Source organism: Zoogloea sp., from assembly GCF_041914405.1.
GTDB lineage: Bacteria > Pseudomonadota > Gammaproteobacteria > Burkholderiales > Rhodocyclaceae > Zoogloea.
Genome location: NZ_JAYSDK010000033.1, coordinates 1 through 57671, shown reverse-complemented (window position 1 = coordinate 57671; position 57671 = coordinate 1). Strand labels below are relative to the sequence as shown.

Sequence of the window (57671 nt, the reverse complement as noted above, 5' to 3'; positions counted from 1 at the left end):
GCGCGGCCTGCTGCCACAGGGCTATCGGCAAGGCAGCCAGCCATTCGATCGGCACCATCGTTGCCGCCAGCACCCAGTGGGCGATGTCGGCCAGCATCTGCAGTGGCACAACCGCGTAGGCAACGGCGAGGGGCGTCACGACGAAGCTGATCAACGGGATCGCAACAGCATTTGCCACAGGCGACACCAGCGAAAACTGCTGGAACAGCACGAGCAAGGCCGGCACGAGCCCGAGGGTCACGGCCCATTGGGCCCGCAAGGCGTCGTGCAGCCAACCCGTGGCATGCAGACGCCCACTGCCAACCAGAAGGAGCACTGCAACAGCCCCAAAGGAAAGCCAGAATCCAGCGGCGAGAATCGCCCATGGGTCCATCAGCAGCACGACCATCAAAGCGCTGGCCAACACCCGACTCGGCGCTGTTTCCCTGCGCAGGATGAGGGCCAGTGCCACGCAGCCGAGCATGAACAGGGTGCGCTGGGCCGGCACGCCCCAGCCCGCCAGCAGGCAATATCCGAAGGCCGCCAAGAATCCCGCCACCACGCCGGCCTGCTGGGCGGGCCAGCGCAAAGCCAACCACGGGCTGCGTCGCCATAGCCAACCGAGCCCCGCTGCAGCCAGGGCCGCCATCATTGTGACGTGCATGCCGCTAATGGCCACGAGGTGCGCAATGCCGGAGCGGGCAAAAATCTGCCACTGCTCCTGACTGATTGCGCGCTGGTCTCCTATCGCCAACGCCACCAGCACGCCCTTGTACACACCATCTGGCAGCGCCCGCTGGAAGCGTGCCCGGATCGTCTCGCGAGCCCGCTCGACCAGATTCATGATGTCCGGCACAAAGGCATCCAGACGCCGGTTTGCAGTGCTCGGGCGAACATAGCCGGTAGCCCGCACGCCTTGCTCAAGCAACCAGCCTTCGTAATCGAAACCGTGCGGATTCACATTGCCATGGGGACGCTTGAGACGCACCGTAAGCTGCCATCGCTCCCCCGCGTGCACCGCCGGCAAGGCATGCCACTCCTCCTCCCGGAAGCCCTTGTACCAGGCCAAGGACAGCATCCGCGGCACGCCTTGTGGACTCTCCTCGACCCGGAAGACGAAGCGCAAGCCCCGCTCGAAATCCTGCGGCAGGCCAGCCACGACACCTGTCACCACGACATCCTGCCCCTCAAGGGCCGTCATCAGCACGTCGGCAAGTCGCTCATGCGCCCGCCAGGTGGCGAACCCCCAGCCCAGAGATGCCGCCGACAGCAGGACCAGCCCTTTCACCACCAGCCAGTGCCAACGCCCCGACACTACGTGAAGCGCAGCCAGGCTGAGGAGTCCCGTGGCCAGCAATGCAGCAACCTGGGTCATCGGCAGCAGCATCGCTGCCATCTGACACCCGAGAACCCCCGCCGAAAATCCCAAAGACATAATCCGCATGGCCGGCAATTTAGCGGGAAGCGCGGCAAACACCAAGAACCCAGCAGTCGGTTAGAATTCTCGTCAGAGGAGATGGGCCTGGCCCAGGACAAACAACAAGAACATGCGACGACTGCTGAAGCGCCACTTGCCGGACCACACGTCGCTGGCAGCCAATCGCTGGCTCACGCCGTTCGGCTCAACGCTGTTCCACCCGCGCCTGTGGCATCTCAACCGCCATTCGGCCGCCGGAGCGATTGCAGTGGGGCTGTTCTGTGGCTTGATCCCCGGGCCGTTCCAAATGCTCGGCGCGGCGATCTGCTGCCTTCTGTTCAGGGTCAATCTCCCGCTGGCCCTTTTCACCACGCTGTACACCAACCCCTTCACGATCGTACCGATCTACATCCTCGCCTTCTCGATTGGCGAATGGACACTCGGCACCGACTCGGCCCCCTTCACCCAGCCGCCAGAATGGGGCTCTGCCGGCTTCGCGGCCTGGCTCGGCGAGCTCATGCACTGGATCATCGGCCTCGGCCAGCCACTGGCAATCGGACTCATCGTGCTGGCCTTCGCCCTGGCGTTTTCCGGCTACCTGCTGACCCGCCTGGCATGGCGGATCTACCTGACCCGACACTGGCACCGCCGACACTCGCGCAAACCATGAAGATCGCCACCGTTCTGGCGCTACTGAGGCGACTACGCCAGCACCTCCACCTGCGCCGTCGACACCACCCAAAGAAGGCACCGACACGGGCCAGTCAGTTGCCGCGCATTCTGCTTCGCATCTACTACGCGGCCGGCGCACTGCTAGGGTTGATCGTTGTCGGCACCGTCGGCTTCTACTGGATGGGTGGTGACAAGGCGAATCTCTCCGACGCGATCTACATGACCCTGATCACGGTCACGACAGTCGGCTACGGGGAGGTCGTGCCGATCCACGATTTCGGAGAACGGCTCTTCGCCGGCCTGATCGCACTGGCCGGCTTCGGCGCGGTCACCTTTCTGTTCACAAGCCTGACGGTCTTCTTCCTCGAGAGCGATCTCGACTACACCCTGCGGAGGCGACGCATGGAAAAGCAGGTCCACAAACTGCATCAACACTTCATCATTTGCGGCTTTGGTCGTGTAGGCCGCAACGTTGCCAACGAACTGACGACAACCCACCGTCACTTCGTCGCCATCGACTCCGACGAAGTAGCGCTAGAAGCTCAACGCGAACGCCTACCCGGGCTGGTTTATCTGGGGGGAGATGCATCCGACGACGACCTGCTGCTGGCCGCCGGGATCAAGGAGGCGCGCGGTCTCTTTGCGGTGACCGGCGACGACAGCCGCAACCTGATGATCGTGTTCACCGCCAAGCAGCTCAATCCGGGCATCCGCATCGTTGCGCGCTGCCATGAGGTGCGCAACACCGAAAAGCTGCGCAAGGCCGGCGCAGACAGCGTGATTTCGCCGGACTTCACCGGCGGGATGCGGATCGCGTCCAGCATGATCCGACCCCACGTGGTGTCCTTCCTGGACGAAATGCTGCGGTCCGAGCACAAGCTGCGTCTTGAGGAGGTCGAAGTGCCTGGGCAGTTCCAACCCCGCGCCCTTGAAACGCTCCGTCTGCGCAGTCCGAATTACGTTCTGCTCGCGGTACGCAACGACACCGACTTCGTCTTCAATCCGCCCAAGGACTTCATGCTCGAACCAGGGCAATACGTGATCGCGATGGCATCACCCCTGGGACGCCAGGAGCTGGAAGTCGCGCTGCTGCCTGAATGACACAGGCGGCGAGGGGCGCAAGTGCCCCTCGCAATGCGGCTCTTCCTCAGATGTGAAAGTGGGAAACCTCGGCGCGCAGTTGCTGGGCGAGGTTCTCAAGCCGGTGCGCGGTATTCGCGGTCTCCCGGACAGCGGCCGAATTCTGCTCCGCCATCTGGGCGATCTGCTCGACGTTACGCGCAATGTCCGTACTCGCTGCCCCCTGCTCCCGCAGCGCAGACGAGATATCCGTGACCGCCGCGACGACCTGGCTTGCCCCCGCCCGGATCTGATCCATCGAGGCACCAGCCTGGCCCGCGAGTTCCACGCCCTCCTGCACCCGGGCAACCCCGCCCTGCATCGTTTCAACGGCGCGGCTGGTGCCATGCTGGATGGCAGCGACCATGCCGGTGATCTCGTCGGTGGCCTTGGCGGTGCGCTCTGCCAGCTTGCGCACCTCGTCGGCCACTACGGCAAAGCCACGCCCGGTCTCGCCGGCACGTGCCGCCTCGATGGCAGCATTCAGCGCCAGCAGGTTGGTCTGGTCGGCAATTTCCTTGATCGAATTGACGATGGCGGAAATCTTTGCGGACTGGTCGCCAAGATCCTGGATTACATCCGCCGACTCCCGCACCGACACGGAGATTCGCTCCATCTCCGAAACGGTTTTCGCCACCACTGTACCGCCTTCGATCGACAGGCGACCCGACTCTGCCGAGATACCTTCCGCTTGCGACGCACTGCTGGCGATTTCCTCGATGCCGACCGTCATCTCCTCGACCGCTGCCGCCATGTTGGAAGCTGCCGCGCTCTGCTGGTCGGAGCCGTTCGACACCTGAGACGCTGAGCTCGCCAGGGATACCGCCGAAGCGGCCACGTCGTTGGCTCCACGCTGCACCTTGGTGATCACATCGGAAAAGGCCTGGGCCATTTCATTGAACTGGTCCGCCACCAGGTGCAACTCGTCACGGGCCGACAGGGCGATGCGCTCGCGCAAGTTACCAGAAGCCAGTTCCTTGGCCCCTGCCCGCAACTCGCTCACCGACTGCATCACCGACAGGCAAAAGGCGATCGACAGATAGAGCAGGACCAGCAGGGATGCGCACGACAGCACCGCTGCCAACATGAACTCCCGCTCCGACTCTGCCAGACGGGCGGCGAGAAGGCCACGCGCCTCCGGGATGAGCTCCTGGTAAGTCTTGGTGAACACCATGTCGATGCTCTTGGTGACCATGTCGAAATAAGCCGGCGCGGCCATTTCAAAATTGCCTTTGAGCAGGTGATTCTGCAGCTGATCGATCACGTTCGAAGTGCCACCGTTGAAATCCCGGCCGAGCGCTTCCAGTGTTCCCTTGATACGGGGGTTCGCAACCGCCGCGCGTTCAAAGTTCTCGTTCAGGTCGGTCACGGCCATGTTCAGCTCCCCAAGCTGGGAACTGATGTCAAAGCGCCGCTGCTCGTCGACGCTCTTCGCCGCCAACGCTCCGGTACCCAACGCACGCAGGCGGCCGAGACGCTCGGACACGTCCGGAACACGCCGCAGCATGTTATCGATCAGATAGTAGGTGTCCGGTGACGGGTCAAGCGCCAGATTGGCGTCGTCACCCAGATCATGCAGGGTCAGCACGGTCTTGCGGATCGCCGCCGTATGCGCCTGCAGGTTCTCCCGCGGCGGCATTTGCAGGCCGCCGCCACGAATCGCCTCCCAACCCGCTTTCACCTCTACCCAGCGCTTGCTCGCCGTGGGCGCCACATCCACTGCCAGCACACTTTCCGCGGCAGCCACCGCAGCCACAACCTCCTCGGTCTTCTTCTGAAGGCGCGGCCGCAACTCTTCATTACCGTTCAGCACGCCGGAAGACAAGCCGCGGTGCTGCTGCATCAGTTCGATCACCTTGAGCACCCGCGGCACACCGTCCATCGCACTCAGTTCTTTCTCGGTGAAGACGATGTCGGCGCGCAGGGAGATGGTTAGCTGAACCAGCAGGAAGCCGACTACCACAAAGGCGATGAGACCCAGGAGCGTAAACTTGGCCGGATAGCGCATGCGATTGAGCATGCTCACGGCTGGCGAAAAAAAGACCTTCATGCTGACTCCTAGATAATCTGGTTGGAGGCTGGCGCGGCAGCCGACCCTATATCGGCCGGAATCCCTCCCCGCTTGAGGCCCGGGGCCGGAGATACTGATATGGCTTATTCAGTCTAGAAAAGACTCAGCCAGATTGAAGCCCGATTCGGGCACCCGCTGCCGGAACAACGTTGACGAGCCCGCTTGCCGGGCCCCGTCTCACCTCAATCCGCCGCGCCCAGCACGCCGTCGCGCAACTGCAGTACCCGGCTGGCCCTGCCAGCCAACTGCGGGTCATGGGTGACGATGACGAAACTGGTACCCTGCTCCTGGGCCAGTTCGAGCATCAGGCCAAACACCTTCTCCGCCGTCTGGCGGTCGAGGTTGCCGGTCGGCTCGTCGGCCAACACGCAGGCCGGCCGTGTCACCAACGCACGGGCGATGGCAGCGCGCTGGCGTTCGCCACCCGACAGTTCACCCGGGGTGTGCTCGAGGCGATGCCCAAGCCCGACCGCCTTCAACGTCTCGGTCGCCTGCGCCATGGCCTCTTCCCTGTCCATCCGGCGCACGAACAAGGGCATGGCAACATTCTCCACCGCCGAGAACTCGGCCAGCAGGTGATGAAACTGGTAGACGAAGCCCAGGGACTGGTTACGCAGCCGCCCGCGCTCTGCGTCTGAGATGGCCGAGAAATCCCGGCCGAGCAGGCGCACCTCTCCCGCCGAAGGCACATCCAGCCCGCCGAGCAGATGCAGCAAGGTGCTCTTGCCCGAGCCCGAAGAGCCAACGATGGCCAAGCGCTCTCCGCGCTCGACCGACAGCGTCACGTCCCGCAGCACCTCCAAGGCATCCGCCCCTTCGCGGAAGGACTTGGAGAGCCCCTTGCACTCCAGCACCGTGCGCGGCTTGGTCAGGTCATTCATAACGCAGGGCCTCCGCGGGATTGAGGCGCGACGCGCGCCAGCTCGGGTAGAGGGTCGCCACCAGCGTCAGCACGAAGGACACCACGGTGATCGCGATCACGTCCGACCACAGCAGTTCGGACGGCAGGTCGGAGATGTAATACACGTCCTTGGCCAGGAACTGGATGCCAAAGGTCCGTTCGATGGCGGGCACCACCACGTCGATGTTGAGTGCCAGGCTGACCCCGCCGATCACGCCGATGGCCAAACCAATGAAGCCGATCAGCGCCCCCTGGATCACGAAGATGCTCATGATCGAGCCGGGGCTGGCCCCCAGTGTACGCAGGATGGCAATGTCGGCTTGCTTGTCCTGCACCGCCATCACCAGCGTGGAAACAATATTGAAGGCCGCCACAGCGACGATCAGCAGCAAGATGATGAACATCACGTTCTTCTCGATCTGCACCGCGCGGAAGAAATTGGCGTGGCTGCGCGTCCAGTCGGACACCAGCAGATCCGCGTCCACGTATTTGACCAGCTCCCGCGCCACCCGCGGCGCCTCGAAAAGGTCGTCGATCTTCAAGCGCACGCCGGACACCCGCTCATCCATGCGGTAGAGGGTCTGGGCGTCCTGCAGATGGGTCAGGGCCAGGCTCGAGTCGTACTCGTACATGCCCACCTCGAAGATCCCCACCACCCGGAACTGCTTCAGGCGCGGCAGGATGGCAGCCGGCGTGACCAGCCCCTGCGGTGCGATCAGCGTCACCTTGTCACCCACCGACACCCGCAACGCCCGCGCCAGATCCGCTCCGAGCACGATGCCGAAGCTGCCCGGCTGCAGGTCGTCGAGCCGCCCCGCGCGCATGTGCTGCGCAAAATCGGCCACCTTGTCTTCGGCGTCCGGCAACACCCCGCGGATCAGCGTGCCCTGCACGGTCTGGTCGAAGGACAGCATGCCCTGGGCCTGTACGAAGGGCGCAGCCGCCTTGACCCGCGGATGCTTGATCGCCTCGTCGGCGACCCGCTGCCAGCTGGCCAGTTCGCCGTCGAAGCCTGTTACCTGCACATGGGAGGCAACCCCCAGGATGCGCGTGCGCAGCTCCCGCTGGAAGCCGTTCATCACCGACAGGACGACGATGAGCGCCGCCACGCCGAGGGCGATGCCGAGCATGGACACCAGGGAAATGAAGGAAATGAAGCGATTGCGGCCCTGCGCACGCCGTTTGGATCGGGTATAGCGCAGGCCAACGAGGAATTCGTAAGACATCAGAATGGCAACCGGAAACACCGGATAGCGGATCAGGGCCGCATTGTGCCGGAGTTGGCCGGCGCTGGGTATCCCGAAGGGGCGTGAGACTTATCTCCTTACATTTGTCATCCCCTCGCACCGATAATCGGCCCCCAGGGCCCTACATTGTTCGCAACCATGCATGTTCCCCGTCTTGTCGCACTGCCAGCCTTAGCTTGCCTGCTTCTGTCCGCCCTCCCGGGGTATGCGCAAAATGCGCAGCTGATCCGGCAGGAAGCGCTGCGCGCCCAGCCTTCAATCATTGCGCAACGCATCATGGAGGTGGCTCGCCGTTCCGAGGTACGCCTGCTGGAGACCCGACACGGATGGACCCGCATCGAGGCCGCCGGAGGACGAACTGGCTGGGTTCCTGAGACCAGCCTCGATCGCAGCCCGAGCCCCCTACCCGCCAGCAGCCAACAGCCCTTTCCGCCGTCCGCCGCACGCAGCACGCCCGGCACGCTCCCGCGGGCAAGCCGGCACGCGCTGGTTCTCACCGCCGGCACGCCGCCGGCCACCCCAGTCGGCAGTGCCGCAGACGCCGGACTCGGCGCCGCTATCGCCCGCCTCAGCGGTGTGCCCGACGCCAACATCCGTTATCGCAGCGATGCTGATCTAGGCACGGAAGGACTGCGCCAGTCCTTTGCCGAGCTCGACGCCCGCATGGGCGACGGCGACCAGGCCCTCATCTATCTTTCCGCAACGGGAATACATCGGCAGGAGCACGGACAATGCGTGGAAGCGATCCTCACCCAGAGCGGGGAAGCCTTCACGCTGGATGAAATGGCCCGCCACCTGAAGCAGCTTGCCGCCAAGGCCGACAAGGTGTACCTGATCCTTGATGCAGGACGTGGCGAGGGCTCCGTCGGAGCCACGGCCATCTCGCCACGCTTTGCCCCGCAATTCTCCTCCCCGGGCTGCCGGACCACCCCGCCTGCCACCGAACTCTCCCGCCTGCCCCCGAATGTTCTCGTACTCACGGCCAGTCGGCCCAACGAGAATGCAGGCGGCACGCCCGCCGGTGGACTTTTCAGCACGGCGCTGCAGGCCTGCCTGTCCGGCAACCCGGTCCCCGACAGCCCCTCGGGGCTGTCGACAGGCGAAGCCTTGGCCGCGTGCAGCCGCCAGCTCATCGCCACCAGCGCCGGCACGCAGCATCCGGGCCTGGTCGGCAATGGCGAGCTGCTACCTGCACTGCCAAGCGTGACCAAACCACCCCGCGATGCCCGCCTGGTCCTGCGCGTAATCCACGCCCAGCGCGACCAGCAACGACGTGTCGAACTGGCCCAACTGTCAGCGACCACTCCGGGCATGCGTCGCTTGCGCGTCACCAGTAGTACACCGGGCTATCTTTACGTCCTATCCGCAGCGCCTGGCGGCCGGGACTTTCGCCTGCTCTACCCCACGCCGGACAGTCAGCAGGCACCACTCCCGCGCAGCGCCGAGTTGGAGATACCACTTTCGGGCGAGGCAGCGCAGGACACTGAATGGCTGGTCCTCGTCAGCGATGCGGCCCGCAATCCCCGACGGGCCGGCTTCACGAGCGATGGGCCCCATGGACGCCTGCCTGCAGACGGTCCCGGCGTGAACGGACTCATCCACGAATTCCTGTCCGGTGATGGCAGCCGGACCTGCCTGTTCAGCGAGACCCGCAATCTCGGACCGACCCAGGCACTGGCCTGCTCATCCCGTTTCGGCGCCACCCTTCTCGGTGCAACGCACCCAAAATGATTCTCGATAAGCCCATGCACAGTCGCTAAAATAGCCACCAGAAACGACAAAAATGTTCAGCACCTGTTCTCAACCCATCAAGACTCCAGGGGAAATCATGAAAGCCCTTTCAACCTCGGCCGGATACCGTCACAAAATTGCGCTTCTCGCCGGGCTGCTGGCCCTATCGGGCTGTGCCAACATGCAAATGGGCTCGCAGGAGGCCAAGACCACCGCCACCGGCTCGGCCGGCGGTGCCAACTCCCAGAACGCCAACTCCACGCTTGAGAAGTGTACGGCGCCTCTCGGCACGATCGCCGTGGTCGAAGACACCGGCGCCCCCTGGTATGGCGTGCTCACCGGGCAGATGAAGCTCGGCTCGACCGTACCGGTGCTCAAGCTGCTGATCCAGCAGTCCAACTGTTTCGTGGTGGTCGAACGCGGCCGCGCGATGAACAACATGATGCAGGAGCGCGCCCTGCAACAATCCGGCGAGCTGCGTTCCAACTCCAATTTCGGCAAGGGCCAAATGGCGTCCGCCGACTACTCCATGAGCCCGTCGATCACTTTCAGCAACAACAATGCGGGCGGCATGACCGGCGGCCTGGGCGGCGTCGGTGGCGGCGTGCTGGGTGCGGTCATCGGCAGCATCAATGTCAAGGAAGCCAGCACCATGCTGACGATGGTGGACAACCGCTCCAGCGTCCAGCTCGTGGCGGCCGAAGGCAGCGCCCGTAACATGGACTTCGGCGGCATGGGCGCGCTGTTCGGCGGTGGCGTGGGTGGCGGCCTCGGCGGCTACACCAACACGGCGGAAGGCAAGGTCATCGTTGCCGCATTCACCGACGCCTACAACAACGTGGTCAAGGCCGTGAAGAACTACAAGGCCCAGGAGGTCAAGGGCGGCCTCGGCACCGGCGGCCAGCTCGGCGTACAGGGCGGCAGCACCGGTGGCAGCAACGACGCGACGACGACCAAGTCCAAGTCGACGAAGAAGAAGAAATAAGGCACTCTTCGTGCCCCGAGAGCCGGGCCCTGTGCCCGGCTCTGCATTTTTGGATTGCCGCCCGCGATCCCGTACCCAAGCTCCACGGCCACGCGGCGGAACCGCCTGCGGCATCGTCCTCTCGATGCCAGGCACGCTTTATACAAACGTCCCAATGCACTTCGAGTTGATCCTGCCCGGCCTGGATTGGCCCACCGGCCCCGGCACCCATCCCGCCGCCGACCTGGCGCTGCCCGCCCTATCTACGCTGCTGGCCTTCGCCGGTAGTGCTTGGGGGCCTCGCAACACGGCGGAAGCGCTGCTGGCGGAACGATTCGGCCTCAGCGGGCACCTGCCTCAGGCCCGTTTCCGACGCCTCGGCGAAAGCATCCCGGCACCGGTCGACGGCCACTGGCTGTGTTGCGACCCCGTGCACCTGCACTTCTCCCGTGACACGCTGCTGCTTGCCGACGCCAGCGGACTCGATATCACGCGCGAAGAGGCGGACACGCTGATGGACGGGCTCAACAAAACTTTCGCTGACATCGGACATTTCGAAGCCCCGGCGCCAGACCGCTGGTACATCCATCTGGCCGACGCCGCACGACCAAGCTTCCACCCTCTCACCGACGTCAATGGACGTCCGGTCCAGTTGTTCCTCCCTGAGGGCGAGGACACCACCCGCTGGGCGCGTCTGTCCAACGAAATGGAGGTCTGGCTGTTCAGTCATCCGGTCAATGCGGCGCGGGAAGAGCGTGGCCAGCGCACGATCAATGGCATCTGGCTGTGGGGCAATGGAACGGCCACCGCCACCAGCCAATCAGCCTGGTCTGCCATCCAGGCACAACAGGCCTTCGCGCGCGGCCTCGCCCGCCATTTCGGCCTCGCCCCCCAAGCAGCCGACCGCTACCTGCGGCCGGACGGCAACGGCCTTGCGCTAGTCGACGATCTCCAGCGTCCGCTCCTCCATCAAGACCGGGACGGTTGGCGCCATGCGCTGCAAGCCCTGGAAAGCAACTGGTTCGCTCCGCTGCTGGCCGACCTCAAGGCGCGCCGCCTCGAAGCGCTCCGCATCAGCGTACCCAGCGACCGGAATTCGCTGCAGCTCGACGTTGCCTCCCGCGGACTCTGGAAGTTCTGGCGCAAGCCGCGCCCCCTCGCCAACGCGTTGGCTTCTGCCCCCCAATCCGCAGCCTAGACCCCCATGACCCGCATTCTTCCCCGTCCTGTCCCCACCCGCGCCGTCACGCATCTGCTGGAGGCCGGCACTCATCCGCTTCTGGCCCGCATCTACGCAGCCCGCGGTATCGAGAACCGGGAAGAACTCGATTACAGTCTCAAGGCCCTGATCCCACCCCATCAGCTCAAAGGGGTTCACGACGCGGCCCAGATCCTCGCCGACGCCATCGAAGCGGGCGCGCGCATGCTCATCGTTGCGGACTACGACTGCGACGGCGCCACAGCTTGCGCAGTCGGCATCCGCGCCCTGCGCGCCTTTGGCGCCGAAGTCGGTTACCTGGTCCCCAATCGCTTCGAATACGGCTACGGCCTGACCCCGGCGATTGTCGAGCTGGCCGCAGCAATGGAGCCCGAGCTGCTGATCACCGTGGACAACGGCATCGCCAGCGTCGAGGGCGTCGCGGCGGCACGGGAACACGGCATCGCCACCGTCATCACCGATCACCACCTGCCGGGCGACACACTGCCCGAAGCGGATGTAATCGTGAATCCCAACCAGCCTGGCTGCCCATTCCCGAGCAAGGCCCTGGCCGGCGTTGGCGTCATGTTCTACACGATGCTGGCCCTGCGCGCTGAACTCCGCGACCGGGGCTTCTTCGAAGGACGGGCGGAGCCGAATCTGGCCGACCTGCTTGATCTGGTGGCGCTCGGAACCGTCGCTGACGTGGTAAAGCTCGACCACAACAACCGCATCCTGGTGTCCCAGGGCCTGCAGCGCATGCGGGCCGACCGCATGCAGCCAGGCGTCCGGGCGCTTTTTGCCGCCGCTGGACGCGATGCGACGCGCGCCACCACTTTCGACATGGGCTTCGCGCTGGGGCCCCGTCTCAACGCCGCCGGCCGTCTTGCCGACATGTCCCTCGGCATCGAATGCCTGATCACCGACGACATGGGGCGCGCCCTCAACATCGCCCAGGAACTCGACCGCCTCAACCGGGAACGGCGCAGCATCGAAGCGGAAATGCAGGAAGGCGCGATGCTCGAACTGGACGGGATCGACCCGGGCAGCCGCGCCACACTGACGCTGTTCCAGCCCGAATGGCACCAAGGCGTGATCGGCATCCTTGCCGGGCGAATCAAGGAGAAATTCCACCGCCCCACGGTGGCCTTTGCCCGTGGCGACGAAGGACAGCTGAAGGGCTCAGGCCGTTCGATCCCCGGCCTGCACCTGCGCGACGCGCTCGATCTGGTGACCAAGCAGGCACCGGACCTGATCCTGAAGTTCGGTGGGCACGCTATGGCCGCCGGCCTCACGATCCTTGAAGCAGACCTGGAACGTTTCGAGAGAATTTTCGAATCGGTCGTGCAGTCGCTGATTGATCCCGCCGACCTGACGCGCAGCCTGGAAACGGACGGCGCGCTGGAAGACAGCCTCTACAACCTGGAAACGGCGAGGCTACTGGAACGGGAAATCTGGGGCCAAGGCTTCGCTGCCCCGGTCTTCGACGATACCTTCCGTGTCGAGAATCAGCGCATCCTGAAGGACAAACACCTCAAACTGCAGCTGCGCAAGGGCAACACGCGGATCGACGCCATCCAGTTCAACTGCACCACTTCAGCAGGACCGCAGATTCACGCAGCCTTCCGGCTGGCAGTCAACGAATATAACGGCGCTGCGAACATCCAGCTGATGTTGGAACATTTCGAAGCCGCCTGAAGGCTGTCGCCGACAGGAGCAGCAACACGGCCTCTACGCCGTCTTCACACGCATCGCGCCGCGACATATATGTCGCCACGCACCTTGCACAAATTTCCCGCCCGCCGCATGACGTCCGGGCGGGAAATCTGGCATCGAGAAAGATATATTCGATACGCGGATCAGTAACGACCACCGCCGCCACCGAAGCCGGAGCCACCGCCCGGACCTCGTCGGCCGCCACCGCCGAAACCGCCACCACCGCCTCCGCCCCCCGGACCTCGGCGGGGACCGCCGAACCCGCTACGCGGTTCCTGCGGACGGGCCTCATTAACAGTCAGGTTGCGGCCATCGTAGTTCTTGCCATTGGCGCCTGCGATCGCTGCTTGGGCCTCGTCGTCGGAACCCATCTCGACAAAGCCAAACCCCTTGGAGCGGCCGGTTTCACGATCCATGATCACCTGGGCCGAAGCCACGGTGCCGAACTCGTGAAAAATCTCTTCCAGACGACTCTTATCCACTGTGTAGGCCAGATTGCCCACGTAAAGCTTAGTACCCAATTGACGCGCTCCATTTCGAAAAGAAAGGCGGCCACGAGACAGTCCGCACTCACACAATAGCAAGGCATTCCGCGGACGTCGAATGTTTTTGTACTTAAAACGCGCAACGTATTACCGCATTCCTCCAGCATTAATCCCGATCATTGTGACGCCCCTGACAATGCACCGGGGAGCTTGTAGGGTTCATCACAAGCCCTCTTCCGCCCCTCCGCAGCACATCGCTTTTATTTCAACACCTTAGCGCCAGACATCGGATGGCATGGAGCTTGCGGATCGATACCCGAGACCAACCGGGAGATTCGCGGTGAAACCATCTGAAGTAGCAGTTCTTCTCGACGAACCCGCCTGCACCCACAACAAGAAGGCGAAATCCGGCTGTTCCAAGCCGACGCCGGGTGCCTCCGCCGGTGGTTGCGCGTTCGACGGTGCACAGATCGCGCTGCTGCCGATTGCCGATGTAGCCCACATCGTCCACGGCCCGATCGCCTGTGCCGGCAGCTCCTGGGACAACCGGGGCACCCGCTCCACCGGTCCCACGCTGTACCGCATCGGCATGACCACCGACCTCACCGAACAGGACGTGATCATGGGACGTAGCGAGAAGCGGCTGTTCCATTCGATCAAGCAGGCCATCGAGACTCACAACCCGAAAGCGGTCTTCGTCTACAACACCTGCGTACCGGCCCTCGTCGGTGACGATATCGACGCCGTCTGCAAGGCAGCCACCGAACGCTGGGGCACGCCGGTGGTCCCTGTCGACTCCGCCGGTTTCTACGGCACCAAGAACCTCGGCAACCGCATTGCCGGCGAGGCGATGGTCAAGTACGTGGCCGGCACCGCCGAGCCCCTGCCGCCGCCCGCCGCTGCCATCGAATACGCCGAGAAGCGCGGCATCAAGATCCACAACGTGAACCTCATCGGCGAGTACAACATTGCCGGCGAGTTCTGGTTCATCGCCCCGCTCCTCGACGAACTGGGCATCCGCGTGATCTGCACCCTGTCCGGCGACGGCCGCTTCCATGAAGTGCAGGCCATGCACCGGGCCGAAGTGAACATGATGGTGTGCTCGAAGGCGATGCTCAACGTCGCCCGCAAGCTTGAAGACCGCTTCGGCACGCCGTGGTTCGAGGGCAGCTTCTACGGCATCACCGACACCACCCAAGCCCTGCGCGACTTCGCCCGCCTGATCGGCGACCCGGATCTGACCGAGCGTACCGAGGCCCTCATCGCCCGCGAAGAAGCCAAGATCTTCGCCGCCCTCAAGCCCTGGCGTGCGCGCCTCGAAGGCAAGCGAGTGCTGCTCAACACCGGCGGCGTGAAGAGCTGGTCGATCGTCTCCGCGCTGCAGGATCTCGGCTTGGTGGTCGTCGCGACTGCCACCAAGAAATCCACCGAGGAAGACAAGGCACGCATCCGCGAGCTGATGGGCCCGGAAGCCAAGATGGTCGAAGACGGTTCGCCGCGCGCGCTGCTCAACATGGTGAAGGAACTGCGCGCCGACATTCTCATCGCCGGCGGCCGCAACCTCTACACCGCCCTCAAGGCCCGCCTGCCCTTTCTAGACATCAATCAGGAACGGGAATTCGGGTATGCCGGCTACACCGGCATGCTCGAACTGGTGAAGCAGCTCGCCCTAACCCTCGAATCCCCCGTCTGGACCCAGGCCCGCAGCGCCGCACCGTGGGCCGCCCTGCGCCCTGCCGCACCCGAACTGCCGCTGGATGCCGACGACCTGCCGATGCCCCTCGACGATGGCTTCGACATGGACGACGTGCACGACCACCACCACGCCGCAGCCTGAGGAGCCCAGCCATGAGCGAGATCATCAAGCGCAGCAAAGCCATGTCGGTGAGCCCCCTCAAGGCCAGCTCACCGACCGGCGCCGCCCTGGCCTTTCTGGGCATCCACCACGCCATTCCGATGCTGCACGGCAGCCAAGGCTGCACGGCCTTCGCCAAGGTCTATTTCGTACGCCACTTCCGCGAGCCGATTCCGCTGCAGACCACCGCCATGGACCAGGCCAGCAGCGTGATGGGGGCCGACGACAACGTGATCCAGGGGCTCGCCACCATCTGCGCCAAGCAGAAGCCGGCGATGATCGGCCTGCCGACCACCGGCCTGTCGGAAACCCAGGGCACCGACATCGCCCGGCTGGTGAAGGACTTCTACCGCCAGTACCCGGAATACGCCCACGTGGCGGTGATCCCGGTCAACACGCCGGACTTCACCGGTTGCCTGGAAACCGGCTACGCCTCGGCCGTCAAGGCCATGTTCGAAGCCTTGGTGCCGGAGGACCGGACGCGCGTCGGCCTGCGCCCTCGCCAGATCAACGTGATCCCCCACGCATCCCTGACGCCCGGCGACACCGAGGCGCTGAAGGAACTCATCGAGTCGTTCGGCCTTCGCCCGGTGGTCGTGCCCGACGTCGGCGATTCCCTCGACGGCCACCTGATGCCCGAGGACTACACACCACTGACCCTCGGCGGCACGCCGGTCAGCGAATTCGCGACGCTCGGCGAGGCGGCCGCAACAATCGTCATCGGCCGCTCGCTGGACGCCGCCGCCGACATGCTGGCCGAGCGCACCGGCGTGCCCGACCACCGCTTCGATCACCTGATGGGTCTGGACGCCAACGACCGCCTGATCGGCGTGCTGGCAGAAGTCTCCGGCCACCCGGTGCCCGAGCGCATCGAACGCCAGCGCGCCCAGTACCAGGACGCCCTCGTCGATTGCCACTTCATGCTCGGCATGGCGCGCATCGCCATCGCCGCGGATCCCGACCTGCTGCTCGGCATGAGCCAGTTCCTCAAGTCGGTCGGCTCGGACATCGTCGCCGCCATCGCGCCGGTCCGCGCAGCGTCCCTCGACGACGTGCCAGCCGAGAAGGTGCACATCGGCGACCTGGAGGACCTGGAGATCGCCGGGCGCGAGGGCCAGTGCCAGCTCGTCATCGGCAACTCCCACGCGGTGGATAGCGCCGAGCGCCTCGGCGTGCCGATCCTGCGCATCGGCTTCCCCCAGTACGACCTCGTGGGTGGCTACACCCGCACCTGGATCGGCTACCGCGGTAGCCGGCACGCCTTGTTCGACCTCGCCAACCTGCTGCTCGAACATCATGAAGAACACCACCTCATCGCCCCGTACCGGTCCATCTTCCGGCCCGCAGAAGCCTTCGCCGAGCTCGGCCCGGCCACCCCGGCGACTGCGGCTGGTGGTCTCCCACTCCACTGAGGAAACAGCCATGCAGCTCCGCGTCGCCTTCGCCAGCAGTGACCGGGTGGTCATCGATCAGCACTTCGGTGCCGCCAGCGCCTTCGCCATCCACGAAATCGGTCTCGACACCTCACGCCTCATCGAAGTGGCCCAGTTCATCGAAACCGCGATGGACGGCCACGAGGGCAAGCTCGACGCCAAGATCGCTCTCCTCGACGGGTGCGCCGCAGTGTTCAGCGAGGCGGTCGGTGCCTCGGCGATCCAGCGCCTGCTCTCCAAGGGCGTGCAGCCGGTCAAGGTCGAGAACGGCACCACCATCGATTCCGTCATCGCCATGCTGCAGGGCGAACTCAAGGACGGCCCCACCGGTTGGCTGGCGAAGGCGGTTACGCGCGGTACGCCCAAGGCTGCCGAGCGCTTTGCAAGCATGGAAGAGGAAGGGTGGAGCGAATGATGATCGAACAAGGCCGCGTCATCGCGGCAGACAGCGATTGGGCTGAAGTCGAAGCCGGTGGCAGCGGTTGCTCCAGCTGCGGCACCGCCAGCGCCTGCGGCGTGCCCAAGGAAGGCAAGGCTGGCCTGCACGGGCGCATGGTGCTGCGCCTGGCCAACACGGTCGGCGCCAAGACCGACGACATCGTCGACCTCTCCGTCAGCTCCGAATCCATGACGACCGCCGTCGGCGTTGCCTACGGGCTGCCAACGGTCGGGATGATCGCTGGGATGGCGGTGGCCCACGGCCTGTTCGGCAGCAGCGGGGAAGCCCTCGGCGCGCTGCTTGGCGCCCTGTCCGGCTTCGTCGGCGCCCGCCTCGCCGCCGCCCGCATCCCCAGCGGGGTACGCATCCTCGCCATTGCCAATACCGCGCCGACACCAGGCTCCGCCCTGCCGATCTATTTTCAAGCCGCTTTATCCAAGGAGTGACAACAATGACTACCGCCACCGCTGACGAAGGCCTGTGGAGTTCCGAATACGTCAAAGAAATGGTCAAGCAGATGCGCGCGCTTGACTCCTACGGCACCTACGACGGCTGGCCCAACGAACGGGTGCTGGCTCCGTACATCGTTACCAAGGAACAGCGCCGCGAGATCCCGGTGATCGGCGATCCGGACGAGGTCATCCTGTCCCGCGTGAAGGCCTTCTACAACGGCCTGGCGGTGCTCATCGAGAAGGAAAGCGGCCTGATGGCCAGCTCGGTGATCAACATCACCCACGAAGGCTTCGGACGCGCGCTGATCACCTGCGGCAAGCTGATCGTCCTCGACCGCACCCTGCGCGACGTGCATCGCTTTGGCTTCGAGAGTATCGGCAAGATGAAGGACGAAGCCGACAAGCTGCTGTCCGTCGCGCTGGCGATCATCGGCAAGTACCCGGAAGTCGCCGGTCTCTAAGGTGGGCGCCATGACGGAAGAAGAGATCAAGGCCCTTGACAAGGAGGTGCGCAAACTCAAGCGCATCGCCTCCGAATGGGCATCGCAGATGCACGACCTGGTGGAAGACCGCCTGCCGGCCGCCTACGAGGAAATCCCCGGCATCGCCAAATCCACCTACGAGGCCTGCCAGGCATGGGCCGAGGCCAACCGCAAGCTGGCCGCCGCTGGCGGTCAGTAAGCTGCACCACGCAATCAAGGCACGATCATGGAAACGATTACCGGCTTGACCCGGGGCGGCAAGGCCTACACCCCGACCTTCGTCACCGACCTCAACCAGGAAACCTGCATCGGCTGCGGCCGCTGCTACAAGGTCTGTCCGCGCAACGTCTTCGAGCTCGTCGAGCGGGAATTCGACGATGACGACGAGGGCGACGACGACAACACGATGGTGATGGCCATTGCCGACGCGATGGACTGCATCGGCTGCGGCTCCTGTGGCCGGGTCTGTCCGAAGGACTGTCACACCCACTCGCCGGCCACGCTGTGAGCGCTAATCAGGTCGTGACCCGCAGTGTGGATGAACGGCTGGCCCAGGAGCGCCCGCTGATCGAGCGGATCTGTGCCCGCCTGATCCACGAGGCACAGCGCCACGGCCTCCCCGCGCTGGACATCGAGCCAGCGCGGGCCGCCTACAGCCTGCGCGACGACCCCTTCACCGGGGAAGCCGCTTTGATTGGCCTGTGGCCAGCCGACGGTGCCGGCCGCAAGGGCAACCTGATCATCAACGCCGACGGCAGCTTCTTTGCGGAATACGATGTGCTGGCCAACGATCCGGCCAACGACCGCCAGTTCGTCGAGGCCAGTACTGCGTGGGGACGCGGCGAGCGCATGGGCGCCGAACTGCGCATGCTCGAATGGCCGGAGTAAGTCGATCCCTCAGCCGCAAGCCCGGTGCGTACGCCCGGGCGTCACGTTCTGGCTGAACTCAGCCCTCTCCCGACGCCCGGCAACGAGGTCCGGCGGCCGGGAACAAAAGAGTGGGAGGGGTCATGGATAACCCTCATTCACCCCGCTGCGCATCTGTCGATATAAGCTAGCCCACCTGCCTCACAGGACCTGGCTGTCTTCGATGAATCGCATTCTCTCTCTGGGTCTCGTGCTTGCCCTCGGCGCCATTCTCGCCATGGCTTACGCGTTCCATGCGCCAGCGGGTGAAAAGGCAGCGTCACCACTGGGCCTGCACAAGGCCGACACGATCCGGATCGGCTACGCGGTGGAACCGCCCTATGCCTTCATCGACGCCGACGGACGGGTGACCGGCGAATCCCCCGAGGTCGCGCGCCATATCGTCGAAGGTCTCCACATTCCGCACATCGAGTGGCGCCTGGGCGAATTTGCCGAGCTGATTCCGGAACTGGAGGCGGGCCGAATCGACGTGATCGCCGCGGGCATGTTCATCACCCCCGAGCGGGCAAGCCGTGTCGGCTTCTCCGAACCGACATTCCACGTTCAACAAGGCCTGCTGGTGGGCCGCGGCAACCCTCACGCGCTGCACGCCTACACTGACATTCAGAAAGACCCGCAGCTCAAGCTGGCGGTGCTGTCAGGCTCCATCGAGGAAGCCCTGCTTCTGAAAATGGGCGTCGCGCCGGCCAAGCTCCTGCGCGTACCGGATGCCGGCACAGGCCGGGCCAGCGTGGCAAGCGCAGCCGCTCAAGGACTGGCCCTGTCCCTCCCTGCGCTTCGTTGGCAAGGACAGGGAAGCGTCGAGGACGGAACGGAGATTGCCGTACCGTTCGCCCAGCCCGATGCCCGGCAACGCCATCCGGGTTTCGGCGCTTTCGCCTTCCGAAGGCAAGACCAACGCCTGCAGAACGCATGGAACCGGGTTCAAGCGGGCTACATCGGCAGTCCTGACCATCTCGCGCTGATCGCCCACTTCGGTTTCGACGCCGACACACTACCCGGCGCGGTTCGCACCCGCGACGTCCTCGCGCGATGAGCGTGCTGCGCAGCCGCCTTGCCCGCCAGCCCCACCTGCTGCTGGCCCTCACGGTAGCGCTGGCTGTCTTCATCGCCGCCGCTCTCACGAGCCTCTACGTCACGCAACAGGATGATCTCGCCGCCGCCAGCCAGCGCTTGCAGAGCGTCCATCAGGCCAGAACCGAGCTTGCCAAGGGTCTGCTTTACGCAAGCCTTGGCCAACCGGAGGGTGCGGCATCGCCCTTTCGGCGGGACCAGGGACTGGCACTGCTACGACAAGCATCGACCACCCTCGCCGAACTGCTCGACGGTCCGGGCGAACAGGAACACGCCAGAGCCGCTGAATTACGCCACGCTGCGGCCCGCTTCGAGGCCCTGCTGACCAGCCGCCCTCCCCAGGCGGGCAAGCCGCTGCAGGACGTCGACCTGCTGGTGGCCTACCATGCCCTGGAACGGCAGGCCGCCTACGCGGGCAACCTCATCCGCGAGCAATCCGCCAACCAGGCCGCCACCTTCCGGCGCAACTTCCGCCTGGCCGCTGCGGCCGCACTGCTCCTCATCAGCAGCATCATCACAATGGCCTTCCTGGCCATGCGGGCGCGCCACCAAGCCGAACAGGAAGCCCTACTCACCCGCGCTCGCTACGAAAGAGTCATTGAAGGTTCCGATCAGGGCTTCTGGGACTGGAACCTGCAGACGCATCGCTTTGACGTCAGCGAACGCTTTGAGACGATGCTCGGCTTCACCCCGGGCGAGCGGGATCTGAGTGAAGAGAACTGGCCTCGCTACGTGCATCCGGACGATCTCGCCACCAACATGGAGTCCATCCAGAAGCATCTGCAGGGCGAACAGCCCCTGCACGAGGCAGAGCTGCGCTGCCTGACCCGCACAGGTGACTGGCGCTGGATCCTGTCCCGCGGCAAGGTTGTGGAACGCGACGCTGGGGGCCATCCGTTGATCATGTCCGGCACGCACACGGACATCAGCGAGTACAAACGCCTGGTATCCGAGCTGGACCGCCACCGCCACCACCTGCAGGAACTGGTCGAGGAGCGGACCATGCAGATTGAGGAGCTCAACCGCCAGCTCGAACGGCGCAGCCGTCAGGCAGAAACGGCGAACCAGGCCAAGAGCACCTTCCTGGCCACCATGAGCCACGAGATCCGCACGCCGATGAACGCGATCGTCGGCCTCACCCACATCCTGCGGCGAGAGCCCATGTCGCTGCGCCAGGGCGAACTGCTGGGGCGAATCGGCCAGGCCGCCGCCCATCTACTCGAGATCATCAACGACATCCTCGATCTGTCAAAGGTCGAAGCCGGCAAGCTGGGCATCGAACAGGTGGACTTTCGTCTGGATGCGCTGCTCGCCTCGGTATCCGCCCAGATCGCCGAAAAGGTAAACGCCAAAGGCCTTCACTACGCGATCGACGCACCTGCCATGCCTGAGGTGCTGCGCGGTGACGTGACGCGGCTCACCCAGATGCTCCTCAATTACCTGAGCAACGCCATCAAGTTCACCGCCAGTGGTGGTTCCGTGACGCTCAGCGTCCGCTGCGAGGAACGAACAGCCAACAGCGTGCTGCTGTGCTTTACGGTCACGGACACCGGCATCGGCTTGTCCGAGGAGCAGCAGGCACGCCTGTTCCAGGCCTTCGAGCAGGCCGATGGCTCGACAACCCGCAAATACGGCGGCACCGGCCTCGGGCTGGCCATCAATCGCCACCTTGCCCAACTGATGGGCGGGGACACCGGTGTCATCAGCAGGGAAGGCCTGGGAAGCAGCTTCTGGTTCACCGCCCGACTGGGCCGCGGCGCCGAGGCATCCGACATTCCACCGCCCCCCGCCGCGGGAGATGTGCTGAGCTGCCTGCGCCAGCGCCACGCCGGCCGCCAGGTGCTGCTGGCCGAAGACGAGGAAGTCAATCAACTGGTGGCCGGGGAGATGCTTGCCGATGCCGGACTTGCCGTGGACACGGCCAACGACGGACTGCAAGCGGTTGAGCGGGCTCGGGAAACACCGTATTCACTGATCCTCCTCGACATGCAGATGCCACTGATGGATGGCCTGGCCGCCTGCCAGGCCATCCGGGCCCTCCCCCTGCATCACGACACGCCCATTCTGGCACTTACCGCCAATGCCTTCCGGGAAGACCAGGAGCGCTGCCTCGCCGCCGGCATGGACGACTTCCTGACGAAGCCGATTGATCCCGTCCGCCTGCACACCAGCCTGCTCCACTGGCTGGATAGCAGCCGCCGCTGATCAGGCGCACGGGCAAACCCGACGGCGGAACCACCCGGCATTTCCGGCACTCTTCATCCCTACAGTGCTGGAAGCATCTGATTGTGAAGCGTTTCACACACGCCCCGGGCATATTTCACACATTGAAAAATATCGACAAAATAGATTTACAGACCTGCCATGAATTGATATTTTCATCAAAAACATTAAATTCATCATGGTCAATTCACCCGGTTCCTTCCTTCTCGTCGTGGTACTTCTTGCCGTGCACGCCCTGCTCGGCATGCCCGACGCGCGGGCGAACACCAGCCTCACCCTTCAGCTGAAGTCGCGGCACGGCTTCGAGTTCGCTGGCTACTACATGGCCAAGGAACGCGGCCTCTACGAGGAAGCCGGCCTGAACGTGCAGATTCGCGCCGCCGCACCGGGCGTCGACAGCGTCGAGGAAGTGGTCGCCGGTCGCGCCGATCTCGGCGTCGGCTCCAGCAGCCTGCTGCTCGCGCACAAGGCCGGCAAACCCGTCGTTGCGCTGGCGGTCATCCAGCAGCACTCTCCCTACGTGATGATCACCGGAACCCGCAGCGCGACCGACAGCATCCAGGATCTGCTCGGCAAGCGGGTCATGCTCGACCCGATGGCAGACGAATTGCTGGTGTATCTGAAGCGGGAAGGCATTCCCCTCGACAGCATCCAGCGCCATCCGCCCAGCTTGAACGTCACCGACCTGACAGGCGGCAAGACCGACGCCCTCGGCGCCCAACTCACGGATCAGCCCTACAAACTCGACCAGATCCGCTTTCCGTACCACATGTACACGCCGCGGGCGGCAGGCATCGACTTTTACGGCGACAACCTGTTTACATCCGAAAGGCAGCTGCGCGCCCGCCCCGAACAGATCAAGGCTTTCATCAAGGCCAGCCTGCGCGGCTGGGAATATGCCTTGAGCCACCCGACCGAAACCACCGACCTGATCCTGGACAAATACAGCCACCAGGAGAGCCGCGAACAGCTCCAGTACGAAGCTGAGCGCAACATTGCCCTGATCCACGCCGATCTGGTCGCCATCGGTTACATGAATGCCGGCCGCTGGCGCCATATTGCCGACAGCTATGCGGAAATCGGCCTGCTACCCGCGAGCTACTCCCTGGATGGCTTCCTGTATGACCCGGACAAGGGCAAGACGACCGACAGCGAACTCTGGCGCTACCTGGTACTGACCCTGGCGATCACCGCCTGCGTTGGCTCGGTGGCGGTTTACACCGGGCGGGTCAATCAGAACCTGCGACGCAGCCAGACCCAGCTGGCAGCAACCCTAGAGGCCGTCCCCGATCTGCTGTTCGAGCTGGACGAGAATGGCATCTACCTGGATGTGCGGGCCCGGCGCACCGCCCATCTCGCGGCCCCACGCGAAGAGTTGCTGGGGTGCAGTGCGTTCGACATTCTTCCCAAGGCCTCGGCGGACACCCTTCGCGAAGCCCTGCGCTCAGCATTCCAGCACGGCGCCGATTACGGCCGCATCATCGGACTCCACCTGCCCGACGGCGACCGCTGGTTCGAACTCTCAGTCGCTCGCAAGGCAGGTCCGAACAACCAGCCCTGCCGCTTCATCGTGATGTCCCGCGACGTCACCGACCGCAAACGGGCCGAGGACGCCTTCCGGAAACTGTCCCAGGTCGTAGAACAGAACCCGACCCCCATCGTCATCGCGGACGTGGATGGCCAGGTGGAGTACGCCAACCCGGCCTTCTGCGCCCTCAACGGCCTGCGCTCCGAAGAAGCCGCCGAGCACCGCATAGAGGATTTCTTCGACATCGCCCCGCAGTCACCGGGCAACATGGACGACGCCTGGACCTGCCTGCTCAAGGGCCAGGTATGGACCGCCGAGTGCGAGAACCGGCACGCCGATGGGCGCCTCCTCATCGAGCGGATCACACTTGCCCCACTGCGCGATGACGCCGGCCGGATCACCCACGGCCTCTGCATCATCGAGGACGTCACCGAGCGGCACCAGCGGGAACAGGACCTGAGCACCGAGCGCCAACGCCTCTTCAACGTGCTCAGCGGCACGGACGCCGGAACCTGGGAGTGGAACGTACAGAGCGGCGAGGTGCAGTTCAACGAACGCTGGGCCGCCATGCTCGGCTACCGACTTGAGGAACTCGCCCCGCTCACCATCGACACCTGGACCCGGCGCATCCACCCGGACGACCTTGCCTGCTCATCGTCCATGTTGCGCCGCCACTTCGCCGGCGAACTGGACCAGTACGAATGCGAGACACGTATCCGCACCAAGGCCGGGGGCTGGGCCTGGGTCCTCAACCGTGGCAAGGTGATCAGCCGCTCGCCTGACGGCCGTGCCCTGATGATGTACGGCACCCACATGGACATCACGGCCCGTAAGGAGGCCGAGGCCAGGCGCGCCGAAAGCGAACAGCTGCTGCGCTCGGCCATCGACACCATCGGCGAAGGTTTCGTAATCTATGATGCAGAGGATAGGCTGGCCTTTTTCAACGAGGAATACCGCCAGGTCTACCGGGGCGCCGGACCGGTGATCGAGGTCGGCCACAGCTTCGAAGAAATCCTGCGCTCCGGCCTGGAGCGCGGCGTTTACCCGGACGCGGCCGGCAAGAAGGAAGAATGGCTGGCCGAACGCCTTGCCCAGCACCGCAGCGGGGACTGCGAGATCATCCAGCGCCTGGACGACGGCCGCTGGCTGAAAGTGCGCGAACGACGCACCAGCAACGGCTACACCGTCGGCTTCCGGGTGGACATCACCGAGCTGGTGCGGGCCCGCCAGGCCGCCGAGATGGCCAGCCTCGCCAAGAGCCAGTTCCTTGCCACGATGAGCCACGAAATCCGCACCCCGATGAACGGCATCCTCGGCATGGCCCAGATCCTCCTGTCCCCCGGCGTCGCCGAGGCCCAGCGCCAGGAGTATGCCAACATCATCATCAAGGCCGGCCAGACGCTGCTCACCCTGCTCAACGACATGCTCGACCTGTCCAAGATCGAAGCCGGCAAGCTCCTCATCGAGCCGGCTGCCCTCGCCCCCGGCCCGTACCTGCAGGAGCTCAAGGCGCTGTTCGAGGAAACCGCCTGGCGCAAGGGCCTGGTGATCGAAGCCCGCTGGCACGGCAGTGATGAGTCCCGCTTCCTCATCGACCCTCACCGCTTGCGCCAGATGCTCTCCAATCTGATCGGCAACGCGATCAAGTTCACCGCGCAGGGCGAGATCCACATCGACGCCCATGAGGTGGAGCGGGATGACAAGCACTCCATGCTCGAATTCTCCGTATCCGACACGGGCATCGGCATCCCCCCGGACAAGCTGGGGCTGCTGTTCCAGCCCTTCAGCCAGGCCGACAGCTCGACGACCCGGGAGTACGGTGGCACCGGCCTCGGGCTGTCCATCGTGCGCAGCCTGGCTGAGTTGATGGACGGCTCGGTCGGCGTCGACAGTGTCCTGGAACACGGCTCCCATTTCTGGTTCCGGATCCGCGTCGAACGCCTCGAGGGCGACAATCCCAGTGCCGGAGTCGAGCTCAAGCCGGCCACGACCTGCGTCCTGAGCGGGAATGTCCTGGTGGTGGACGACAATGGTATCGAACGCAAGGTCATCGCGGCCCTGCTCGGCAAGCTCGGCCTGACCGTATCCCTCGCCAGCGACGGTCGCGAGGCGGTGGACGCCGTCACCCAGGGGACTCCGCCGGATCTGGTCCTGATGGACTGCCAGATGCCGGACGTCAGCGGCTACACCGCCACCGAACGAATCCGCGCCTGGGAAAGCGCCAACAATCGCTCTCCCCTACCGATCATCGCCCTCACCGCATCGGCCTATGATGAGGACTTGCAGCACAGCATCCAGGCCGGTATGAACGACTTCCTGACCAAGCCAGTGCCGCTGGACACCCTGCAGACCGTCCTCGCCAAATGGCTGCGCGGCAGCACCGCGGACAGCCCTGCCGCCCCGCCGCTGGACAACACACGCCTGCTGGCCCTGATCAACGAGCTGGAGCCCCTGCTGGCCGGCCAGAAGTTCGACGCGCTCATCCGCTTCAAGGAACTGCAGGCCCTCACCGCTGGTACCGATCTCTCCGCCGAGATCGGCGAGATCGGCAACATGCTCGCCAGCTTCCGCTTCGGCCCAACCCTGGAACGGCTGCGTGCACTGGCGGCCACCATTTGTGCCCGACATCCATCATGAACAACAAACCGCGCATCCTGGCAATCGACGACACGCCAACCAATCTGTACACCCTCGGCATGGCCCTGGCCGGCGAATTCGACCTGCAGATCGCCAGTTCGGGGCCTGAAGGGCTCATGATGGCCCGCGAGTCTTCACCGGACCTGATCCTGCTCGACGTGATGATGCCCGGTATGGACGGCTTCGAGACCTGCCGCCGCTTCAAGGCCGAGCCGGCGCTGGCCAACACGCCGATCATTTTCGTAACCGCCCTGTCGGACCTGGAGTCGGAGCTGTCCGGTCTCCTGCTCGGCGTCGCCGACTACATCACCAAGCCCTTCAAGGTGGAACTGGTGAAACTGCGCATCCGCAACATCCTGCGCATCAGCAGCCTGTCCCAGGAGCTGAAGGCCAGCGAGGAATGCCTGCGCTATGTGATGGAGGCCACCGGCGAAGGTGTGTGGGACTGGCGGATGACCGACGGCGCGGTGCATCACAACGCATCCTGGTGCCAGATCCTGGGCCTCGACCTGTCCTTCCTGACCCATCCGGTGGAGGCCTTCATGGAGCTGATCCATCCGGAGGACCGGGCCGGCGTACAGCGTGTGCTGGGCGCCTGCCTGGCCGGTGAAGGCAACTACGCCAGCGAGCACCGCCTGCGCCATACCTGCGGGCATTACGTATGGGTTGCCGACCGAGGCCGTGTGGTCGAACGGGCCACCACTGGCGAGCCCCTGCGCATGGTGGGCAGCATTGCCAACATCACCGAGCGCAAGCGCCACGAGGCGGAGATCCACCACCTCGCCTACTTCGATGCGCTGACGGAGCTTCCCAACCGCCGCCTGCTGATCGAGCGCCTGCAGCAAGCCATCATCCGGAACCAGAGAAGCAAACAGTTCGGCGCGCTGATGTTCCTGGACATGGATCGCTTCAAGCAGCTGAACGACACGCACGGACATGCCAAAGGTGACCAATTGCTGATCGAAGTCGGCCGGCGGCTGTCCGGCTGCATACGGGAGCAAGACACCGTGGCCCGTCTCGGTGGCGACGAATTCGTCGTAATGCTGGAGCATCTTGCTGGTCCTGCCGACGACGCGATCGCCAACGCCCGGGGCGTCGGCTACAAGATCCTCGACACCCTCAACGCCCCTTATCGCCTGGGCGAACTGCCCTATGCCAGCACCCCAAGCATCGGCCTGACCCTGTTTTCCGGCAAGGAGGACAGCGTGGACGGCATCCTCAAACGTGCCGACGCCGCGATGTACGCGGCGAAGGCCGCAGGGCGCAACACCCTGCGGGAAGCCAACATCTGATCTGCCGCCGAGCCCCGTCAGCGCGGCGGCGGACTGCCTAGGGCGGCCTCGCAGGCCGCAATGTTGTCCACATGGGAAACACGCATGGCCTCCAGCATCGCACGCGCCTCACCATCCTCCATGTCCGGCAGCACCTCGTCGATCTTGCGCACAACCCAGGCCTGCCCCTTGTTCAGGAAATGCAGGCGGGCCTCCAGTCCATCGATGGCGAGCGTCTTGTGCACGAAAGCGCCCGTCTCATGGGAGGCCACCCCGCCCAGGCGCCGGATAGTCTTGTAGAGCACCACCGCGTTACGGCCTTCGTCCTGCTGCAAGCGCTCCAGCAGACCGCGCAGGGGCGCACGCGCATCCAGCTCATCACGCAGGATGGCGAGCACCTTTGCGCCGGCGCGCTCCGCTTCCAGCAGTGCATTCAGGCGCTCGATGCGCAGCGCCTCGGCGCTCGGCGCCTCTTCTCCAAAGTGCCCTGGAAAATCGCCGGCATAACAGGGCGGCGAGGCATAGCGCGCCTCCGTCTCAGCGGCGGGAGGGTCAATTTGTCGGCCAGTCTTGCGGCTCATCAGATACTCCTTTGCTCAATTGACCGGACGAACGACAAACACGCCGGGATCGTCACCATGCTCCAGCAGCACCCGCCGGACGCGGTCCTGCCACAGCCGCCGGAACTCCTGTACCTCATCTGTGCTGGCCTGGCCCGCCAGGCACAGGTGCATCAACGGCATCATGCGCGGATTGGCCGGCACCTCACGCAGCGTGCTCATCACATCCACAGCCGCGCCGCTGTCCACACGGCGGAAACGCAGATCGAGGGGCTGCTCGGCGTCGAAGGCGAGCAGATCGCGGCGATCGAATCGCCCCGCCAGCCCCTTGAAGCCGGTATCGACCGTCGCACCGGTCAGCAGCGACACCACGTTGGCGATCACGCCAGTCACACCGGCCGTCCGGCTGTCGCGGAAACTCACGTGCACGCCGCCGCGCTCTGGCACCTCGCCGCCGTAGAGCGCCGCCAGCGCCAGGCCGGTCAGCCGGTAGGCGCTCGCCACCGTCGGGCAGGAATGCCCGGCCAGGCGCACCGCATCGATATAGCGGTATTCGATCACGCCACCCTCGGTGGCGCCCAGAAATGCCGCCAACGGATCGCGCATCCGCAGCGGGGGTACTTCATCGAAGAAACTGGGGTAACTCATGACGACTCCCGGTACCACTCCACACAGAACAGATGGACGCCACCCTAAGGCGCTTCCCGACGGCGGGCCTTGATCTGCGATATGCGCGCCGGTGCATTTCCGCCAAACGGCCGTGGCACTTCAATCCATCCCGCCGGCAGTGCTATCGTCGGCCCCTCGCCTGCCCGCAACTGTCCTGCCCTCGCCGGAGTCCCAAGCCCATGTCGCGCGCCCTCCTCGCCATCGCCCTGTTCCTTGCCGGCATCACGGCCAGCCAGGCCGACGGGATCCGTCACCTGGCGATCACGCCCGGCCGCTACGCCGACGCCCGCGAGGCACTGGTGGACGCCATCGAGACCGAAGGCCTGGTGCCCGCCCCGCCAAGCCGCTTCGGCGACATGCTGGCACGCACCGGGCCGGCGCTGGAGCAGACAACGCCGGTGTATCAGGATGCCGAGGTTCTGCACTTCTGCAGCGCGCGCATCGCGTGGACCTTCGCCCGCGAGAATCCCCTCAACGTTGCCCAGTGCCCGCTGTCGATGGCTATCTACACCCTGCCGGCGGAGGCCGGCACGGTGCACCTGGCCTGGCGCGAGGCCCACGGCGACAGCCCCGCCAGCCAAGCAGCCAATGCACTGCTCGAACGCATCGCCCGGCAGACAGTCGACAACGCCGGACGCAGCAGCCTCGGCCGCTGACCCTCACGGCCTTATCGCCGCGCCCCTCGCAGGCCGGCAGCGGGCTGCGGTATAGTCCGCTCCGCTTCAAAATCCATCCGTATTCCCCCCAGCATGTCGCAGAAAACCTACAACGCCGATTCCATCACCGTCCTCAAGGGCCTCGAACCCGTCAAGCAGCGGCCGGGCATGTACACCCGCACCGAAAACCCGCTGCACGTCATCCAGGAAGTCATCGACAACGCCGCCGACGAGGCGATGGCCGGCTTCTGCAAGAAGATCGGCGTGACCCTGCATCTGGACGGCTCGGTGAGCGTCGCCGACGACGGTCGCGGCATCCCGGTGGAAATCCACCCGGTCGAAGGCGTGTCCACCGTCGAGGTGGTGTTCACCCGCCTGCACGCCGGCGGCAAGTTCAACAAGACGGATGAGGAATCCGCCTACCGCTTCTCCGGCGGCCTGCACGGCGTCGGCGTGTCCGTCACCAACGCCCTGTCCCACCGGCTGGAAGTGGAAGTCGTCCGCGACGGCGGCCGCCATCGCCTGGTGTTCGCCGCCGGCGATGTGATCGAACCCCTCGCCCGCATCGGCGACGCCCCCAAGAAGGCCAGCGGCACCACCGTCCGTGCTTGGCCGGACGCCAAGTATTTCGACGCTGCCGACCTGCCCCGCGCCGAACTGGAACGCCTGCTGCGCTCCAAGGCGGTGCTGATGCCGGGCCTGGAAGTCAGCCTCAGCATCGAAGGCGGCGACACCCGCACGTGGCTGTTCGAGCACGGCATGCGCGGCTACCTGTCCGAAGCCCTGCCCGACGAACCGCTGATCCCGCTGTTCAGCGGCGAGAAGTACGCTGCCAAGGGCGACGACACCTTCGCCACTGGCGAAGGCGCGTCGTGGGCCGTGGCATGGACCGCCGAAGGCACGCCGGTGCGCGAGTCCTACGTCAACCTGATTCCCACGCCGGCCGGCGGCACCCATGAGGCCGGCCTGCGCGACGGCGTGTTCACTGCCGTCAAGAACTTCATCGACCACCACGCGCTGCTGCCCAAGGGCGTCAAGCTGACCGCCGACGACGCCTTCGGGCGCGCCTCCTTCGTGCTGTCGGCACGGGTCCTCGACCCCAGCTTCCAGGGGCAGACCAAAGAACGCCTCAACAGCCGCGACGCCGTGCAGCTCGTCTCGCGGATGGTCCGCGACCCCTTCGAGCTGTGGCTCAACGAGCACGTGGAATACGGCAAAAAGCTCGCCGAACTGGCCATCAAGGCCGCCCAGGCCCGTGCCCGCGCGGCGCAGAAGGTCGAGAAGCGCAAGTCCTCCGGCGTCGCCGTACTGCCCGGCAAGCTGTCCGATTGCGAATCCGAGGACATCGAGCGCAACGAACTCTTCCTCGTCGAAGGCGACTCCGCCGGCGGCAGTGCCAAGATGGCCCGCGACAAGGACACCCAGGCCATCCTGCCGCTGCGCGGCAAGGTGCAGAACGCCTGGGAGGTGGACCGGGAGCGCCTGTTCGCCAACGCCGAAATCCACGACATCGCGGTGGCCCTCGGCGTGGACGCCCACACCCCGAAGGACGATCCGGACCTGTCCGAACTGCGCTACGGCAAGGTCATCATCATGTCCGACGCGGACGTGGACGGTTCCCACATCCAGACCCTGCTGCTGACCCTGTTCTTCCGCCACTTCCCCAAGCTCATCGAGAACGGCCACATCTACGTCGCCCAGCCGCCGCTGTACCGCCTCGACGTGCCGGCCCAGGGCAAGAAACGTCCGCCGCGCCGCCTGTATGCGCTGGACGATCAGGAACTCGCCTCCCTGCGCGACCGCCTGGCCCACGAAGGCGTCAAGCCCGAGCAGATCGAAGTCGGCCGATTCAAAGGCCTCGGCGAGATGAACCCCGACCAGCTGCGCGAAACCACCATGGACCCTGCCACCCGCCGCGTGCTGCCCGTGCACGTGCGCCCCGACGCCTTCGACGACACCCTGCGCATGTTCACGCTGCTGATGGGCAAGGGCGAAGCCTCGGGCAGACGGGCCTGGATGGAAGAGAAAGGCGACTCCGTGGAGGCCGACGTCTGATCTTCGTCAACCGGGGGCGCAATGTGTGATAACCCTGATTGACCATACCGGGCCGCATGCAAACAATGGGGAAATCGGCCCGGGATGCTACTAAAGTTATAAGACACAGCACGGGCCGCTGACGGGTTTCTTCCCGACCCCGCGGTCGATCCGGTGCCGTAGCCTTACCGGGCGCGGTGCCATTTCTTCCTCACTGGTCGGGCGGACGCCCGTGCGTCTCCACGAAACAGACAGTGAGGAAAACCATGTCATCCATACAGCGTCACCTCGGCTGGGGGGCCGTTGCCGTACTCGGCGCCGCCGCGTTCGGCACAGTGGCCTTGCATCGCGGCGAGACCATCAACGCCCTCTGGCTGGTCATCGCCGCGGTGTGTACCTATCTCATCGCCTACCGCTACTACAGCCTGTTCATCGCCGAGAAGGTGATGGAGCTCGACCCCAACCGCATGACCCCGGCGGTTCGCCACAACGACGGCCTCGACTACGTCCCCACTGACAAGTACGTGCTGTTTGGCCACCACTTTGCCGCCATCGCCGGCGCCGGCCCGCTGGTCGGCCCCGTGCTCGCCGCACAGATGGGCTATTTGCCGGGCATGCTGTGGATCCTCGCCGGCGTCGTCTTTGCAGGCGCGGTGCAGGATTTCATGATCCTGTTCATCTCGACCCGCCGCGACGGCCGCTCCCTGGGTGACCTGGTCAAGACCGAGCTCGGCCCGGTGCCCGGCGTGATCGCCCTTTTCGGCACCTTCATGATCATGGTCATCATCCTTGCGGTGCTGGCACTGATCGTCGTGAAGGCCCTGGCCGAATCCCCGTGGGGCATGTTCACCGTCGCCGCCACCATCCCCATCGCACTGCTGATGGGCGTCTACAGTCGCTACATCCGTCCGGGCCGCATCGGTGAAATGTCGCTGATCGGCTTCGTGCTGCTGATGGCCGCCATCATCTTCGGTGGCGACATCGCCGCCAGCGAAACCTGGGGCCCGGTGTTCACCTTCGACGGCAAGCAGCTCACCTGGCTGCTGGTCGGCTACGGCTTCGTCGCCTCGGTGCTGCCCGTGTGGCTGCTGCTCGCCCCGCGCGACTACCTGTCTACCTTCCTGAAGATCGGCACCATCGTCGGCCTGGCCATCGGCATCGCCGTTGTCGCGCCCAACCTGCAGATGCCGGCGCTGACCAAGTTCATCGACGGGACCGGCCCGGTGTGGTCCGGCAGCCTGTTCCCCTTCCTCTTCATCACCATCGCCTGTGGCGCCGTGTCGGGCTTCCACTCGCTGATCTCCTCGGGCACCACGCCCAAGCTGCTCGACAACGAGAAGAACGCCCGTTTCATCGGCTACGGCGGCATGCTGATGGAGTCCTTTGTCGCCATGATGGCCCTGGTCGCCGCCTCGGTCATCGAGCCGGGCGTTTACTTTGCGATGAACAGCCCGGCCGCGGTGATCGGCAAGACCGCCGAAAGCGCAGCCATGGCGATCTCCCAGTGGGGCTTCGTGCTGACCCCCGACATGCTGCTGCAAACCGCCCAGGACGTCGGCGAGAAGACCATCATCTCCCGCGCCGGCGGCGCACCGACGCTGGCCGTCGGCATGGCTCACATCCTCTCCAACGCCCTCGGTGGCAAGGCGATGATGGCCTTCTGGTACCACTTCGCCATCCTCTTCGAAGCCTTGTTCATCCTCACCGCTGTCGATGCGGGCACCCGTGCCGGCCGCTTCATGCTGCAGGATCTGATGGGCACCTTCGTGCCGTCCATGCGCAAGATGGACTCCATCTTCGCCAGCCTCGTCGCCACCGCCCTGTGCGTGGCCGCCTGGGGCTACTTCCTGTACCAGGGCGTGGTTGACCCGTTGGGCGGCATCAACACCCTGTGGCCGCTGTTCGGTATCGCCAACCAGATGCTCGCCGGCGTCGCGCTGACCCTCGCCACCGTGGTGCTGTTCAAGATGAAGCGCCAGCAGTTTGCGTGGGTGACCATCGTGCCGACCGTCTGGCTGCTGATCTGCACGCTGACCGCCGGCTGGCAGAAGATGTTCCACGAGAACCCGAAGATCGGCTTCCTCGCAAACGCCCACAAGTACCAGGCTGCCCTCGACAAGGGTGAGGTTCTGGCGCCGGCGAAGAACATCGACCAGATGCACCAGATCATCACCAACAACTATGTGGATGCCACCATGTCCGGCCTCTTCATCCTGCTGGTGGTGGCCATCGTGATCTATGCCATCCCGGCCTGCATGCGCGCCCTCAACGCCAACAAGCCGACCACGCTCGAAACTCCTTTCGAGCCGATGCCGGCCAAATAAGGAGCACCGCGTGTTCTCAGACCTCGCCCGCGTAGGCAAGTACCTCGGCCAGGCAGCCCGCCTGATGGTGGGCATGCCCGATTACGACACCTACGTGCAGCACATGCGCCTCAACCACCCGGACAAACCGATCATGAGCTATGAAGAGTTCTTCCGGGAACGCCAGGACGCCCGCTATGGCGGCGCCGACGGGCGTACCGGGCGCTGCTGCTGAGCAAGGCGCGCGTCACCTTCGGCCGGTAAGCCCTCCCGGGCTTGCCGGCCGATTTTTCATTGAATCCGGACCATGACCAATCCCCTCGCCATTCCCCGCCCGCCGATCCGCGCCACCATCCTCACCGGCTTCCTCGGCGCGGGCAAAACCACCTTGCTCAACCGCTACCTGGCCACCGCCAACCACAAGAAGATCGCCGTGCTCGAGAACGAGTTCGGCGCCGTGGGCATCGACGGCGGGCTGATCGCCGGCTCACCGGCCGTCGAGATCGTCGAGCTCGCCAACGGCTGCATCTGCTGCAGCGTTCGCGGTGAACTCAGCACCTCCCTCACCGATCTGGCCGACCGCCGCGACAAGGGCGAGCTGGACTTCGAGCATCTGGTCATCGAAACCACCGGCCTCGCCGACCCGGCCCCGGTGGCCCAGGCCTTCTTCGTTGATGAAGGGGTACGCGAGCGCTACGAACTGGACGGCATCCTCGCCGTCGTGGACGCCGTCCACGCCAGCAAGCAGCTCGACGAGAATCGCGTCGCCGCCGCCCAGATCGGCTTCGCCGACCGCGTGCTGCTGACCAAGACCGAACTGGTCGAACCCACCGAGCTGGAAGCGCTGGAAGCCCGCCTCCGCCGGATCAACTTGCGCGTACCGATCACCACCGTTCCCACCGACGCGGATGCCGTGGCTGCGCTGTTCTCTCTCGACGCCTTCGTGCTCACCGACGTGCTGGAGCGCACGCCGGGCTTCCTCTCCGACACGACGCCCAGCGGCCTGCGCCGCGGCGGTGCGGAACGCCAGCCCTTCGTGCGCCACGACGACGACATCGCCTCACTGGTACTACAGCACGCCGGCGACGTGGATGTGGGCCTGATGGGGAATTTCGTGGAAGAGCTGCTGCTCAAGAACGGCAACGACATGCTGCGCTACAAGGGCATCCTGGCCGTGCGCGGTGAGGACAGGCGTCTGGTTTTCCAGGGCGTGCACCGCATCACCGGCTTCGACTACGGCCGCCCCTGGGCTGATGACGAAACACGGGAAACCACCATCGTCATCATCGGTCGGCGCCTCGACGCTGCCGCCATCGAAGCGGGTTTTCGCCTCGCCTGCCGCTGACGGATGGGGCCGCCCATGCTGGCCCCATAATTGCTAAAGCTCTCCGACAACAACAGACAGCCCCCGGAGAGTTTCATGAGCGTTACCGCCCTCAGCGCGGACACCGTCGATTTCGGCAACGTGCCCGACAACATCAACGCCCTGCTGCAACAGGGCGTCGCCATCCATTCTGACGACCCCGCACGCGCCCGTGCCTTCTTCCGCACCGCCATCGAGGTGGCGCCGGACGTGCTGCCGTCCTATCGCTGCCTGTTCAAGCTGCAGAACAAGCTACGCGACTTCGACGCCGCCTTCGAAACCGCTGTCACGGCCCTCGCCCGGGCCTCCGACCAGGCTGCGCTGCCGCGCAACTGGGCGGGATGGAGCCTCGCCGACCTCAGCGCAGCGCCGGCCACGCCGCGTCGCTTCCTGCTCCAGTTCCTGAAGGCCATCGCCTTCATCGAGCTGCGCCGCGGCAACGAGGACGCTGCCGCCAAGGCCCTCGCCAAACTGCAGGAACTCGACCCCGAAGATGGCGCCGGCGGCTCGGTGATCGCCGCCCTCCTCGCCCACGGGGACGCCGCATGAACAACACAAGCGGCGGTCAGGAAGCCGACAAACTCCCGTTCTCGGTCTTGGAAACGACACACCGCGCTCTCGGCCGCCTGCTCACCCTGAAGATCGGCGGTACCCTAACGGTGCGCCTGACGCCCCATGAAGCCCATACCCTTGCCCTCGCGCTGGTCGCGGTGCGGGACGGCAAGAGCGCCGAGACCGAACTCTTCATGAGCCCCATCGCCAGCGATGCGATCTTCGTCGCACCGGTGGGCACGGACGGCATCGCGGTGGAGACGCCTGGTGGGCCGCAAACCATCGACTGGAACGCCGTCGGCCAACTCGCGGCGGCGCTGTCACCGGCAGCCGTGGCGGGATGAAGATTCAACGCACGCTGACACTCACTCGGTCATAACGGCCCTGCTCGTCCATCGCAGTGATGTCCACACGGCCGGTTTCGGTCAGGGTCTGAATAAAAGTCTGGGGCGCAGCATCGAATGTTGCCGGCGGCTCTATCGATGTTGACGGCCGTGCATTCGATGTAGGCGGCCTCCTATGTCATTTGGCACCGTCAACGAAGCAAGGTGTCTCCGCAGCATCAAACATTGCAGCATCAACACGCGATGCGACGACCGCAAAATTCGATCTTCAGCGCTGACTACAAGCATCAGGGTATTGAATGTTCAATATTGATACCTGAAAACTAAATAAGACAACGTGCTCATTCAAAACTGCGGCATCAAGATCGAGTGTTCACCCAGCAACATCTTTAATCGTTGTGCAAGCGAAGCATGTTGCCGGCACTACTGGATATGTTGACGAGCGCGACGATTAATGGCGGCGGCATCATCAGGAATCGCCGTCCAAGCCATCAAGTATCGAGGAGCCCGCATGATCGACCACACAGGCATCGTCGTCAGCGATTTTGCCAAGAGCAAGGCGTTCTATCTGAACGCACTGGCACCAATCGGCTACGTGCTCATCATGGAGCTCCCCGCTTCCGTGACCGGCCATACGGACGTCGCGGGCTTTGGCGAGTTGCCCAAACCCGACTTCTGGCTCAGCCGCGGGACACCCAATCAACCGCCGATCCACGTCGCGTTCCGGGCTCGATCCAGGGCGGAAGTTGATGCGTTCCACAAAGCCGCCCTCGCTGCCGGCGGTACGGACAACGGAGCCCCAGGCCTTCGTCCGCACTATCACCCCAACTACTACGGCGCGTTCGTTCTCGATCCGGACGGGCACAACATTGAAGCGGTCTGCCACGACGCGGAATCGTGATGACTGCCATGCGTCGTCTGGCCGCTCTTGCGTTTGCTCTGCCCTTCTCGATCTCGGCCTGGCCCGCTGATCTGGCGGGACAGTGGGGCTTGAAGATCGAGGACCAAAGTCATCGCGTTAATCCGTGCAACACGAAATACCCCCTCTTCACCGACTGAACGCACCATGTCCACATTCGGAACCCAAGCCCTCCTGATCGGTGGTTTGCTCAGCGCAATAGCTGCTGTGGCACACCTCGCCTGCATCGCGCTCGGTGCGCCTGCCTATCGCGCCATGGGCCCTGGCGAGAAGATGGCGCAGGCGGCCGAGGCTGGCAAACTCCGGCCGACGCTGGTCACGTTGGCAATTGCCGCCATTCTCTTCATTTGGGCCGCTTACGCGCTGGCGGGAGCTGGCGTCATCGCTCCTCTGCCATTCACCAAACTCGCGCTCACTGCCATCTGTGCCGTGTATTTGGGTAGAGCGGTCGCATTCCCGCTTCTCAAGCCAGCCTTCCCTGAGAACTCCCAAACCTTCTGGCTTGTCTCGTCCGGCATCTGTCTTGCGATTGGGCTAGTGCACGTCTGCGGCGTCATTGCGCTATGGTCCGCCCGGTAGGGGCTTGACCCTCACGCCACGTCAGGCCCCAGCCTTGTCGCACGCATGAAACGGGGAGCATTCGATGTTGCTTAAAGTGGGCGATCTCGCAAGGCGTTGCGGACTCACCGTCCGGACACTGCATCACTACGACGCCATCGGCCTGCTTGCTCCGTCTGCGCGCTCCGAGGCCGGTTATCGCTTGTATGACCGGGACGACATCGCCAGGCTGCATCAGATCCAGGCCTTGCGTCGTTTCGGCCTGTCCCTTGCCGACATCGGGGCTGTACTGGCAAGGCCCGACTCCTCGCTTGCGTCCATCGTGCGGCAGCAGATCGACATGCTCGACAAGCAGATCGAGCAGGCGATGGATTTGCGCAGCCGGCTTTCCCGCTTGCAGGGTCAGTTGCTGCAGGGCGAAGAGCCGGAGCTTGCCGAATGGCTGACGACTTTGGAAAGGATGACCATGTACGACAAGTATTTCTCGCAGGACGAACTCGCCCGGCTGCCCCTCTATCAGGGTGGCAAGACCGCAGAAACGGAATGGCGGGCCTTGGTGGATGAGGTGCGTGCGCTGATGGACCGCGGGGTCGCACCGCAGAGCGAAGAAGCGCAGGCCGCATCGAAGCGCTGGATGGCGCTGGTGGAACGCGATACGGGCCGTGACCCGCGTCTGCTCGCCAAGCTGAACGCGATGCACCTCAACGAGCCCTCGGTACAGGCCCAGACCGGCATCACGCCGGACGTGCTGGCCTTCGTGCTGCAGGCCAACGCGGAAAGCAAGCTGCGCATCTACGCCAAGTATCTTTCGCCCGAAGAGTTCGCCTTCATGCGCGAGCACTACGGCAAGCACACTTACGAATGGCCGGAGTTGATCGGTGCGCTGCGCGAGCAGCTGGAGCAAGGCAGTGCGCCTGACACCCCGGCGGTGCGGCAGTTGGCCCTGCGCTGGCTGTCCTTGTTCCGCTCCTATGCAGGCGATAACCCGGAGACCCACGCCAGGATTCGCCTGGCCCATGAGAAGGAGCCCGAGCTGATGGCGGGCAGCCTGATCGACGCGGCGCTGCTGGGCTTCGTGAAGGACGCCATGACTCATCTCAAACCACGCTGAAGGGCACGCGCACAGGCCGTCCGCAACGCGGATGTGCCTGTCGCCGCCCTTATACAGCAGGCGAAGCGCGGTGCCTGTGGTATTTTTGCGGCCTTCGTCGCGCCAAGCCCGGCGCGCGCAACTCCGGCGGCCCCTGCGCCGCCTGCCGCAACACACAGCACCATGAACGAAACTCCGGATCTTTTCGATTCCCTTCTGCCGGAGGCGGACGAGCCGCCGGCACCACCGCCGCCCCCCGCGGCCCCCTTGCAGGGCAGCGACGACGCCCTGCCCCTCGATCAATATGCAGAGCGTGCTTACCTCGCCTACGCGATGAGCGTGGTGAAGGCCCGCGCGCTGCCGCAGGTGGAAGACGGCCTCAAGCCAGTGCAGCGCCGCATCCTGTTCGCGATGAACGAGATGCGCCTGTCGCCGGCCTCCAAGCACGTGAAGTCGGCCCGCGTGGTCGGCGACGTGATCGGTAAGTACCACCCCCACGGCGACAGCAGCGTCTACGACGCGATGGTGCGGGTGGCCCAGGATTTCTCGCTGCGCTATCCGTTGGTGGATGGCCAGGGTAACTTCGGTTCCCGCGACGGCGATTCCGCGGCGGCGATGCGGTACACCGAATGCCGCCTGACGCCGATTGCCGAGCTGCTGCTGTCGGAGATCGACCGTGGCACGGTGGATTTCCGCCCCAACTACGACGGCGCGTTTGAAGAGCCGCAGCTGCTGCCGGCCCGCCTGCCCTTCGTACTGCTCAACGGCGCGTCCGGCATTGCGGTCGGCATGGCCACCGAGATCCCGTCACACAACCTGCGCGAGGTGGCCGACGCGGCGATCCACGCCATCGAGCATCCGGCGGCCAACGTGGCTGACCTGATGCAGCACATCAAGGGCCCGGACTTCCCCGGCGGCGGCCAGCTCATCTCGCCGGCGGCAGACATCCGCCAGGCTTACGAGAGCGGCCGTGGCAGCCTCAAGCTGCGCGCCCGCTGGGTGATCGAGGATCTGGCCCGTGGCCAGTGGCAATTGGTCATCACCGAGCTGCCGCCGGGCGTGTCGGCGCAGAAGGTGTTGTTCGAGATTGAGACGCTGACCAACCCGCAGCCCAAGACTGGCAAGAAGTCCATCGACGCCGACCAGGCCCAGCTCAAGGCGCTGATGCTCGGCGCCCTCGACCGGGTGCGTGATGAATCGGGCAAGGATGCACCGGTGCGCCTGGTCTTCGAGCCGAAGAGCCGCAACCAGGACGTGGCCGAGTTCGCCAACCTGCTGTTGTCCCACACCAGCCTGGAAACCTCGGCGTCGATCAACCTGGTGATGATCGGCCTGGACGGCCGGCCGGGGCAGAAGAACCTGGCCGACATCCTGCACGAATGGGGCCGCTTCCGCGTCACCACGGTACGCCGCCGCTCGGTGCATCGCCTTGGCCAGGTGAACGACCGTATCCACATCCTGGAAGGCCGCCACATCGTCTTCCTGAACATCGACGAGGTGATCCGCATCATCCGCGAGTCGGACGAGCCCAAGCCGGCGTTGATCGCCCGCTTCGATCTGTCCGACCGCCAGGCCGAGGACATCCTGGAAATCCGCCTGCGCCAGCTGGCCCGCCTCGAAGGCATCAAGATCGAGCGCGAGCTGGCCGAGCTGCGTGGCGAGAAGTCCGAGCTGGAAGCCCTGCTTGCCGACGAGCACAAGCTGCGCAAGCTGGTCATCAAGGAGATCCGCGCCGACGCCGCCAAGTACGGCGACGCCCGCCGCACGCTGGTGGAAGAAGCCGCCCGCGCCGGCGTCACGCAAACGGTGCTCGACGAACCGGTGACGGTGATCGTCTCCGAAAAGGGCTGGGTGCGCTGCCGCAACGGCCACGGCGTGGATCTGGCCAACGTCAGTTTCAAGGATGGCGACCGCCTCGGCGCAGCCTTCGAGTGCCGCAGCGTGGATGCGCTGATCGCCATCACCGACGGCGGCCGAGCGCTGACAGTGGCGGTGTCGACGCTGCCCGACGGGCGCGGCAACGGCTCGCCGTTGGCGTCGCTGATCGAACTGCCCACCGGCAGCAAGATCGCCCACATGCTGGCCGGCCCCGCCGACAAGCGGGTGCTGCTGGCCAGCACCGACGGTTACGGCTTCATGTGCCGCCTTGCCGACATGACCGCCACCAAGCGCGCCGGCAAGCAGTTCGTGACCATCGACGACAAGGCCAAACTGCTGGCGCCGGTGCTTTTCGACGATGCCGCCGATCTGCACCTGGCGGCGCTGTCGTCGGACGATCACCTGCTGATCTTCGGCCTCGACCAGATGAAGGAGCTGTCCGGCGGCGGCCGTGGTGTGATCATCATGGGGCTCAATGACGGGCAGACGCTGGCCTCCGTCTGCGTGGCCTCCGAGTCGATCACCCTGCTCGCCAGTACGCGTGGCGGCAAGGCGGTGGAGAGCACGCTGCCGAAGAAGGAGTGGGAGAACTGGATCGGCAAGCGCGCCCGCAAGGGCAAGCCGGCGCCTGGGCGTTCCCAGGCCAGCGCACTGCGCGGCGACTGACAGGCTTGGCTCTGTGGGGGCGAATGAATTCGCCCCCACAGTAGAGATCCCTCCAGAGCCCGCTGCGGCTCCCCGCTACGGGAGCTTCAGCGCATTCAGCAGGCTTTGCCGGTTGATCGGCTTGATGAGAAGCTCGTCAAAGCCGGCGGCAAGGATCTCGCTGCGCTCGCTCGGCAGCGCATGGGCAGTGTAGGCGACGATGTGCAGATGGGCCCAGGCCGGTTCTTGGCGCAACTGGGCACACACTTCCATGCCGCTGACGCCGGGCATGCTGATGTCCAGCAGAACGGCATCGACGGGGCAGGTCCTCAGCACGGCCAGCGCGGCCTCGCCGCTATCCGCCTCGAACACTTCGCACCCCGCCTGCTTCAGCAGAACGCTGGGCAGCGTGCGGTTGATCTTCTGGTCGTCAACGATCAGGACTCTCATCGGCTTACACCTGCTCGGCCACGGGATGGCTGATCAGCGGCAGGCGAATGACGAATTCGCTGCCCTCACCCAGCCGGGACGTGAGGCTCACATCCCCACCCATCAGTTTAACCAGTTCCTGGACCAATGCGAGGCCTAGACCGGTGCCCTGGTGTCGGCGGGTCAGGAAACCATCCACCTGGCGGAAGCGTTCGAACACATGGGGCAGCATCTCCTCGGGAATGCCGCTGCCGGTGTCCGTCACCGCAAGCCGCAGCGCGTCGCCGTCACGCCCAACCTGCACGCGTACGCTGCCTTTGTCGGTGAACTTGATCGCGTTGTTGATCAGGTTGTTGAGGATCTGGGCCAGCCGTGTCGTATCGCAGACGAACTCGGTCGGCGCCTCCGGCGCGATGTCCACCCGCAGCTCCAGCCCCTTCTCCTCGGCCGGCGGATAGTGGGTCCGCACGATGCGCTCGATCAGGGGCTGCAGTTCTTCCTGGCTCAGGTCCAGCTCCATCTTGCCGGACTCGATCTTGGCCAGGTCGAGGATGGAATTGACCAGTTCCAGCAGGTGATGGCTGCTGTCGAGGATGATCCCGGCGAACTCCTTGTTGGTGTCCTCAGAGGTGTCACGCAGGAACTCGGCGTAGCCCATGATGCCGTTCAGCGGGGTGCGTAGCTCGTGGGACATGGAGGCGAGGAACTCCGATTTCATGCGGTTGGCTGCCTCGGCCTTGATCTGGCTGTCCCGCAGGGCTTCGGAAACGCGGTACTGGCGGTTGAGCAGGTAGATCGACAGGCCGCCGAAGAGCAGCACCACCAGCGTCATTCCCCCTGCGTAGATCATGTAGCCGCGTCGGCGCTCGTGGAAATCAGCCAGGGCTTCGTCCTCGTCCACGCCGACCGCCACGGCCAGCGGATACTCCTTCAGCGCCCTGTAGCTGTAGAAGCGCTTCACCCCGTCCGCTACGCTAGTTGAAAGGTAGCTCCCGCTGGCGGCCGTGTCCCACACGCTCATCAGCGGGCTGCCCTGGATGTTCTGGCCGACATCGTTGTTGTCGCCCACCCGCCGGGCCCGCACGATGCCGTCGCGGCCAACCAGCGACACCACGCTGCGCCGGCCTAGCTCCACACCGCTGTAGAAATCGGAGAAGTAATAGGGATCGACCGAGATCACCACGACGCCGCCGAAGCTGCCATCCGGCTTGTTGATCCGCCGCGTCATCTGGATCGACCACTTACCCGACGCACGACCCAGCACAGGCTTGCTGATGAACAGCTGGTTGGTGTCCCTGTCCTTGTGGACGCGGAAATGCTCCCGGTCCGACAGGTCCATTGTTTTGTGGTTGGGCAGGTTACTGAGGATGTACATGCCGTGCTCGTCGATCACCCCCAGCTGGTTGAAGATGCTGCTGATGATCATCCCCTCCCGCACGTATTCGGCGATATTGACCTTGTCGCCGTACTTCTCGTACTGGAACTTGAGGAACAGCACCGCCTGGTCGACGCTCTTGATCGTGCGGATCGTGTGTTCCTCGAAGGCCCGCGCGAGGTTGAGGTTCTCGGTATTGACCGAGTGGATGACCATTTTCTCTTCCGCCGCCGCCTTGTACAGGACGGCCCCCCAGATCAGGCCGATCAGGGCCAGGACGAGAATGAGGATCGGCGCGAACAGGCGCACACGACGGCCGGCAGTGAGCGGAGCGAAGGACGAAGGCATGGAGTCGGGAAACCAAGGGGGTCGCCCATCGCTCGGAACCACACGGGACTCCGACGGGCGCTGCTGACGATATCGGCAGCTGCCAGGGTGTCTTGAGCGCGGCGCGCCCCAAAAAAACGGCACTCGGGTCGCCATTCTACCGGCTGGCGCGCGCGAAAACGGGAACGCACAGGTAGAATACTACTTTAGATATATATTGCGACGCTGTTCACATAATTTGGCGTTTCAACGCCCACAATAAGCAGCCAGAGCCCCGACAGCCCGTAATGAAATTTCACCTGACCGACCGCAACCTGCCCCGTTACCACCTTTTGGGGACACTGATCGTGGTCGTCACCCTGGCCGTCGCGCTGGGTGCCAGTTTCCTGTGGATCGGCGTCAACCAGCACCACCAGAGCATCGACCGCCTCGAGCGCGGCTTTTCCACGCAGAAGCAGGAGCGACTGCGCAGCGAAATGGCCGCCGCCATCGGCTACCTGGATTTCGTCCACTCCCGCACCGAGATGGTGTTGCAGGAAGCCCTGCGCGACCGCGTCGACATGGCGATGCAAACCGCCCAGGCGATCTACGAGCGGGAGCGCGGCCGCCGCCCCGAGGCCGAGGTGAAGCGCCTCATCGTCGAAGCCCTGCGCCCTCAGCGTTTCTACGACGGACGTGGCTATTTCTTCATCGACGGCCTCGACGGAGAGTGCATCCTGCTGCCGATTGCGCCGGAGCGGGAAGGCCGCACCCTGTGGGACAACCAGGATGACAGCGGCCATTACATCATGCGCGGCCTGGCCGAAACCGCCCGCAACAAACCGGACGGCGGCTACTCGACCTATCGCTGGTACTCCCCCGACAACCCGAAGGAGATGTCGGACAAGCTGGCCTACGTGCGGCTGTTCAAGCCCTACGGCTGGGTCATCGGAACCGGCGACTACCTTTACAAGTGGCAGGACATGCGCATGCGCGAAGGGCTCGAGCGCCTGCGTGCCTGGAAGTTCGGCGATACCGGCAGCTTCGTTGCCATCAGCCAGGACGGGCAGCTGCTGCTCCAGCCCCAGTGGCCGGAATTCGAGGGTAAGCACTTTACGGAAGTGGGCTCGCCGGACGAGCAGAAGGTCCGCGCCGCGCTGATCAAGCTGGCCAGCGAAGGCGGTGGCTTCCTGCAATACCCCTGGCTCAACCGGTCCAGGAATATCCAGAGCCTGCGCACCGCCTATGTGCAGGTGTACCGTCCCTGGAAGATGGTGGTGATCGCCTCGGTGTTCGAGGAGGAGATGCAGGGGGCCTTCGATTCCGAGCGGGCCGCCATGCTGCAAGCCCTGTCCCGGCAGATCCCCTTCCTTTCCATCGCCGCGCTGAGCGCCATCCTGCTGGCCATTGGCGCGTCGGTGCTGTTCTCCCGCTGGATGAGCGGCCTGCTCGGCAACTACCGACGGGAGCTAGACGAACACGCCCAGGCTCTGGAGAAACAGGCCAAGCAACTCCGCCTCGCTGGCCATGTCTTCGAGAGCAGCAAGGAAGGCATCGTCATCACGGATCCGGAAACCCGAATCCTCGCGGTCAATCCGGCCTTTTGTGCGATCACCGGCCGAACCCCCGACGAAGTGGTCGGCCAGCGGCCCAGTGTGCTGGCGTCCGGCGAACACGACGGGAACTTCTATCGCAACATGTGGAAGTCCATCCGGGAGACCGGCTCATGGACCGGGGAGATTCGCAACCGCCGCAAGGATGGCGTGGTGTATCCGGAACTGATCAGCATCAGCTCGGTGCGCGACCAGGCCGGCAAGGTACTGCACTACGTGGGCACCTTCCTCGATATCACGGAACGCAAGGAAGCCGAGGAGCAGATCCGCCAGCTGGCCGAGTACGACCCGCTGACCCAACTGCCCAACCGCAGCCTGCTGCACGAGCGCCTCAACGAAGCCGTCTCCCAGGCTCGGCGCGAAGCCCGTCAGGTCGGCGTATTGTTCATCGACCTGGACCGCTTCAAGAACATCAACGACTCCCTCGGCCACGCGATTGGCGACCGCGTGCTGCAGGCCGTGGCCGACCGCCTGCGTCATCTGGTGCGCGAAAGCGACACCGTCAGCCGCCTGGGCGGTGATGAGTTCGCGGTGGTGTTGCCCCATCTCGATGGCCCATCCCATGTGCTGCCGGTGGCCCGCAAGATCCTAGCCACCCTCAGCCAGCCGTACTATGTGGACGAGCACGAACTGCAGCTCACCCCCAGCATCGGCATCACGCTCTTCCCCGACAACGGTCAGGACAGCGAGACCCTGCTGAAGAACGCCGACACGGCGATGTACCATGCCAAGAACAACGGACGTAACAACTTCCAGTTTTTCACCCCGGAGTTCAACGAGTGGGTCATGGAGCGCCTGCAGCTCGAAAACGGACTGCGCCATGCCCTCGCCCGCAAGGAGCTGCTGCTGCACTACCAGCCCCAGGTGGACCTGGCCAGCGGCGCCATCGTCGGCTGCGAGGCACTACTACGTTGGCAGCCGGCTGGCAGCGCGCTGGTCCCGCCGGACCGCTTCATCCCAGTGGCCGAGGAAACCGGCCTGATCCACGGCATCGGCAGCTGGGTTCTCGACGAGGCCTGCCGCCAGCTGCGCGCGTGGGATGTCGCCGGCGCCCGCCCCATCCACATGGCGGTCAATGTCGCGGTGCCCCAGCTCCGCCAACGCAACTTCGTCGGACTCGTGCGCGACACCTTGCAGCGCCACGGCCTCAACCCCCAACGCCTGGAAATCGAGGTAACGGAAAGCGTCTTCCTGAGCCACGACGAGCAGATCCGCGAGACCCTGCAGGGCCTCGCCGACCTGGGCATACAGCTGTCCCTGGACGACTTCGGCACCGGCTATTCCAGCCTGTCCTACCTGCGCAACTTCCGTTTCGACGTACTGAAGATCGACAAGTCCTTCGTCTCGGAGCTGCACTGCAACCAGGACGACATCACGCTGATCCGCGCCATCGTCAGCATCGCCCGCGACATGTCGCTGGTGACCGTCGCCGAAGGCATCGAGTCAGAGGAGCAGCAGCGCATCCTGAACGAACTGGGCTGCACGATCGGCCAGGGCTACTACTTCTCGCGCCCGATCGGCGCGGATCAGCTGGGCGGCCTGATCAGCCCAGCCGTGGCGGAAAGTTCGCTCGCTCAATAAAAGTCCCCAAAAGCAGGCACACCCCGCGGGGGCGAAGAGCGGCTAACATCCAGGTTCCGAAACCCGATCGCGCCCCATGATCAAAGCCCTTCTCACCGGACACAGCCGCGGCCTCGGCGCTGCGATTGCCGACGCTCTCCTCCGCCGCGGCATTCCGCTGCTGGCCCTGGCCCGGAGCGGCAATCCGCAACGGTGCTCCACCTATCCGGATTTGCTGCGGGAAGCATCACTCGATCTCTCCGACACCCCATCCCTGGAAGCCTGGCTGAACACGCCGTCGCTACGCGACTTCCTCGCCGACGCGGAGACCGCACTTCTGATCAACAATGCCGGCCTGCTGCAACCGGTAGGGCTGGTCGGCGAGGCCGATGCCACGGCCATCGCGCGCGCAGTGGCTGTCAATGTGACGGCACCACTGCTGCTGACCAATGCCTTCGTCGCCGCCACACGGCAAAGCGCCGACCGGCGTGTCGTACATATTTCCAGCGGTGCGGCGCGCAGCCCTTATGCGGGCTGGAGCGTGTATTGCGCCACCAAGGCGGCACTGGATCACCAGGCGCGGGCCATGGCCGCCGAGCACTTGCCCGGCCTGCGCGTCGCCAGCCTGGCGCCGGGCGTCGTGGATACCGGCATGCAGGCGGAAATCCGAGCCAGCAGCGTCGAACAATTTCCGCAGAAAGGGCGTTTCGAAGCATTGAAGAGCAGCGGCCAGCTGACCTCGCCGGACAAGGCCGCGCAGCGCCTCGTGAATTACCTGCTCGGGCCGAGCTTCGGCGATGTGGTGGACGGCGACCTGCGCCATCTGCCGGACTGAAGGCCCGCGCCAGCCTCAGCCTTCGATCGGCGTATCGAGCATGCGCTCGCACTCCACCATCATCGTCTGGCCGACGTCGGACTGATGGTTGGGGTCCAGCGCTTCCATCATCTCGTGGGTGATGTGCAAGCCCACCTCGCGGGACACCGAACCCGCCACTTGGCGGGCCAGCTGGTCGCTCAATTCCGACAGATGCTTGCGCTCATCCAGCGGCAGGCTGCGCTTTGAACGCCCCAGCCAGTCGGCAACCAGCGTCGCGCCCTGGGCCGCGGTCAACCACTGGCCATGCTCGTAATGCACCGACAGGCGCTCGGCAGTGAGAGCGAAGATCAGCGCCACGCGCAACCCCCGCTCCGTCACCGCAGAACGCAGCCCCTTTTCCAGACTGCTCATGCGACAGACTCCGTTTCTCGATGGGGCCGACCATAACACGATCACCGCCCCACTCCGGGTTCCGCAGTCGCCGCCAGACTAGGTGCTGACGGACGGGCAGGCGTTGGCGAGCGCACTGTAGGCGTCCTTCAAGCCCTTGTAGGCGGGTCTGACCTCTCCGATTCCAGTCGTCCGTACCCACCCCAGCTCGCCGGCACGGGCCTGCTGCAGCATGCGGCTGCGGACCTGGCGGTACTGCCGCAGCGCGTCCTTGAAGCCTTGCACCACCTGCCGCCCGGCCGCGTGCTGCACGCTGCGCTCGATCTGCGTGAGCTGCGCATCGACGACCCCATCCAGCGCCTCGATGCGCTCCACGTGCGGCAGCGCCTGCTCGCGGTTGCGCGAATTGACCACCAGAATGCTGTTGGTGCGGGTCTCCTCGATGGCATCGAGCAACGCCACCAGCGCATCACGGCGCACGTCGATGGCCACGCTGAGGCCATTGAGCTCCACCAACCCGGTCATCAGCTGGCGCAGGCCGGCATCGCAGCCATTGACCCGCTCGTCGAGGGCACGCGCCAGGCCAGCCACGCCGCCCATCTCGTCCACCAGGCGGCCGCCCGAGGCCGCTTCGCCGTTGGCCCGGCTGACGATGTTCTCGACCGCCGCCATCGTCTGACTGGCGCCATCGGCGATCGCCGCCAGGGTCTCAGCCGCCTCGCCGGTGCTGTCGGCGCTGGCGCCGGCCTGTTCCTTCACCCGCGCCAGCAGCACGTTGAGCCCGTCGCTGCCGCTCTCGATGGCGGCGATGATCTCGCCGACGCTGACCGTCGCCTCGCTGGTCCGCTCGGCAAGCTTGCGCACCTCGTCGGCCACCACCGCGAAGCCGCGTCCCTGCTCACCGGCCCGCGCCGCCTCGATGGCCGCGTTGAGGGCCAGCAGGTTGGTCTGGCTGGCGATGCCCTGGATGATCTGCACGATCTTGCCGATCTGCTCGATGTGCGCATGCACGCCGGCAAACTCCTGCCCCACCGCACCGACCACACCGGCCAGCTCGCGCACGCTGTCCGACATCTCGGCCACCCGGCCGCCGCCGGAGGAGGCCCGGGCGTGGGCGTCGGCGGCGATGCCGAGCAGCAGCCCGGCCTCCGTCGACACGGCGCCAATGCCAGCCGCCATGCCATTGACCGCAGAAGAAGCAGCCAGCGCCAGCTCCGACTGCTGGTCGGCGGTCTGCACGACATCGGTGAAGGACGACACCAGCGTGCCGGAGGACACCATCAGGTCGCGGGCCAGTTCGCCCATGCGGCGCGCCGCCGCCACCTTTTGCTGCAGCAGCCCTTCGAGGCGGCGCACCGAGTCGGCAGCGCTGGCCGACGCGCTCGGATCGTCGAGCAGGCCGCGGATGTCGTCCAGTTGCCGCTGCACCTGGCGCAACGGGCGGCGCGCCAGCGCAAACGCCAAGGCGCAGGTGGCCAGCACCAGAATCAGGCCGACCCCGGAAACGAGAATTTCAGTCGTCATGAAAAGCTCTGCATAAGGGGAAAAAAGGCCAGCCGGCGGATGCTCCGCGGGCTGGCCTGAAGTCATGCCATCAGCGGATCAATCAATCGCCGCCGCGCATGTACTGCACCTGGAACATGGACGGCGGGTTCAGCTTGGCGTCCACCTGGCCCTTGAACTGGCCGGTCGTGCAGTGCTTGCTCTGGACGTCCACCATCGAGAAGGCGTCGTCGATGCCGATACCAGAGCCCTTGTTGAGCGGCAGGTGGTGATCCGGATGGGACTTGCCGACCATGAAGACCTTCCACAGCTCGCCCTTGCGGTCGTAGATCTCGTTGGCACCGTTCAGGTTGCCGAGCTGGGCGTCCATGTAGAACACGCGCTTGGAGACCGGGTGGTTCGGATTGACCGGCGCCGCTTCAAGCACATAGACCTTGCGCAGCTGCCACGTGCCTTCGTGGAAGCAGCCGCCCTGCCCGCCGAAGTTCACGTACTTGTACCCGTCACCCTCGGCCGGCATGTCGCCGGCCAGCTTCAGGTCGCTGTGGTTCCACATGGGCAGGATCACGTTCTTGGTGCCCTTGTAGGTCCACTTCATGTCGGAGATGCGGCCGTTGTAGCCCTCGAAGTCTTCGATCATCAGGTCGGAGCCGAGGAAGGCGTCGGTCGTCTGGCCGGTGGCGAGACGGCGCACGCGGCGCTGGAAGCCCAGGTACAGGTAGGCGTCATCCAGCTTCTGGTCATCCTCGTAGCGCTGGATCAGGAGCTGGGTGTTCTTCAGATCCTGGGGCTCGAGCACCTTCATGTAGATGGCGCGGAACAGCTCGGACGGGTTCGGCGTCACTTCCGGCATCGGCGCATCCTTCACGCGGTGCTTGAAGTTGAGGAAGTGCATGTTGAGCTTGAGGGTCTTCTCGACCTGCCCGGTCTGCATGTTGCGGTACTTCCAGTAGAACGGGTAGATCGCTGCGTTGTCACCCCAGTTCACGCCGTACTTGTAGTTCCAGGCCAGCTTCTCGCCGGCACGCGGGTCCTTGGCATCCGGCTCTTCCGGGAACGGACGACCGGCCACATAGCCTTCGATGTCGCCGTTCTTGGCGCCGAGCTTGGCCTTGCCGAGGTTCTTGCGGGTCGCCTCGATGTAGGGCTTGGAGAGCTCGAACTGAGTCGTCGGGCCGACCTTGATCTCGAACAGGCCGTCCTTGAGCAGCTTGAACACGCCGGCCGGGAGCACGTCCTTGAACTGGTCGGCGTTGCCCTTGTTGATCACCGTACCGGCGCTCAGACCGGCGGCCTTGGGGAACCCGCCTTTGTAGGGGTTGAAGGTGTTTTCCACGTCGGCTTCAGTGGCGGCGTGGGCCAGGCCGGAGGCGAGCACGGCCAGAGCCGCGGCGATGAAGGTCTTTTTCATATTTGTGTCTCCTCGATCAGAACTTGTAACGCATGGTCAGGTAGATCTCGTCTTCGCGCATCGCGGCACCGATCGGGCCGGCGCGGAAGCGGCCGAGGGGCTCCATGCCGGCCAGGCCACGGGAATAGGCCACCATCGGATCCCCCGGATAGGAGCCGGACGTGAAGGGCGCGAACGGGTTGCACGAACGGCAGTCATCGAACTCGTTGCGGCCGTTGGAACCGCCCTTGAAGTTGGCGCCGAAGGTGAACTTCAGGTTGTCGGTGGTGCTCCACTCCACCGCCGGGGCGATGGCGTGGGAGCGGGCGCGGAAGTCGCGGGCGATGATCAGCTGCGGGCTGATCCGGTCACCGGCCATGAAGCCCTTCATCAGCAGGGTGCCGATCACGTTGTCCTTGAAGTCCGGAATGCCGCGCATGCCCATCGACGTACTCTCCAGCTCATGATCGAAGATGTGCTGCCAGAACAGCTGGCCGGAGAACAGCGTGGTGCGGTGCGGGTTGATGAAGGGAACGAACATCGGCCGATCGACGCCGATCACGCTGCGCCACACGCGGTTCTTGGAAAACAGCTCGGGCTTGATGGTGTTGGCGAACTCCTCGCCCCAGGTCATCGCGCCTTCGAAGCGGAAGGCCGCGCCCAGCGTCTCCGACTGGAAGTCCAACGAGCCACCCAGCAGGTTGACCCGCGGGAAGTTCATGTCGAAGGAGATCAGGTAGGGCCAGGCATTCTGGTACGCGCCGGTGAAGGAGTTGGTAGCCCGCTTGCCGCCATGCAGGGACGGCAGTTGCGAGCGGTAATGCAGGGCATTCACCGAGAAGGACAGGCCGCCCATCGTCACGCCTTCGAACTTGCCGCCGATCTGGGTGTTGGCCAGGCTCCACTTGGGCAGGTTCACGTCGGCCAGGCCGATCTGGCCGGGGCCGAAGTTGGTCGCCAGGTAGGTGTTGGGCGCAACGTTGGCAAAGTTGGCCACGGTGCCGCCGTTGTCCCACAGGTTCTTCATGCCGCGGAAGAAGCAGCCCGCGTCCAGCGCCACGTTGGGCGTACCGCACTGGCCCAGGTTGTTGGCGCGGAACTGGTCCACGTTCCAGATCAGCTGCAGGTTGCGGTCCTGCATGGACTCGCTGGCGCCCATCCGCCATTCGGCCTGGGCGATCCACATGGGGATACGGATATCCTGAAGCTCGTCGTAGATGTTGTTACGCGAGAAATCGACGGGGTTGACCACGTCGAGCACCCGGAACAAGTCGGTACGGCCCCACACCACCTGCTGCTTGCCGAGCTTGAGGAACAGTTCCTGGCCACCGCCGATGTCGATGCTGTTCTTCACATAGGCTTCGCGGATGAAGTCCAGGCGGCTGTTGAACTCGGGAAACTCCAGCTCACCGAGGTTCTTGTCGCCATAGCCGCCAAAATCGGCACAGCCGCGGCTGTCCACGTTGCACGGGCGCACCGGCGTCGCAAAACCCACGCCGCCGTTGGTCTTGTGCCAGCGGTCGCCGAGGACGCGCAGGCCGGCGTTGGGATTGTTCGGATAGGAATCCATGAACACATTGCCCGGCAGACCGAGCCCAGCCACGGCCGTGTAGCCGATCGGGCCGGCCGGGGAGGTAGTGCCCCAAGGCACAGTGGTCTGCGTGCCCCCCAGAATGCTCTGCGAGGTAATTGCACCGCCGGCGTCCTCGCCGTACTGGCCCTTGTTCATGCGATACACGCCGTCCCAGCTGCCGCGGAACACGCCGTGGAAGGCCCAGCCACTGGACAGCTTCTTGTCCGCCTCGACCTGCATGGTGTTGCGGAACTTGGACAGGCCGACCACCTTGCCGGTGTCGTCACGGCCGCGGAAGGCGGTATGGTTCTCGTAGAAGGTGTCGACCTTCCACGGCTCGGCGCTGCTACCCATGTCGGGCAGGTTGTCCTCGGCGAAAGCCTGGGATGCACAGGCGGACGCCACCGCCAGTGCGCAAAGGGTGAGAGCCGGTTGTGCCCGGTTTGATCTGTTCTTCATGGTGTCTCCTCCTTGAATTTTCGATTGCGGCCGGAGCAAAGCCGGCCGCCCTCCCTAGAATCGATAGGCTTGGCTGTGGTGGGCTTTCCTCCTAGTCGTTCTCGAGCACGCCATCCGCGTCGTAGTGGGCGGCGGTGACGAACTTCGGTTTGAACACCACGCACCAGGACGGCACGATCAGCACCGCGGCGATGGCATTGACGATGAGCATGAAAGACAGGAGCACCGCGGCATCCGACTGGAAGCGCAGGTCCGACATGAAGATCCACATCACGACGCCGGCGATCAGCGTGGCGGCGGTGAAGCTGACCGCGTAGCCGGTGGTGGCCACGGCGCGGATCACGGCCTGCTTGATGTCCTGCAGTACCGCGTATTCCTCACGGATGCGGTCCATGAAGTACACCGCATAGTCGATACCGACACCGACGCCGACAGCGATCACCGGCACGGTGTTCACATTGATGCCGATGCCCGCGGCGCCCATGTAGGCATAGGTCATCAACGTGGCGAACAGCATCGGCAGGACCATCAGCCAGCCGGCGTGCAGCGAGCTGTAGTAGATCATCACGATCACGAAGGCGATCAGCATCACGGTCGGGATGATGATCATGTGGTCGGTGTGCAGGGCCTGGTTGCCGGCCGCCGTCACGCCGACGATGCCGCCGCCGAGCTCGATGTGGATGCCCTTCACGTCGGCCTCGATCAGGCGCTTGCCCTCCTCGGCCAGCGCGACGACGCGGTTGATGGTGTCGGCCTGGTGGTCCTTGTAATAGAAGACCATGTCGGCTTCGTTCTCGTCGGCGTTTACGAACTCCTTCAGCGCACCGGGGATCGGGCTGGCCGCCATGTACGCGAACATCAGACCGCCCACTTCGTCGGCGGTGTCCGGCACCTGCATCCAGCGCGGATCGTCGTTGTGGGTCAGCTTGTTCACCACCCGCAGCACGCCAGGAATCGCCTTCGCGCCGCCGAGGGTCGGATCGGACAGCATGTGGGCCTGGAAGCGCTCAATGGCCGCCATCACTTCCGGACGCTTGATCCCGCCCTTCTCGTCGGTGCGCATCAGCACGTGCAGCTCCTCGGAACCGGGGAAGCGCGTGTTAATGGCCTTGGTGGACACGTTGAAGTCGTGATTGACGTGGAGCAGCGGGGAGCCAGGCTCCGACTCGCCAAGTTGGACCTTGCCGACGAAATACAGGCCGCCGACGGCGCCGATCAGCGTCAGCAGCAGGATGCTGCGGGCGCCGCCGTCCGTGCCGCCGGTACGGGCCATCGCCGCGCCGAGGAAGTTGCGCACGCCTTCGTTGGCATTGACGGTGTTCTTCGGCGCCGGCAGCACGGTGAGGGCCAGCGGCACCATGAAGTGCACCGTGAAGATCACCGAGAAGCCCCAGAAGCCGGCAGCCAGGCCGAGCTTGTGATTGAACGGTGCGGCGCCGAGCACCAGCACGGCGATACCCACCGCGTCCACGATGATCGCCAGCGAGCCCGGCCGGAACAGCGCGTCCAGCGCGTTGCGGGCGGCCTTCTGGCCGTTCTTCACGATGGCCAGTTCCTCGTAGTAGCGCACCACGAGCTGCACGCCGTGGGAGGTGGCGCGAGCCGCGATCAGGAACGGGATCGGCAGCGACAGTGGCTCAAGGTTGATGCCCATCAACGCCATGAAACCCAGGCCCCAGATGGACGACAGGGCAATGCCAAGCAGCGGCAGCGCGATGCCGTACAGGCGGCGGAAATAGATCACCAGCAGGAAAGTCAGCAGCGCCAGCGTCCACGCCAGGATCTCGACGATCTGGTTGAGGTAGGTGTACACCCAGCCGGTCAGCACCGGGTTGCCGGTGACGTAGATCTTGTGGCCGGGACTGGCAAGGGACTCACGCACCTCCTGCAGGGCAGCAAAGGTCTTCGGGTAGTCGATGTCCGCCTCATTGAGCTGGGCCTTGATGAGGGCCGCCTTCAGGTCGGGGGACACCAGCAGGCCGTAGATCGTCGGGTTGGCGATCACGTCCTTCTTCAGCTGCTCCAACTCGGCCACCGTGCGGCCGCTCTTCATCGGGTCGTAGTAGGACTCGGACGCGAAGCCGCCCTGCTCGTCAAGGAAGATCTTGCGGGCGGTACGGTGGGTCAGGCTGTTGACCAGGTTGTGGTTGACGCCAGGCAGGCTGTCCACGCCCTGGGTGGCCTTGTGGATCAGGGCCAGGGTTTCGTCGTTGAAGATCGTGCCCTTCTCCACCTCGATCGACATCACGATCATGTTGGCACCGCCGAAATTCTCTTTCAGGCGGTTATAGGTCTGGATGTAGGGGTGGTTCTGGGGCAGCAGGTCGGCGAAGTCGGAATAGATCCGCAGCTTCGGTACCACGGCGCCAAAGAGCAGCGTGACGAGAAAGATGAGGGACAGGACGATCTTCGGGTTGGCGAAGATCCACGCCTCGCCCTTGTGCAGGGCGTGGGTAATGCGGTGACGGGTTTGGCTGACCATGATGCGCCTCAGTGGGCCGCGGAAGCGACGAGCGGTTGGGCCTGGGTACCGATGAGGCGCAGCAGGCCTCCCGGTCCGCCGGCGACGATGGCGTGTTGTTCGGGCAGGGACACGGCGGCGGCCAGGAAGACCGGCGCGGCATCCGGGTAGGCCACGTTGCGCCACGTGTTGCCTTCCAGACGGGCGACGACACCGCCGGCGCCGACGCCGTATGGCACGCCCTCATGCATGAACAGTCGGTACAGCGGAGCGCGGCTCGCATTGGTCTGCTTGGCCCAGCTCTTGCCGCCGTCGGTGGTATGCAGGATCTGGCCGGCAATGCCGCTGACCCAGCCTTCGGTCCGGCTGGCAAACAGGCTGGCATAGGGATAGAACTCGTCGGGCATCTTGCCCTGGCGCGCCCACGTGGCGCCGCCGTCAGTGGTGCTCGCCACCAGGCCGAACTCGCCGGTCGCGTAACCGACTTCCTTGTCCACCATCTGGATGCCGGTGAGCTGAGCGTCTTCCTGCAGGTCGGTAACCTTCCAGCTGGCGCCCGCGTCGGCGCTGACTGCCAGTGTCGCGCCGGTACCGGCGACCCACCAGCGACCTTCCCCGTCGCAGCTGATGGCCAGCGGCGTGCGCGGCTTGTCGAGGGACACGGACTTCCAGCCGCTGCCGGAAGGATCAGCGCTCCAAACCTTGCGGAAGAAATCCACCGCCACGAAGCGCCCGTCCGGGCAGGTGGCGATGCCGATCACCGAGGCGCCGGCCAGCGGCTGGCGCTTCCAGGTACGTCCCTGGTCACCGGAAACCAACAGAGCCCCACTCTGGGTTCCAGCGACGACGAACTTGCCGTTGCTGGCAAGGGCCTGGGTGGTGTCATAACGTTGAACGGGCTTGGCCGACTCGCTGGCGACTCCGGAGAGGTCCGGCGCAGCGTGGCAAGCGGCAAGAAAGGTAGTCGCACTGGCGAGCGCGACCATGCCGCGGGCGCGGCATTCGAATCTGACTTTCACTGGGTCTCCTCCAGCTGTTTTGTTTTTGGGCCCAAAACGGCCCCGCTCCATGACTAAAGCCTGGAGTTCTTGTTGTTGTGCGAAGTCACTCGCCCGAATTGTCAGGAGCCGACGGCGGGCTTCGCCGCCGGCCCCGGGAAAAGATCAGCGTCCCAGATCTTTCGCGCTGACACCGGCGATGCCCCAGTTGGCCTTGGGCACATCGTGGATCCACACGCGGACGTTCTCCTGCGGGGCGCCGACCGCCTCCACCAGGGCCTGGGTAACCTTCTCGATGACCGCCCGCTTCTGTTCTTCGGTACGGCCTTCAATCATGTAGATCTGCGCGAAAGGCATGCTTATCTCCCTTGCTTACTTGAAACGGATGGACACTGAACCCATGCCCTGAACACGCAGGGTCACGTTGTCACCGGCGTTCACCGCCACGGCTTCGGTGATGCCGCCGGACAGGATCAGCGCACCGGCAGGAATTTCCTCGCCACGGGCACCGAGGTGGTTGGCGAGGGCCGCAATGGCCGCTGCCGGATGGCCGAGCACCGCTGCGCCGGCACCGAAGGCCACCGGCTCGCCGTTCTTCTCCATCACCACGCCAACCGTGCGCAGGTCCACTTCGCTGACCGGCAGCGGCTGGCCGCCGACCACGAAGCGGGCCGACGAGGTGTTGTCGGCGATCACGCTCTTCAGGTCGAACTTGAAGTCGCGGTAACGGCTGTCGATGACCTCGATGCCGGGGATCACGAAGTCGGTGGCCGCCAGCACGGCGCCGATGTGGCAGCCCGGCCCCTTGAGGGCGTGCTTCATCACAAAGGCGATCTCCGGCTCCACCTTCGGGTGGATCAGCTCGGACACCTTCACTTCACCGCCGTCCGGCACCGTGCCGTAGTCGGTGATGAAGCCAAAGACCGGCGTCTCGACGCCCATCTGCTTCATCTTGGCGAAGGACGTCAGGCCGGCCTTGAGACCGACAATGCGGGTACCACGGGCGACCTTGCGGGCCTTGATGGTGTCCTGGATCGCGTAGGCATCGTCCCAGTCCATGTCCGGAAACTCGTCGGTGATCTTGACGGTGTCCTTGGCCTCGAGCTCGCAGTTCTCCAGGTGCTCGGCGAGGCGCGCGATAGTGGCTTGGTCGAGCTTCATACCGTCAGCCCCCGCTCGCGTGCCATGGTGATGGCCGTATCCTCGATCATGTCCTCCTGCCCGCCGACCATGCCGCGACGGCCCAGCTCGACCAGGATGTCGCGCGCCGGCACGCCGTACTTCTTGGACGCGCGCTTGGCGAACAGCAGGAAGGAGCCATACACGCCGGCGTAGCCGAGGGTCAGCGCGTCGCGGTCGATGCGGATCGGGAAGTCCATGATCGGCACCACCAGGTCTTCGGCGA

Annotated in this window: 49 protein-coding genes and 1 pseudogene (1 of these 50 running past the window's edge); 32 read left to right on the top strand and 18 right to left on the bottom strand. The window is 64.8% G+C overall.

Features of this window, described 5'->3' with window-relative positions; genetic code table 11:
* Positions 1–1375, bottom strand: partial view of a DNA internalization-related competence protein ComEC/Rec2 gene (locus ACE3RX_RS18240; protein ID WP_374486395.1) — the 5' portion only. It extends 926 nt beyond the left edge of the window; only the first 1375 of its 2301 coding nucleotides appear in the window; it begins with the start codon at positions 1373–1375; its stop codon lies beyond the left edge, outside the window.
* A gap of 151 nt (positions 1376–1526) precedes the next feature.
* Here ACE3RX_RS18240 and ACE3RX_RS18235 point away from each other — a divergent pair, with 151 nt between their 5' ends.
* Together ACE3RX_RS18235 and ACE3RX_RS18230 are read left to right on the top strand one after the other, a co-directional pair.
* Positions 1527–2066, top strand: coding sequence for a DUF2062 domain-containing protein (locus tag ACE3RX_RS18235; protein ID WP_374486394.1), 540 nt, complete (start codon positions 1527–1529; stop codon positions 2064–2066).
* Positions 2063–3169 carry a TrkA family potassium uptake protein gene (locus ACE3RX_RS18230; RefSeq protein WP_374486393.1) on the top strand — a complete coding sequence of 369 codons (1107 nt, stop codon included), beginning with the start codon at positions 2063–2065 and terminating at the stop codon, positions 3167–3169. Before ACE3RX_RS18235 ends, ACE3RX_RS18230 begins: the two co-directional genes overlap by 4 nt.
* A gap of 46 nt (positions 3170–3215) precedes the next feature.
* Here the strand turns inward: ACE3RX_RS18230 and ACE3RX_RS18225 are convergent, their stop codons facing one another.
* The 3 genes from ACE3RX_RS18225 to ACE3RX_RS18215 form a co-directional block, all read right to left on the bottom strand.
* On the bottom strand, positions 3216–5237 hold the full coding sequence (locus ACE3RX_RS18225; RefSeq protein ID WP_374486392.1) for a methyl-accepting chemotaxis protein: 2022 nt from the start codon (positions 5235–5237) through the stop codon (positions 3216–3218).
* Positions 5238–5440: 203 nt separating this feature from the next.
* The gene (gene lolD / locus ACE3RX_RS18220; protein ID WP_374486391.1) at positions 5441–6139 is read right to left on the bottom strand and encodes a lipoprotein-releasing ABC transporter ATP-binding protein LolD; all 699 of its coding nucleotides are present in this window, start codon (positions 6137–6139) and stop codon (positions 5441–5443) included.
* Positions 6132–7385, bottom strand: coding sequence for a lipoprotein-releasing ABC transporter permease subunit (locus ACE3RX_RS18215; protein ID WP_374486390.1), 1254 nt, complete (start codon positions 7383–7385; stop codon positions 6132–6134). The genes lolD and ACE3RX_RS18215 overlap by 8 nt, the downstream gene beginning before the upstream one ends.
* 159 nt (positions 7386–7544) lie before the next feature.
* Here ACE3RX_RS18215 and ACE3RX_RS18210 point away from each other — a divergent pair, with 159 nt between their 5' ends.
* The 4 genes from ACE3RX_RS18210 (at position 7545) to recJ (ending at position 12997) form a co-directional block, all read left to right on the top strand.
* Positions 7545–9137 (top strand): SH3 domain-containing protein, encoded by a 1593-nt coding sequence (locus ACE3RX_RS18210; RefSeq protein ID WP_374486389.1) that lies wholly within the window; start codon positions 7545–7547, stop codon positions 9135–9137.
* Between the two features lie 97 nt (positions 9138–9234).
* Positions 9235–10122 carry a peptidoglycan-binding protein gene (locus ACE3RX_RS18205; RefSeq protein WP_374486388.1) on the top strand — a complete coding sequence of 296 codons (888 nt, stop codon included), beginning with the start codon at positions 9235–9237 and terminating at the stop codon, positions 10120–10122.
* A gap of 154 nt (positions 10123–10276) precedes the next feature.
* Complete coding sequence (locus ACE3RX_RS18200; RefSeq protein ID WP_374486387.1) at positions 10277–11299, top strand: hypothetical protein; 1023 nt, start codon at positions 10277–10279, stop codon at positions 11297–11299.
* 6 nt (positions 11300–11305) lie between these two features.
* Positions 11306–12997 (top strand): single-stranded-DNA-specific exonuclease RecJ, encoded by a 1692-nt coding sequence (gene recJ, locus ACE3RX_RS18195; RefSeq protein ID WP_374486386.1) that lies wholly within the window; start codon positions 11306–11308, stop codon positions 12995–12997.
* 161 nt (positions 12998–13158) lie between these two features.
* Here recJ and ACE3RX_RS18190 read toward each other — a convergent pair whose 3' ends face one another.
* Positions 13159–13536, bottom strand: coding sequence for an RNA recognition motif domain-containing protein (locus tag ACE3RX_RS18190; protein ID WP_374486385.1), 378 nt, complete (start codon positions 13534–13536; stop codon positions 13159–13161).
* A 304-nt stretch (positions 13537–13840) separates the two neighbouring features.
* Between ACE3RX_RS18190 and nifE the strand changes: the two genes are divergently transcribed.
* The 12 genes from nifE (at position 13841) to ACE3RX_RS18130 (ending at position 27842) form a co-directional block, all read left to right on the top strand.
* Positions 13841–15337: a nitrogenase iron-molybdenum cofactor biosynthesis protein NifE gene (gene nifE, locus ACE3RX_RS18185; protein ID WP_374486384.1), complete on the top strand. Its 1497-nt coding sequence runs from the start codon at positions 13841–13843 to the stop codon at positions 15335–15337.
* Positions 15338–15348: 11 nt separating this feature from the next.
* Positions 15349–16767: a nitrogenase iron-molybdenum cofactor biosynthesis protein NifN gene (gene nifN, locus ACE3RX_RS18180; protein WP_374486383.1), complete on the top strand. Its 1419-nt coding sequence runs from the start codon at positions 15349–15351 to the stop codon at positions 16765–16767.
* A 10-nt stretch (positions 16768–16777) separates the two neighbouring features.
* Positions 16778–17203 (top strand): NifB/NifX family molybdenum-iron cluster-binding protein, encoded by a 426-nt coding sequence (locus tag ACE3RX_RS18175; protein WP_374486382.1) that lies wholly within the window; start codon positions 16778–16780, stop codon positions 17201–17203.
* A complete protein-coding gene (locus ACE3RX_RS18170) occupies positions 17200–17673 on the top strand; it encodes a SoxR reducing system RseC family protein (protein ID WP_374486381.1) in 474 nt (157 codons plus the stop codon). The genes ACE3RX_RS18175 and ACE3RX_RS18170 overlap by 4 nt, the downstream gene beginning before the upstream one ends.
* 5 nt (positions 17674–17678) lie before the next feature.
* A complete protein-coding gene (locus ACE3RX_RS18165; RefSeq protein ID WP_374486380.1) occupies positions 17679–18140 on the top strand; it encodes a NifX-associated nitrogen fixation protein in 462 nt (153 codons plus the stop codon).
* A gap of 10 nt (positions 18141–18150) precedes the next feature.
* The gene (locus ACE3RX_RS18160; protein WP_374486379.1) at positions 18151–18360 is read left to right on the top strand and encodes a CCE_0567 family metalloprotein; all 210 of its coding nucleotides are present in this window, start codon (positions 18151–18153) and stop codon (positions 18358–18360) included.
* A gap of 27 nt (positions 18361–18387) precedes the next feature.
* Positions 18388–18669 carry a ferredoxin III, nif-specific gene (gene fdxB, locus ACE3RX_RS18155; RefSeq protein ID WP_374486378.1) on the top strand — a complete coding sequence of 94 codons (282 nt, stop codon included), beginning with the start codon at positions 18388–18390 and terminating at the stop codon, positions 18667–18669.
* The gene (locus tag ACE3RX_RS18150; protein ID WP_374486377.1) at positions 18666–19049 is read left to right on the top strand and encodes a hypothetical protein; all 384 of its coding nucleotides are present in this window, start codon (positions 18666–18668) and stop codon (positions 19047–19049) included. The genes fdxB and ACE3RX_RS18150 overlap by 4 nt, the downstream gene beginning before the upstream one ends.
* Positions 19050–19251: 202 nt before the next feature.
* Positions 19252–20124: an ectoine/hydroxyectoine ABC transporter substrate-binding protein EhuB gene (gene ehuB, locus ACE3RX_RS18145; protein WP_374486376.1), complete on the top strand. Its 873-nt coding sequence runs from the start codon at positions 19252–19254 to the stop codon at positions 20122–20124.
* The gene (locus tag ACE3RX_RS18140) at positions 20121–22367 is read left to right on the top strand and encodes a response regulator (protein ID WP_374486375.1); all 2247 of its coding nucleotides are present in this window, start codon (positions 20121–20123) and stop codon (positions 22365–22367) included. Before ehuB ends, ACE3RX_RS18140 begins: the two co-directional genes overlap by 4 nt.
* Positions 22368–22563: 196 nt before the next feature.
* Positions 22564–26550 carry a PAS domain S-box protein gene (locus ACE3RX_RS18135; RefSeq protein ID WP_374486374.1) on the top strand — a complete coding sequence of 1329 codons (3987 nt, stop codon included), beginning with the start codon at positions 22564–22566 and terminating at the stop codon, positions 26548–26550.
* A complete protein-coding gene (locus ACE3RX_RS18130) occupies positions 26547–27842 on the top strand; it encodes a diguanylate cyclase domain-containing protein (RefSeq protein WP_374486373.1) in 1296 nt (431 codons plus the stop codon). Before ACE3RX_RS18135 ends, ACE3RX_RS18130 begins: the two co-directional genes overlap by 4 nt.
* 17 nt (positions 27843–27859) lie before the next feature.
* Here the strand turns inward: ACE3RX_RS18130 and ACE3RX_RS18125 are convergent, their stop codons facing one another.
* Together ACE3RX_RS18125 and ACE3RX_RS18120 are read right to left on the bottom strand one after the other, a co-directional pair.
* A complete protein-coding gene (locus tag ACE3RX_RS18125) occupies positions 27860–28402 on the bottom strand; it encodes a DUF6306 domain-containing protein (RefSeq protein WP_374486372.1) in 543 nt (180 codons plus the stop codon).
* A gap of 15 nt (positions 28403–28417) precedes the next feature.
* A complete protein-coding gene (locus ACE3RX_RS18120; protein WP_374486371.1) occupies positions 28418–29029 on the bottom strand; it encodes a hypothetical protein in 612 nt (203 codons plus the stop codon).
* 200 nt (positions 29030–29229) lie between these two features.
* Between ACE3RX_RS18120 and ACE3RX_RS18115 the strand changes: the two genes are divergently transcribed.
* From ACE3RX_RS18115 to parC, 12 genes are all read left to right on the top strand, one after another.
* Positions 29230–29706 carry a DUF302 domain-containing protein gene (locus ACE3RX_RS18115; protein ID WP_374486370.1) on the top strand — a complete coding sequence of 159 codons (477 nt, stop codon included), beginning with the start codon at positions 29230–29232 and terminating at the stop codon, positions 29704–29706.
* A gap of 93 nt (positions 29707–29799) precedes the next feature.
* Positions 29800–31761 carry a DNA topoisomerase IV subunit B gene (gene parE / locus ACE3RX_RS18110; RefSeq protein ID WP_374486369.1) on the top strand — a complete coding sequence of 654 codons (1962 nt, stop codon included), beginning with the start codon at positions 29800–29802 and terminating at the stop codon, positions 31759–31761.
* Positions 31762–32006: 245 nt separating this feature from the next.
* Positions 32007–34064, top strand: a complete 2058-nt coding sequence (locus ACE3RX_RS18105) for a carbon starvation CstA family protein (protein ID WP_374486368.1) — start codon at positions 32007–32009, stop codon at positions 34062–34064.
* A 10-nt stretch (positions 34065–34074) separates the two neighbouring features.
* Entirely contained in the window at positions 34075–34278 is a 204-nt protein-coding gene (locus ACE3RX_RS18100; RefSeq protein WP_374486367.1) for a YbdD/YjiX family protein, read from the top strand.
* A 72-nt stretch (positions 34279–34350) separates the two neighbouring features.
* Entirely contained in the window at positions 34351–35388 is a 1038-nt protein-coding gene (locus ACE3RX_RS18095; RefSeq protein WP_374486366.1) for a GTP-binding protein, read from the top strand.
* Positions 35389–35463: 75 nt separating this feature from the next.
* Entirely contained in the window at positions 35464–35955 is a 492-nt protein-coding gene (locus tag ACE3RX_RS18090) for a hypothetical protein (protein ID WP_374486365.1), read from the top strand.
* Positions 35952–36302 carry a hypothetical protein gene (locus ACE3RX_RS18085; RefSeq protein WP_374486364.1) on the top strand — a complete coding sequence of 117 codons (351 nt, stop codon included), beginning with the start codon at positions 35952–35954 and terminating at the stop codon, positions 36300–36302. The genes ACE3RX_RS18090 and ACE3RX_RS18085 overlap by 4 nt, the downstream gene beginning before the upstream one ends.
* Before the next feature lie 511 nt (positions 36303–36813).
* Positions 36814–37203: a VOC family protein gene (locus tag ACE3RX_RS18080; RefSeq protein WP_374486363.1), complete on the top strand. Its 390-nt coding sequence runs from the start codon at positions 36814–36816 to the stop codon at positions 37201–37203.
* A complete protein-coding gene (locus ACE3RX_RS18075) occupies positions 37203–37361 on the top strand; it encodes a hypothetical protein (protein ID WP_374486362.1) in 159 nt (52 codons plus the stop codon). The genes ACE3RX_RS18080 and ACE3RX_RS18075 overlap by 1 nt, the downstream gene beginning before the upstream one ends.
* Positions 37362–37368: 7 nt before the next feature.
* Complete coding sequence (locus ACE3RX_RS18070) at positions 37369–37800, top strand: hypothetical protein (RefSeq protein WP_374486361.1); 432 nt, start codon at positions 37369–37371, stop codon at positions 37798–37800.
* Between the two features lie 64 nt (positions 37801–37864).
* A complete protein-coding gene (locus tag ACE3RX_RS18065; protein ID WP_374486360.1) occupies positions 37865–38890 on the top strand; it encodes a MerR family transcriptional regulator in 1026 nt (341 codons plus the stop codon).
* Between the two features lie 162 nt (positions 38891–39052).
* Positions 39053–41413: a DNA topoisomerase IV subunit A gene (gene parC, locus ACE3RX_RS18060; protein WP_374486359.1), complete on the top strand. Its 2361-nt coding sequence runs from the start codon at positions 39053–39055 to the stop codon at positions 41411–41413.
* Between the two features lie 75 nt (positions 41414–41488).
* Here the strand turns inward: parC and ACE3RX_RS18055 are convergent, their stop codons facing one another.
* Together ACE3RX_RS18055 and ACE3RX_RS18050 are read right to left on the bottom strand one after the other, a co-directional pair.
* Positions 41489–41842 carry a response regulator gene (locus ACE3RX_RS18055; RefSeq protein ID WP_374486358.1) on the bottom strand — a complete coding sequence of 118 codons (354 nt, stop codon included), beginning with the start codon at positions 41840–41842 and terminating at the stop codon, positions 41489–41491.
* Between the two features lie 4 nt (positions 41843–41846).
* On the bottom strand, positions 41847–43544 hold the full coding sequence (locus ACE3RX_RS18050) for an ATP-binding protein (RefSeq protein ID WP_374486357.1): 1698 nt from the start codon (positions 43542–43544) through the stop codon (positions 41847–41849).
* Positions 43545–43810: 266 nt separating this feature from the next.
* Here ACE3RX_RS18050 and ACE3RX_RS18045 point away from each other — a divergent pair, with 266 nt between their 5' ends.
* Entirely contained in the window at positions 43811–46696 is a 2886-nt protein-coding gene (locus tag ACE3RX_RS18045; protein ID WP_374486356.1) for an EAL domain-containing protein, read from the top strand.
* Between the two features lie 76 nt (positions 46697–46772).
* Positions 46773–47510 carry an SDR family oxidoreductase gene (locus ACE3RX_RS18040; RefSeq protein WP_374486355.1) on the top strand — a complete coding sequence of 246 codons (738 nt, stop codon included), beginning with the start codon at positions 46773–46775 and terminating at the stop codon, positions 47508–47510.
* Positions 47511–47525: 15 nt separating this feature from the next.
* Here ACE3RX_RS18040 and ACE3RX_RS18035 read toward each other — a convergent pair whose 3' ends face one another.
* The 9 genes and pseudogenes from ACE3RX_RS18035 to ACE3RX_RS17995 all read right to left on the bottom strand — a co-directional run.
* The gene (locus ACE3RX_RS18035) at positions 47526–47903 is read right to left on the bottom strand and encodes a hypothetical protein (RefSeq protein WP_374486354.1); all 378 of its coding nucleotides are present in this window, start codon (positions 47901–47903) and stop codon (positions 47526–47528) included.
* A 78-nt stretch (positions 47904–47981) separates the two neighbouring features.
* The gene (locus ACE3RX_RS18030) at positions 47982–49406 is read right to left on the bottom strand and encodes a methyl-accepting chemotaxis protein (RefSeq protein WP_374486353.1); all 1425 of its coding nucleotides are present in this window, start codon (positions 49404–49406) and stop codon (positions 47982–47984) included.
* Positions 49407–49488: 82 nt separating this feature from the next.
* Positions 49489–50796 carry a DUF1329 domain-containing protein gene (locus ACE3RX_RS18025; RefSeq protein ID WP_374486352.1) on the bottom strand — a complete coding sequence of 436 codons (1308 nt, stop codon included), beginning with the start codon at positions 50794–50796 and terminating at the stop codon, positions 49489–49491.
* A gap of 16 nt (positions 50797–50812) precedes the next feature.
* Positions 50813–52807 carry a DUF1302 family protein gene (locus tag ACE3RX_RS18020; protein ID WP_374486351.1) on the bottom strand — a complete coding sequence of 665 codons (1995 nt, stop codon included), beginning with the start codon at positions 52805–52807 and terminating at the stop codon, positions 50813–50815.
* A 91-nt stretch (positions 52808–52898) separates the two neighbouring features.
* A complete protein-coding gene (locus tag ACE3RX_RS18015) occupies positions 52899–55289 on the bottom strand; it encodes an RND family transporter (RefSeq protein ID WP_374486350.1) in 2391 nt (796 codons plus the stop codon).
* Positions 55290–55297: 8 nt separating this feature from the next.
* The gene (locus tag ACE3RX_RS18010; protein ID WP_374486349.1) at positions 55298–56287 is read right to left on the bottom strand and encodes a YCF48-related protein; all 990 of its coding nucleotides are present in this window, start codon (positions 56285–56287) and stop codon (positions 55298–55300) included.
* A 144-nt stretch (positions 56288–56431) separates the two neighbouring features.
* Entirely contained in the window at positions 56432–56623 is a 192-nt protein-coding gene (locus ACE3RX_RS18005) for a 2-hydroxymuconate tautomerase (RefSeq protein ID WP_079437550.1), read from the bottom strand.
* Positions 56624–56638: 15 nt separating this feature from the next.
* Positions 56639–57427 carry a 2-oxo-3-hexenedioate decarboxylase gene (dmpH, locus tag ACE3RX_RS18000; protein WP_374486348.1) on the bottom strand — a complete coding sequence of 263 codons (789 nt, stop codon included), beginning with the start codon at positions 57425–57427 and terminating at the stop codon, positions 56639–56641.
* Positions 57424–57671: pseudogene (locus ACE3RX_RS17995) on the bottom strand (4-hydroxy-2-oxovalerate aldolase); the annotation flags it as partial. The gene dmpH and the pseudogene ACE3RX_RS17995, both read right to left, overlap by 4 nt.

Coding starts and splice junctions, on each gene's coding strand:
- nifN (WP_374486383.1), top strand. CDS start 15,349: ATGAGCGAGATCATCAAGCGCAGCAAAGCCATGTCGGTGAGCCCCCTC.
- ACE3RX_RS18075 (WP_374486362.1), top strand. CDS start 37,203: ATGACTGCCATGCGTCGTCTGGCCGCTCTTGCGTTTGCTCTGCCCTTC.
- ACE3RX_RS18105 (WP_374486368.1), top strand. CDS start 32,007: ATGTCATCCATACAGCGTCACCTCGGCTGGGGGGCCGTTGCCGTACTC.
- ACE3RX_RS18065 (WP_374486360.1), top strand. CDS start 37,865: ATGTTGCTTAAAGTGGGCGATCTCGCAAGGCGTTGCGGACTCACCGTC.
- ACE3RX_RS18050 (WP_374486357.1), bottom strand. CDS start 43,544: ATGCCTTCGTCCTTCGCTCCGCTCACTGCCGGCCGTCGTGTGCGCCTG.
- ACE3RX_RS18225 (WP_374486392.1), bottom strand. CDS start 5,237: ATGAAGGTCTTTTTTTCGCCAGCCGTGAGCATGCTCAATCGCATGCGC.
- ACE3RX_RS18235 (WP_374486394.1), top strand. CDS start 1,527: ATGCGACGACTGCTGAAGCGCCACTTGCCGGACCACACGTCGCTGGCA.
- ACE3RX_RS18210 (WP_374486389.1), top strand. CDS start 7,545: ATGCATGTTCCCCGTCTTGTCGCACTGCCAGCCTTAGCTTGCCTGCTT.
- ACE3RX_RS18030 (WP_374486353.1), bottom strand. CDS start 49,406: ATGACGACTGAAATTCTCGTTTCCGGGGTCGGCCTGATTCTGGTGCTG.
- ACE3RX_RS18085 (WP_374486364.1), top strand. CDS start 35,952: ATGAACAACACAAGCGGCGGTCAGGAAGCCGACAAACTCCCGTTCTCG.
- ACE3RX_RS18120 (WP_374486371.1), bottom strand. CDS start 29,029: ATGAGTTACCCCAGTTTCTTCGATGAAGTACCCCCGCTGCGGATGCGC.
- ACE3RX_RS18160 (WP_374486379.1), top strand. CDS start 18,151: ATGACGGAAGAAGAGATCAAGGCCCTTGACAAGGAGGTGCGCAAACTC.
- ACE3RX_RS18040 (WP_374486355.1), top strand. CDS start 46,773: ATGATCAAAGCCCTTCTCACCGGACACAGCCGCGGCCTCGGCGCTGCG.
- ACE3RX_RS18080 (WP_374486363.1), top strand. CDS start 36,814: ATGATCGACCACACAGGCATCGTCGTCAGCGATTTTGCCAAGAGCAAG.
- ACE3RX_RS18090 (WP_374486365.1), top strand. CDS start 35,464: ATGAGCGTTACCGCCCTCAGCGCGGACACCGTCGATTTCGGCAACGTG.
- ACE3RX_RS18045 (WP_374486356.1), top strand. CDS start 43,811: ATGAAATTTCACCTGACCGACCGCAACCTGCCCCGTTACCACCTTTTG.
- ACE3RX_RS18015 (WP_374486350.1), bottom strand. CDS start 55,289: ATGGTCAGCCAAACCCGTCACCGCATTACCCACGCCCTGCACAAGGGC.
- ACE3RX_RS18140 (WP_374486375.1), top strand. CDS start 20,121: ATGAGCGTGCTGCGCAGCCGCCTTGCCCGCCAGCCCCACCTGCTGCTG.
- ACE3RX_RS18115 (WP_374486370.1), top strand. CDS start 29,230: ATGTCGCGCGCCCTCCTCGCCATCGCCCTGTTCCTTGCCGGCATCACG.
- ACE3RX_RS18005 (WP_079437550.1), bottom strand. CDS start 56,623: ATGCCTTTCGCGCAGATCTACATGATTGAAGGCCGTACCGAAGAACAG.
- ACE3RX_RS18020 (WP_374486351.1), bottom strand. CDS start 52,807: ATGAAGAACAGATCAAACCGGGCACAACCGGCTCTCACCCTTTGCGCA.
- fdxB (WP_374486378.1), top strand. CDS start 18,388: ATGGAAACGATTACCGGCTTGACCCGGGGCGGCAAGGCCTACACCCCG.
- recJ (WP_374486386.1), top strand. CDS start 11,306: ATGACCCGCATTCTTCCCCGTCCTGTCCCCACCCGCGCCGTCACGCAT.
- ACE3RX_RS18135 (WP_374486374.1), top strand. CDS start 22,564: ATGGTCAATTCACCCGGTTCCTTCCTTCTCGTCGTGGTACTTCTTGCC.
- ACE3RX_RS18215 (WP_374486390.1), bottom strand. CDS start 7,385: ATGTCTTACGAATTCCTCGTTGGCCTGCGCTATACCCGATCCAAACGG.
- parE (WP_374486369.1), top strand. CDS start 29,800: ATGTCGCAGAAAACCTACAACGCCGATTCCATCACCGTCCTCAAGGGC.
- ACE3RX_RS18200 (WP_374486387.1), top strand. CDS start 10,277: ATGCACTTCGAGTTGATCCTGCCCGGCCTGGATTGGCCCACCGGCCCC.
- ACE3RX_RS18070 (WP_374486361.1), top strand. CDS start 37,369: ATGTCCACATTCGGAACCCAAGCCCTCCTGATCGGTGGTTTGCTCAGC.
- lolD (WP_374486391.1), bottom strand. CDS start 6,139: ATGAATGACCTGACCAAGCCGCGCACGGTGCTGGAGTGCAAGGGGCTC.
- ACE3RX_RS18165 (WP_374486380.1), top strand. CDS start 17,679: ATGACTACCGCCACCGCTGACGAAGGCCTGTGGAGTTCCGAATACGTC.
- ACE3RX_RS18095 (WP_374486366.1), top strand. CDS start 34,351: ATGACCAATCCCCTCGCCATTCCCCGCCCGCCGATCCGCGCCACCATC.
- parC (WP_374486359.1), top strand. CDS start 39,053: ATGAACGAAACTCCGGATCTTTTCGATTCCCTTCTGCCGGAGGCGGAC.
- ACE3RX_RS18125 (WP_374486372.1), bottom strand. CDS start 28,402: ATGAGCCGCAAGACTGGCCGACAAATTGACCCTCCCGCCGCTGAGACG.
- dmpH (WP_374486348.1), bottom strand. CDS start 57,427: ATGAAGCTCGACCAAGCCACTATCGCGCGCCTCGCCGAGCACCTGGAG.
- ACE3RX_RS18055 (WP_374486358.1), bottom strand. CDS start 41,842: ATGAGAGTCCTGATCGTTGACGACCAGAAGATCAACCGCACGCTGCCC.
- ehuB (WP_374486376.1), top strand. CDS start 19,252: ATGAATCGCATTCTCTCTCTGGGTCTCGTGCTTGCCCTCGGCGCCATT.
- ACE3RX_RS18175 (WP_374486382.1), top strand. CDS start 16,778: ATGCAGCTCCGCGTCGCCTTCGCCAGCAGTGACCGGGTGGTCATCGAT.
- ACE3RX_RS18130 (WP_374486373.1), top strand. CDS start 26,547: ATGAACAACAAACCGCGCATCCTGGCAATCGACGACACGCCAACCAAT.
- ACE3RX_RS18205 (WP_374486388.1), top strand. CDS start 9,235: ATGAAAGCCCTTTCAACCTCGGCCGGATACCGTCACAAAATTGCGCTT.
- ACE3RX_RS18025 (WP_374486352.1), bottom strand. CDS start 50,796: ATGAAAAAGACCTTCATCGCCGCGGCTCTGGCCGTGCTCGCCTCCGGC.
- ACE3RX_RS18035 (WP_374486354.1), bottom strand. CDS start 47,903: ATGAGCAGTCTGGAAAAGGGGCTGCGTTCTGCGGTGACGGAGCGGGGG.
- ACE3RX_RS18230 (WP_374486393.1), top strand. CDS start 2,063: ATGAAGATCGCCACCGTTCTGGCGCTACTGAGGCGACTACGCCAGCAC.
- ACE3RX_RS18170 (WP_374486381.1), top strand. CDS start 17,200: ATGATGATCGAACAAGGCCGCGTCATCGCGGCAGACAGCGATTGGGCT.